The sequence below is a fragment of the Gemmatimonadota bacterium genome (assembly GCA_041390125.1).
Classification (GTDB): domain Bacteria; phylum Gemmatimonadota; class Gemmatimonadetes; order Longimicrobiales; family Gaopeijiaceae; genus JAGQIF01.
On sequence record JAWKQN010000003.1, the window covers coordinates 345163 to 402833 of the forward strand.

Consider the following 57671-nt stretch of genomic DNA (forward strand, 5'->3'; position numbering starts at 1 on the left):
GGTTGGTCTTCTTCACCGAGGCGGCGATGGTCTCCATGTCGAACGGCTGCAGCGTGCGCAGGTCGATCACCTCGACGTCGATGCCGTGCTGGTCGGCCGCCTGACGGGCCGCGTCCAGCGAGCGCTTCACGAGGGCCCCGCAGGTCACGAGCGTCAGGTGCTCGCCCGGACGCACCACCTTGGCCTTCCCGAACGGGATCATGAAGTCCGGCCCGGGATTGACGCCCTTGTTGTAGACCTGGCGGTAGAGGTGCTTGTGCTCCAGGAACAGCACCGGGTCCTCGCAGCGGATGGCCGTGCGCAGCAGCCCGTTCGCGTCCACCGCGTTGGAGGGCAGCACCACGCGCAGGCCGGGCGTGTGCGTGAACAGCGTCTCGCCGGTCTGCGAATGGTAGATGGCGCCACCCTTGAGGTACCCGCCGTACGTGACGCGGATGACGACCGGCGAGCTGTAGGTGCCGTTGGAACGGTAGCGCATGGTGGCCAGCTCGTTCCGGATCTGCATCATGGCCGGCCAGATGTAGTCGAAGAACTGGATCTCGACGACCGGCTTGAGGCCACGCAGCGCCATCCCGATGGCGCGTCCCACGATGTTCGCTTCGGCCAGCGGGGTGTTGAACACCCGCTCCCCCCCGAACTGCGCCTGCAGCCCGTGGGTGACCTTGAACACGCCGCCCTTCCCCTTCACCTCGCGTAGCGCCTCCTCGCGCGAGGCATCGGCCACGTCCTCGCCGAAGACCACGATGCGGGGATCGCGCTCCATCTCCGAGCGCATGCATGCGTTCAGCAGGTCCACCACGGTCAGCTCGCGGCCTTCCGGGTCCCACTGCGGGCTGTCCTCGGTGTCGAAGTCCGGACCGGTGGGGTCCACGTCCTCGGAGAAGAGATGGCGGGTGGCGGTGTCCACGGAGGGCTGGGGACGCGCGCAGGCCTGATCGGCTGCATCCGCGACCTGCTTCTCCACGTCGGCCTCGAGCGCGTCGAGCTGCTCGGCCGTCGCGAACCCCTCGGCGAGGATCAGCTCGCGCGCCCGGAAGAGCGGATCGCGACGCGACTGGCGCTCGCGCTCCTCTTCGGTGCGGTACATGCGCTCGTCGTCCGACATGGAATGCGAGTACGGCCGCACCACGTGCGCGTGGACCAGCGCGGGACCGCGCCCGGAGCGACAGTAGCGCACCGCGCTGCCCGTCACCTCGTAGCTGTCCAGCAGGTCGCAGCCGTCGCACTCCAGGATGTACAGGTTGGGGAAGCCCTGCACGAGACGGGAGATGCTCCCGCCGGCGGTCTGCACCTCCACGGGAACGGAGATGGCGTACTCGTTGTCCTCGATGAGGAAGAGGACGGGGAGCTTCAGGTTGCAGGCCGTGTTCATGGCCTCCCAGAACTCACCCTCGGACGTGGTGCCGTCCCCGGCGCTGACCACCACGATCTCGTCGTCGTGCCGCGGGCCCATGGCTCCCGACAGCCCGCCGTGGCGCTTGCCGCGCCAGCCGGCCTCGGCCGAGCCCACCGCCTGCAGGAACTGCGTGCCGGTGGGGGAGGACGTGTTCGCGAGGTTGAGGCGGTGATCCCCGTAGTGGCCGGGCATCTGGCGGCCGCCGCTGGCGGGGTCGTCCTCGGCGCCCACCGCCTGCAGGAAGTGGTCGTAGGGGGTCTGGCCCAGACGAAGGCTCAGGGCCCGGTCCCGGTAGTAGAGGAAGAACCAGTCGTGCGCCGGCTTGAGGTGCTCGGCCAGGGCCACCTGGACGGCCTCGTGCCCGGCCCCGGAGATCTGGAAGAAGATCTTGTTCTGGCGCTTCAGGGAGATCTCACGGTCGTCGACCCGCCGGGCCGTGACCATCGTGCGATACAGCTCGAGGATGCGCTCCGGGGAGAGGCCGCGGAGGTCCCGGCCGGTGCCCAGCTCGTCGGCGGTCGTCGACATCCACACTCCTGGGTGGCCCGTGGCCAGGCGGTGGCCGGCGGGTTCCCGATCAGACGTTCATGCGCGAGGAATCCAACGGGATCGGGCCCCTGTCCGGCCCCTCGGGGGCCCGACGGAGGTCCGCTGGAAACTACCCCGAGGGCCGGGGAAGGCCAACCCGGTCCAGCTCGTCCCCGAGGGACTCCGCGTCCGGCAACGGGGCGGAGCAGGTCCGGTGCCAGCAGACCCAGGCGCGGGCCTCGCCCTCGGGTGCGCCGCGCTCCGCGAGCAGGGGGCTCTCGTCGAGACCGGGGCCGGCCAGCACCAGGCCCGGGGTGATCCGGGCGGCCAGCGTCCGGTGCAGGGTCGCCACCGCGTCCGGGGCTCCCACGAGCGCGACCTCCAGGGGGCCGGAGCGCAGGCGGGCCTCCACGCCCAGCAGGTGGCCGAAGGCCAGGGGATGCCGGTCCGCCATGGGGCGGGCGGCGTCCACCAGGCGGCGCGCGCGCTCCGTCCAGTCGTCCCGGCCGAAGAGTGGCCCCAGGCGCGCCAGCAGCTCGGCCGCCAGGGCGTTGCCGCTGGGGAGCGCGCCGTCCGACAGGTCGCGGGGCCGCACGATGAGCGCCTCGCCATCGGCGGGCGTGTCGTGCAGGAGCGGCTCGCCGGCGTCCCCGAACCGCTCCAGGAGGGCCTCGGCCAACGTGGCCGCCTCCCGCGCCCACACGGGATCGAGCGTGGCCTCGTAGAGGGAGAGGAGGCCGTTGCCCAGGGCGGCGTGATCCGACAGGAACGAGCCCTCGCCGCGCCGGCCGTCCCGCCACGCGTGCAGCAGACGGCCGTCCACACGCAGCGTGTCCAGGAGGAAGCGGGCGGCGCGCGCGGCCGCCGTCACGTAGGCGGGCCGCTCCAGCCGCCAGCCCACCTCGGCCAGGGCCCGGACGGTGAGCCCGCTCCAGTCGGTGAGCACCTTGTCGTCGCGGAGCGGCTCGGGACGCGCGGCCCGCGCCTCGAGCAGGCGCGCGCGCGCGGACGCCAGGGTGGCGGCCATACGGGCGGGCTCCATCCCGGCCGAACGCGCGAGCGCGTCCGGGTCGTGCGGGAGGTGCAGGATGTTGACGCCCTCCCAGTTGCCCACGGCGGAGACGTCGTAGGCCCGCTTGAACAGGGAGGCGTCCTCGCCCAGGACGGCGTCCACCTCGGCCTCGGTCCAGACGTAGTGGCGGCCCTCCTCGCCTTCGGAGTCGGCGTCGCGCGCGCAGTAGAAGCCCCCGCCCGCATCCGTCAGGTCCGCGAGGACGTAGTCGAGCGTCTCCAGCGCCACCGCCCGCAGGTCGGGTGCGTCCTCGGCCAGTCCGGCGCGCATGAAGGTGCGCGCCAGCTGCGCGTTGTCGTAGAGCATCTTCTCGAAGTGCGGCACCAGCCAACGGGCATCCACGGAGTAGCGGTGGAAGCCGCCCGCCAGGTGATCGCGGATGCCGCCCCGGGCCATCGCGCGCAGCGTGTGCGTCACCATGCGGCCGGCCTGCGCATCGCCCGTGGCGATCCGCCAATCCAGCAGCAGGTCCAGGAGCGCGGGCTGCGGGAACTTGGGCGCGCCCCCGAACCCTCCGTGCGTGGGATCGAAGGCGCTCCGCAGCCGCACCACGGCGGCCTGCACGGGATCGCCCGCCGGGGCTGGTCCACCGGGCTCGGTGTGGCCGGAACGCGCGATCAGGTCGCGCAGCTCGTCCGCATGCGTCACCAGGTCGCTCCGCCGGGTGCGCCAGGCGTCCATCACGGCGCGCAGCACCTCCCGGAAGGCGGGCATGCCGTGCCGCGGCTCGGGCGGGAAATAGGTGCCGCCGTAGAAGGGCCGCCCGTCGGGCGTCAGGAACACCGTGAGCGGCCAGCCCCCGCGCCCGGTCAGCATCTGCACGGCCGTCATGTAGATGTGGTCGACGTCGGGCCGCTCCTCCCGGTCCACCTTCACGCACACGAAGCCGGAGTTCATGAGCGCCGCCGTCCCCGGGTCGGAGAAGGACTCGTGCTCCATGACGTGGCACCAGTGGCAGGCCGCGTATCCGATCGACAGCAGCAGCGGCCGCTCGCTCGCGCGAGCCTGCTCGAAGGCTTCCTCGCCCCAGGGATACCAGTCGACCGGATTGCCGGCGTGCTGGAGGAGGTAGGGGCTGGCCTGGTCGGCGAGGCGATTGGGCATGGGCGGTCGCGGCGTCAGGCCGCGTCGGGGTCGCCCACGTCCGCCAGACGGGCGCCCGTGGCGATGGCGCGCGCGAGGCGTTTCGCGTACTGCTCGCTGGCCTCTTCGAGCTCCCGACCGCGGATGCGGGTGATGGGGAGGCGTCGTCCGTCGGCGCACACGAGGGAGATGAAGGCGCGCGGCCCCAGGTCGGACGGGCGTCCGTCCTCCGGCAGCGCCGCCACCGCCACCCGCACGTCGCCGCCCTGCAGGGACGCCACGACGTCGTCCAGGCGGTCCAGCGGCATCCGGCAGATCCCGAGGATCGTGGGGGACCCACGCACCATCACCGCGACATCGACCGCCGCCGCCTGGGTGGCCCGGCCGCTGTCGATGGCGTGGATCGAATAGAGGACGGGAAACCGCCCCGTGAGGAACACCGGCACGCGCACCATGGGCCCCGAACGTGTCCGACCCGCGGGGCCTCGCGCAACCGCTTGACGGGCCGGCCCCCGGCCGCCCCGGGCTCGCCCGCTGGACCTCGCGTGCGACCCCCGCTAGCGTGCCGGCACCGAAACGGCCGCGCCCCCTCCGACCGCACCGCATGATCGGCCTCTATCTCCGGCTCCTGCTGCGCCATCCCACCCTGCTGCCGGTCGCGATCCGGGTCGGCTGGCGGATCCGGCGTCGCGACTGGTATCGCCGGTTCCCCTTCCTGCCGCTCCCGTCGGCACGCTACCTGCGCTGGAGGACGGAAACCGCGTCCGGCCGGGAGGACACGCCCCCCACGCCGCACGAGCTCAGGCGCTATCTGCTCTGGGCCAAAGGGTTTAGGAGAGACGGCTGACCGGAGGGGCTCGTGGGCAAGTTGTTCCTGTTCGCGCTGATCGCGTTCTGCGGGGCCCTGTGGTATCCGGGCACGCGGCCGCGGGTCGTCGAAGCCATCGAGCCGGCGCTGAATCCGATCCACGCGTACTCGACCGAGAACGAGATGGAGCGGATCGCGATCGAGCTGCTGGGCTACGACCGGACGTACTACCGCCTCCCCACCGATTCCCGCGGATTCGGGGAGTGGCTGGACGGCCGCTTCACGGAGGAATCCGGGCTGGACAGTTGGGGTACGCCGTACGCGCTCCGGGTCTGGGACGACTCCTTCGCCATCCTGTCGGGGGGAGCCGATCGCGAGATGGGGACCCCCGACGACCTGCGCTGGTTGCAGGACCGGAGACGGTAGGCACCGCGTCCAGGACGGGGCGGCGCCGGACCCTACATGCCGGTGGACGCCCTCGTTGGACGCACTGACCACAGCGCTGCTCGACCTCCTGCCCCGGGTGGGGCCGGCCCTGCTGTTCGTGCTGGCCCTCCTCGAGACCTGCTTCGTCACGGGGCTGGTCGTCCCGGCCGGGGTGGCCCTCCTGTTGGCCTCCGCGCTGGCCGCGGCCGGCACGCTCTCGCTGCCCGTCGTGGTGGCCTCGGCGTCGGCGGGCGCCCTCGCGGGGGACTCCATCGGCTTCTGGGTCGGGCGGCGCGTCGGGGCCCGCTTCCTGGACTCGGACCGGGCCCTGGGTGGGCTGACCCCGGACCGCCGCCGCCGCATCGACCGCATCCTGGCCGGCGAGCCACTCGTCTCGGTGGCGCTGGCGCGGGTGGTCTCGTTCGTCCGCACCCTGATGCCGATGGCCGCCGGGGCCAGCCCGCTGGCCTACCGCCGCTTCCTGCTGTTCGACGTCCTGGGCGTGGTGGCCTGGGCGGCCCTCTACGTGGGCATCGGGTGGGTGGCGGGGGAGAGCTGGGAGACCCTCAACAACGCGCTCGGCCTGGTGGGGGTGGGCGTTTTCCTGCTCGCGATGGCCTGGCTGTGGCTGCGCCGCCGGCGCCGCCGCGGTGCCCCCCTGTCCGTCGCCCTCACCGGCAACGTGGCGGCCGGCAAGTCGAGCGTGGCGGAGGTGTGGCGTCAGGCGGGCGTGCCCCTGGTGAGCGCCGACGCCCTGGCGCGCGATGCCTCCGCGCCCGGTAGCGAGGGGCTGGCCGCGATCTCCGCCGCCTTCGGCCCCGAGGCCATCGCGGCCGACGGTTCCTTGGACCGCGGGTGGATGCGCGACCGCGTGTTCCGCGATCCCGAGGCGCGCGCCCGGCTCGAAGGGATCCTGCACCCGCGCATCCAGACGCTGCGCGAGCGGTGGGTGGAGCGGCAGCGGCGCGCCGGTGCGCGGTGGGTGGCGGCGGAGATCCCGCTCCTGTTCGAGGCCGGCCTGGAGGACCAGTTCGACGTGGTCGTGCTGGTCGATGCCCCCGTGGCGGAGCGCCGCCGGCGCCTGATCGACGAGCGCGGTCTGGACCCCGCGGAGGCGGACCGGGTCATTGCCGCGCAGATGGACCCTCTGCTCAAGCGATCGAGGAGCGACTACGTGATCGACAACGACGGAGACCGGGCCCACCTGCGGGAACGCGCTGCGGAGGTCCTCGAGCGCGTGCGGAAGCGATCGTGAGCGAGCGGCTGCGGATCGACCTGCACCTGCATACCCGCGGTTCCTTCGACTGTCTCTCGGATCCCGAAGACGTGCTGGCCCGCGCCCGCGCCCGCGGGGTGGAGCGCATCGCCATCACCGACCACAACGCGATCGACGTCGCCCTGGAGATGGCGGCGCGCCATCCGGATCGCGTCATCCCCGGCGAGGAGGTCAAGACGGCGGAGGGAATCGACGTCATCGGCCTCTACCTGAGCGAGCTGATCCCCAAGGGGACACCCGCGCGGGAGACGTGCGAGCGCATCCGGGCGCAGGGCGGGATCGCCTACCTCCCGCATCCGTTCGCACGCGGGAAGGGTGGCGGCGGTCAGCTGGTGGAGCCGCTGGTGCCGTGGCTGGACGTGATCGAGGTGTTCAACGGTCGGCTCCGCCCGCCGGAGCTGAACGACCGGGCGGAGCAGGTGGCGGAGCGCCACCGACTCCTGCGTGGTGCAGGGTCGGACGCGCACACGCTCGGTGAGGTCGCGGCGTGTTGGGTCGAGGTGCCCGCACACCTCAACCGGCCCTCGGAGCTGCTTGACGCGCTGGCGCGCGCCGAACCCCACGGGGTCACGTCCCACCCGGTGGTGCACGTGGCGTCCACCTGGGCCAAGGTCCGCAAGGCGCTCCCGTTCTGACGGTCCCGTCCGCGGAACCCGGGAGCCCCGGACGGGGTCCTCAAGGCGCAGAGCCCGCCCCTGGGGCTCTGCCCGCAGGCAGCCACGACGTGCAGGGAGAGGGGAGGGGTGGGATCCGGTGCCGTACCGGACTCCGTCGGAACGTCTTCCGGCGATCGAGCAGGTTCTCCACAGCGTGCGCAACGCGTCGCGCGTCGTGCTCACCACGCACGTCAATGCGGATGGGGACGGCGCGGGAGCGGAGGCGGCCGTGCTGCGCTGGGTGCGCGCACGGGGCGCCGAGTGCTGGATCATCAATCCCACGCGCTTCCCCGACACCTTCTCGTTCCTGTTGCCCGACTCCGGGGCCTTCCTGGACGCGGGTAGCGCACGGGCCACGGAGGTCGCCGCTTCGGCGGACCGCGTCATCGTCCTGGACACGGGAGAGGCGCCGCGCATCGGCCGGGTCAAGAGCATGACCGACCACGTGCCCAAGACCGTGGTGGATCACCACCTTCCCGGGGACGCACCCATCACCGGGGTCGCACTGCGCGACGCCGGCGCCTGCGCCACGGGTGAGCTCGTGTACGACCTCCTCCTGGCGGACGGGGCCGACATCACCCGTCCCATCGCCGAGGCCGTCTACGTGGCGGTCATGACCGACACGGGCTCGTTCCGCTTCAGCAACGCCACACCGTCCGCGCACATCATCGCCGCCGAGCTGATCGAACGGGGGGTCCACCCCGAGGAGATCTACGAGCGCGTGTACGGCACGTCGTCCCTGGATCGCTACCGGCTCCTTTCGTCCTCGCTGGCCGAGCTGGACGTGGACGAGGACGCCGGGGTGGCCTGGATGACCGTGCCGGCCGAGGCCTTCGACACCTGGTCGGTCACGCCCGAGGACCTCGACGGCTTCGTGGACTACCCGCGCTCGGTGCGTGGGGCCGAGATCGGTCTGCTGTTCCGGAGCACGGCGAGCGGCGACACCAAGATCTCGTTCCGCTCCCGCGGCCGGGTGGACGTCAACGCCCTGGCCCGGCAGTTCGGCGGGGGCGGGCACGCCAAGGCGTCGGGCGCGTTGGTGCGGGCGCCGGTGGAGGAGGTGCGCGATCAGGTCCTCGACGCCGCGCGGCGGGCCGTCCGGCGGGCACGCGGCGACCGGGGCGCGGCGGATACGCGAAAGTCGTAGATTACCGGGATGAGAGAGTCTGTCACGCCATCGTCCGATCCGGGCGTGCCGGAGGCGCTGCCCCGCACCCTGGTGACCCTCCGGGACCGCCTGGGTGCAGGGGTTCTCGACCGCCTCTGGATCTTCCCGCCGCTGATCCGCGGGCGTCGGGAGCGGGGGCTGCTGGTCGCCACGCAGTTCACGGAGGGAGACGAGGACCGGCGCCTGCTGCTGACCGTCACCTACCAGGCCGAGCGCACCGGCAAGGGCCTCACGCTCGAGTCGCAGGTCATCGAGGAGGGCGTCTCGCCCGACGACCGCGTCCCGCACGTGATCGAAGGCGTCGTGTCCCGCTCGCAGCTGAACCTGGGCCCGCCCCGCGAGATCCTCCTGGAGGGGGACGAGGAGCGCTACCAGGAGCTGTTGTCGGAATACGACGCGCAGCTGTTCGAGGAGGTCGCTCCGTGAGCAACCCGGCCCGCGTCGCACCGTTCGTCCGCATCTTCAGCCGCTACCTGCGCGACCGGGGCCTGCCCGTCACCCAGCAGCGGGAGGCCATCGCACAGGTCATCTTCTCGTCCGAGGAGCACCTGTCGGTGGAGGAGATCGAGCGGCGGTTGCGGGACCGGGGCGAACGCATCGGCAAGGCCACCGTCTACCGCACGCTCGACCTGCTCGTGAAGAGCAAGCTGGTGGCCGAGCACGACTTCGGCGAAGGCTTCAAGCGCTACGAGCACCGGTTGTCGGCCGAGCCCGAGCACGAGCATCTCATCTGCCTCGGGTGTGGCGACGTGCAGGAGTTCCAGAGCCGCGAGCTCACCCGTATCGAACAGAGCCTGCAAGCCGAGTTCGGATTCCGGCCCACCCGGCACCGCCTCGAGATCTACGGCGTGTGCGCGGAGTGCCACCAGGCCGGGGTCGAGCTGCCCAACGAAGGACTCACCTGTCCGGTCGACGCGCTCTGAAGCGTGCCCAACCGGCCCTCGCACACCCAGGATGGGAGAAGGAGCGTGACCGGGCCCTTCGGTGACGCACGTCTGCAGGATCTGCCGTTCGAGTTGCCCCACCGCTTCCTCGGCCTGGACGACGCGGCCGGCGACTTCGACGCCGCGGGCGCCGTCGTGCTGCCCGTACCGTACGAGTCGACCACGTCGTTCGGCGGGGGGACGCGGCGCGGGCCGCACGCGATCATCGAGGCGTCCCGGTACGTGGAGACCTACGACCAGGAGCTCGACTGCGAGCCGTGCGCGCTGGGCGTGCATACGCTGCCCGCGCTGGAGCTGACGCGCGCCGGCGCGGCGTCCGCGATGGAGGAGCTGGAGGAGGCCTACGGGCGCGTCCTCGAGGCGGTGGGCTCGCGCTTCCTGCTGATGCTGGGGGGCGAGCACTCCATCTCCGCCCCGGCCATCCGGGCGGTGGCCCGCGCAGCGGGGCAGCGCATCCAGGTGCTGCAGTTCGACGCCCACGCCGACCTGCGTGCGGAGTACGAGGGATCGCCCGCCAGCCACGCCTCCGCCATGGCGCGCGTGCTGGATCACGCCGACGTGCTGGCCGTGGGCATCCGTGGCGTCAGCACGGAGGAGATCGAGGTCAGCCGTGCCCATGCCGGCTCGCACCTGATCTTCGCCGACGACATGTGGCAGGACGACACCTGGATGGACCGGGCGCTCGAGCGGCTCGGGGATCCGGTCTACATCACCTTCGACGTGGATTACTTCGACCCGGCGCTCGTGCCGTCCACCGGCACACCCGAGCCCGGGGGCGGCGACTGGTACCGCACGCTGCACTTCCTGCGGCGCGTGTTCCAGGAGCGCACGGTGCTGGCCGCCGACATCGTGGAGCTGGCGCCCATCCCGGGCCTGCACGCGCCCGACTTCCTGGTCGCGAAGCTCGCCTACAAGTTCCTGGCCTACCGCTACGAGCGGGTGCGGGGCGGCTGACGCCGCCCGCGCTCCCCGCCGCCCCCGACCCAGGGAGGGCACACGGCCGATGACGACCGAGTCCGCGCCCGACCCGAACGGCTTCGAGGCCGAGCGGTCTCCGTCGGTGCTCATGGGGGCACCCGGCGAGGCCATCCGGCGGGCCATGGAGCGGGCCACGGGCGCGCGACTCACGCTCGGGAACCGCGTCTCGCTGCAGTTCGATGGCCCGCTCACGTTCGACCTGTGGCTGGAGGCCATCCACAAGGCGCGCTCGTTCATCCACTTCGAGAACTACATCCTGCGCAACGATCCCGTGGGCCGACGCTTCCGCGACGCGCTCATCGAGCGGGCCGAGGCCGGGGTCGAGGTACGGGTGCTCTACGATTGGATGGGCTGCTGGGCCACGCCCCGACGCTACTGGCGCCCGTTCCACAAGGCCGGCGTGGAGGTGCGCGCATACAACCCGCCGTCCTTCGGCGACCCGTTCGGGCTGCTGCAGCGCGATCACCGCAAGCTCGTGTGCGTGGACGGCGAGGTCGCATTCATCGGTGGCTTTTGCGTGGGTCAGGAGTGGGCGGGGTCGGAGCTGGAGCCACCCTGGCGGGACACCGGCGTGGAGATGCGCGGACCGGCGGCCGCCGTCGCGGCCGGCGCCTTCGAGCAGATCTGGGCCCTGATGGGCGAGCCGGTGCCCGAACGCCTGATGCGCGACCCGGCGCTGGTGCCCCACGTGGGCGACACGCCGGTCTGGTTGATCGAAGGCGTTCCCTGGCGGACGCGCGTGTATCGCGCGGTGCAGCTCATCGCCGCCACGGCGCGCGAGCGCATCTGGATCACCGACCCCTACTTCGTGACGCCGCGCCCGGTGGCGGAAGGCCTGATGGCCGCCGCGCGCGACGGCGTGGACGTGCGCGTGCTGGTGCCGGCCCACAACAACTGGCCCTGGGTGGGCTCGCTCGTGCGCTCCGGCTACCGGACCCTCCTGGAGTCCGGCGTGCGCATCTTCGAGTGGCAGGGGCCCATGATCCACGCCAAGACGGCCGTCGCCGACGGGATCTGGTGCCGCGTGGGGTCGAGCAACCTGAACGCCGCCAGCCTGCTCGGGAACTGGGAGATCGACGCCGGCATCCTGGACGCGGACCTGGCGCGCGCGCTGGAGGCCCTCTTCCTGGCCGACCTGGCCAGCGCGGTGGAGATCGTGCTCCCGCGGCGGCGGGAGCCGACCACGCATCACCCCTCCGCCGAGCGGGCGCTGCAGCCGCGCACGTCCACGCTGGAGCCGCTCGACTTCCAGGACCGCCTGGACCGCTGGCGGCGCTCGGGCCCGGGCCAGGCGGGGACGGGGCTCGCGAGCCTGGTGCGCGCGGGCTCGGCCACGCTGGACGCGATCGCCGGCCGCCGCACATTGGATCGCGAGAACCGCACCGTGCTCATGACCACGGCGGCGGCGCTCGTCGTATTGGCCATCCTGGCCGCGCTGGCCCCGCATATCGCGGGGTGGGTGGTCGCGGCCCTGCTGGGTTGGGTCGGGGTGACGACGGGCCTGCGCGCGCTGCTGCAGGCCCGGCGTGCGCGCCGGGAGATCCTGGAGGACGTACGCGAGTGAACGAATCCGTCGGCGTGTTGGTGGCCTTCAGCGCGGGGATCCTGAGCTTCCTGTCGCCGTGCGTGCTGCCGCTGGTCCCGAGCTACCTGTCCTTCGTGACCGGGATGAGCCTGGAGGACCTGAAGGAGGGCGTGGACCGCCGGGCCACGCTCCTGCACTCCCTGCTCTTCGTGGCCGGCTTCACGCTCGTGTTCGTGCTGCTCGGGGCCAGCGCCTCGTTCCTGGGCCAGTTCTTCCGGGCCTACGAGGTGTGGGTGGCGCGGCTGGGTGGGGTGCTGCTCGTCGTGCTGGGGCTGCACCTCATGGGGATCTTCCGTCTCACCCCGCTCCTGCGCGAGAAGCGCCTGCACCTCGCGGAGCGCCCGGCTGGTGTGCTGGGCACGTTGGGCGTGGGCGCCGCGTTCGGGGCGGGCTGGACGCCCTGCATCGGGCCGGTCCTGGGGGGTGTGCTCACGCTGGCCGGGACGTCCGAGACGTTCTGGTCCGGGGTGGGGCTCCTGTTCGTGTACTCGGCGGGGCTGGCCGTCCCGTTCCTGCTGTCCGCCCTCGCGCTCGACCGCTTCCTCCAGGGCTTCCGCCGCTTCCGCGGCGTGCTGTCCTGGGTGGAGCGGCTGTCGGGCGCGCTCCTGGTGGTGCTGGGACTGCTTCTCCTCACGGGGACCTTCAGCGTCCTGTCCAACTACCTGGTGCGCCTCACGCCCGGGTGGTTGCTGGACCGGATCTGAGCCGACCGCCCGTGCAGGTCCAGACCTGTGCGCGCGCCGAGCGCGAGGCGGTGGTGGACACGCTGGTCTCCGCGTTCCGCGGCTATCCCGTGATGCGCTTCGTGTTGGGGGAGCGCGCCGACGACGCGTCCGACGCGCACCTGCGCGCGCTGGTCGGCTACTACGTGGACCGGCGCTTCCTCCAGGGGTGGCCGGTGCTGGCGCTGCGCGGTCCCGAGTCCATGCGCGCCGCCATCCTGGTGAGCGAGCCCGGTCCCTGGGACGAGGCCATCGCGCGCCGGGAGCTCGCCGCGCTGCGCGCCCTGATCGGCAACGCGGCGTTCGAGCGCATGCAGCGCTTCGAGGCGGCCAGCGATGCGAACGAGCCCGCCTCCCACCACCTCTTCGTGGGCATGGTGGGGGTGCGCCCGGAGTGGCAGGGACGGGGGTACGGCCTCGCCCTGCTGGACCACGTGCGGGAGCTGGCGCGCGCGGGCGGATACGACGGCGTGTGCCTGAGCACGGAGGATCCGGACAACCTGGCCTTCTATGCCCGGGCGGGTTTCGCCGTGGTCTCCGAGGCGCGCGTGGACACGCTCACCACGTGGTGCCTGTACCGGGACGCCCGCTGACGGCGCAGCCCGTCGGTCGCCCGGTCAGCCTGCGCGCGCCAACCCCGGATCCAGGTCCTCCTCCAGGAGCTGGCGTCGGTGCAGGCGCGCGTACGTGCCGCCCCGCGCGAGCAGGTCCGCGTGGGCACCGCGCTCCACGATCCGCCCGTCGTCCAGGACCAGGATCAGGTCCGCGTCCATCACCGCCGAGACCCGGTGGGAGATGATGAAGGAGATGCGGCCGGCCAGCACGTCCTTGAGGTCGGTGAGGATGCGCGCCTCCGTGTGCGTGTCCACGGCGCTCAGCGCGTCGTCGAGCACGAGGATGCGCGGATCGCGCGCCAGCGCGCGTGCGAGCGTGGCCCGCTGCTTCTGTCCGCCCGAGAGGTTGATGCCGCGCTCGCCCAGCGCGGTGTCGTAGCCGCGCGGGAAGTCGCGCACGGTCTCGTCCAGCTGCGCCACGCGCGCCGCGTCCTCCACGCGCGCCTCCGTGTCGGGCTGCCCGGCGTCCAGGCCCAGCGCCAGGTTGGCCCGGATGGACGTCGAGAACAGGAAGGCGTCCTGGGGCACGAAGCCGATCGCGTGTCGTAGCGCGTGCAGGTCGTAGCGCGGCAGCGGGATGCCGTTCAGCAGGATCTCCCCGTCCGTGGGGTCGTAGAGCCGGGGCAGCAGCGACACCAGCGTGCTCTTCCCGGAGCCCGTGGGGCCCACCACCGCGACGCGCATGCCGGGCTCGACGCGGAAGCTCACGTCGTCCAGCACGACCCGCTCGGTGTCGGGATAGCGGAAGCCCACGCCCCGGAACTCGAGCGTGAGCGGGCCGTCGGGCAGGGGGACGGCGTCGGCCGCGGTGTCGATGGCGGGGTGCAGGGCCAGGATGCGGTTCAGGCGCCCCATGGAGGCCGCGCCGCGCTGGAACAGGTTGACGACCCACCCGAGCGCGATCAGCGGCCAGGTCAGCATGCCCAGGTACGTCACGAAGGCGACGAAGTCCCCGATGGTGATCCGGCCGGCGATGATCTCCAGGCCGCCCACCCACAGGACGATCACGATGCCGCCGCCGGCGAGCAGCGAGAGCAGGGGGTGGAACAACCCCGAGGCGCGCACCAGGTCGACGTTGCGTTGCATGTACTCGCGGTTGAGCTCGCCGAAGCGGGCACGCTGCGCATCCTCCTGTACGTAGGCGCGCACGATGCGCACCCCGGTCAGGTTCTCCTGCACCATGGTGGAGAGCGTGGAGAGCTGCTCCTGGATCTGCTCGTAGCGGCGGTGGATGATCCGTCCGAAAAAGAGGACAGAGACGGGGAGCAGCACCATGGGCACCAGAGCCCAGGCGGTGAGCCGGGGACTGATCCACAGCATGAGCGTCAGGCCGAAGGCGAAGCCCACGATCGTGTTGACGGCGTACATGATGGCGGGCCCCACCGCCATGCGGACGGCGGACGTATCCTGCGCCGCCCGCGTCATCAGGTCCCCGGTCCGGTACTTGCCGAAGAAGGAGGCGTCGAGGCGCTGGAGATGCGCGAAGAGGTCGTCGCGCAGATCGCACTCCATGCGGCGGCTGACGCCGTTCAGCAGCTCGCGCATGCCGTAGCGGGCCGCACCGCCCAGGAGGGCGGCGAGGACCAGCAGACCGGCGAGGCGCAGCAGATCGGCCGGCGTGGTGCCGGAATCGCCCAGCGCATCGACGGCGAGCTTGACCAGCCAGGGCTGCACGGTCTGGAAGACGTTCGCCAGCACGACCAGGAAGAGCCCCAGGGCCATGCCGCGCCGGTAGGGACGGAAGTAGGGGAGGACGGCGCGGAGGTGGCTCATGGAGAGGGCAGCGGGTGTATCCGGGAGAGGGCGTGGATGCGTCGACCCGGCGGAGACGAACAGGTTCCCGGGACGGATCCGGGGTTCAACGGAGGCAAGGACGATGCGCGCAGGGAGTCGATGGACATCGGCGCTGGCGTTGATCGGTGCGGTGGGGATGGTGGCGTGCGGATCCGAGACGCGTTCGGCGAATGCGGAAGCGGGCCCGCCCGCGGCGGCGGTCGAGCCGCGTGAGCCCGATGTGGCCAGCGACCTGGCCCAGGGCGCGGCCCCGGTGGCTCCGGCCGTGGTGCCCGAGCCGGTGGTGGAGAAGCGCGAGCCCGCGCCGCCTCCGCCCGTCAGGCGGAACACGGTGCCGTCGAGCGAGCCGCCCACACACGCCCCCCGGACCGAGGAGCCGGTCCTGACGGCGACCGATCCGGAAGGCTCGCGTGTCGATCCCGCGCCCGTCCCCGAGGACGAGCCGCTGGCGGTGGCCGCCGGCACGCGCATGGACCTGCGGACCGAATCCACGCTCGACACCGAGCGCTCCCGCGTCGGGGACGTCTTCTGGGCGCGGATCGTGGACGACGTGCTGGGTGAGAACGGCCTGATCCTGCTCCCGGCCGGGGCCCGCGTACGTGGCCGCGTGCTGCAGAGCGACGCGAGCGCGTCGTCGGATGCGCCGGCCACGCTGGCCATCGGCTTCGAGGCCGTCGTGGTCGACGGCGTCGAGCTGCCGATCGACGCCGACGTGCTCTATGCCGATGTCGAGGCGGGCACGCGCGACTCGGGGGGCGAGACCGCCGCCAAGGTGGCGGGGGGTGCAGCGGCGGGGGCCATCCTGGGCCGCATCCTGGGCGGGCGCAGCAAGGACGCCGTGAAGGGCGCCGTCGTCGGCGCCGCCGCGGGTGCCGCGGTGGCGGCCGGGACCCGGGACGGCCACGCCCGCTTGCCGGAGGGCGCGCTGGTCGAGATCGAGCTCAAACGGCCGGTCCGTCTGATCTCGTAGCCCGCTCCGCGCCAAGGAAGGCCAGGGGGCCGGTGACCCGTCGGGTCGCCGGCCCCTCTTCGCGTCGGGACCCCCGCTTGCCCTCCGGGGGGGAGATCGCGCTGCGCATGGCCCTGGGCGCCGAGCCGACCGAGATCCTGCGCTGGGTCGGCCGCCACGCCGCGCTGCTGGTGGGGACCGGTCTGGCGGTCGGGGTGCCGGCCGCGTGGAGCGTCTCCCGCGCGCTGCGGGGCCTGCTGTACGGCGTCTCCCCCTACGACCCGCTGGCCGTGGTGGCTGCGGCCGCCGGCGTGGTGGGGCTGGCGGCCGCAGCGGCCGGACTGCCGCTGCGGCGCGCTACGCGCGTCGACGCCGCCCGGGAGCTGGTCCGACGCTGAGCCGCGCGCCTACCAGCCGACCGCACGTCCTCCGCGGCGCGGATCGGACCAGCCCTGTAGCGCTCCGGTCGGCCCCACCAGGATGGCCTGCACGTCGCCCGACACACCCCCGCTGAAGTAGGCGTCGGTCTCCCCGGCCTCCCGCTCCTGCAGGCGGTGTCCGAGCGCCTCCAGCGCCGCCACGGTCTCCGCGGTCAGGCCGCCGTGCTCGTAGACCACGACGTCGGGCAGGTGCTGGTGGTGCACCCGCGGCGCGTTGACGGCCTGCGCCACGTTCATCCCGTGGTCGATCACGTTGGAGATCATCTGGAAGACCGTCGTGATGATCGTCGAGCCGCCCGGTGTGCCCGTCACCAGGAACAGCCGCCCGTCCGGGTCCAGCACGAGGGTCGGCGTCATGGCGGACAACATGCGCTTCCCGGGCTCGATGGCGTTGTTCTCTCCCTGCACCAGGCCGAACTGGTTCGGCGTGCCGGGCTTCGCGGCGAAGTCGTCCATCTCGTTGTTGAGCAGGAAGCCGGCGCCCGCGACCGTGACCCCGCTGCCGTACCACGAGTTGATGGTGGTCGTCGTGGCGACGGCGTTGCCGTTCGCGTCCACCACCGAGTAGTGCGTCGTCTGGGTGCCGCGCTGCGCGGGGCCCAGGCCGGGCCCGACCGCGCTGGAGGGCGTGGCGCGCGCGAGCGAGATGTCGGCGCCCCGTTCGGTCGCGTACGCCTTCGAGGTCAGACGCTCGAGCGGCATCTCCACGAAGTCGGGATCGGCGAGGTACTCGTTGCGGTCCGAGAAGGCGCGCCGCGCCGCTTCGATATACACGTGCAAGGCCTCGGGCGAGTGCCAGCCCGACGCGCGCAGGTCGTACGGCTCGACCAGGTTCGCGATCTCCGCCAGCGTGGCGCCGCCCGACGACGAGGGCGGCATCGACAGCAGCGAGAAGCCGCGGTACGTGAAGCCGATGGGCTCCCGCCAGGCGGGCTCGTAGGCCGCGAGGTCCTCGTGCGTGATGATGCCGCCGCCCCGCTCCATCTCGGCCACGATCAGGTCGGCCGTCTCGCCGCGGTAGAAGCCGTCGGGCCCCTGATCGCGGATGCGCGTGAGCGTGCGCGCGAGGTCGGGCTGCGCGAAAGGAGCACCGAGCGCGGGAGGGGCGCCGCCGGGCAGGAACTGCGCGGCCGTGGCGGGGAACCGCGACAGCGCCTCGCGGCTGTAGTCGAGTCCGCCGGCCAGGCGGCGGTGCAGGGGGAAGCCCTGGGCCAGGTCGATGGCCGGCTGCACGACGTCCGCCCACGGCAGGAGGCCGAACCGCTGGTGGGCGGCCCACAGCCCGGCCACCGAGCCCGGCACCCCGCTGGCCAGGTGGCCGACCACCGACGCGTCGGTGAGGTTGCCCTGCGCGTCCAGGTACATGTCCCGCGTGGCGGCCGCGGGGGCCTTCTCGCGGTAGTCGAGGGCGTAGGCGTTTCCGTCCGCCATGCGCAGCACCATGAAGCCCCCGCCGCCGATGTTGCCCGCCTCGGGGTTCACGACGGCCAGCACGAATCCGGTGGCCACGGCCGCGTCCACCGCGTTGCCCCCGGCCTTCAGGATCTCGACGCCCACCGTGGAGGCGATGGAGTCCGTGGAGACCACCATGCCGTTGTCCGCCAGCACGGGCGTCACGTCGTGCGGGTAGAGCCAGTCGTCCGGGAAGCCCGCGACCGTGCCGGAGGGCGCTTCGCGTCCGCAGGCGAGCAGCAGCAGCGGAAGGGCGAGCACGGGGGCGAGACGGAGCGGCGACGCGCGTCGGGTCACGTGGGTCCTCACGGGATGGGCGGGTGTCTCCCCAAGTAGGGGGCGCGCCCGGACGGGGCGCAACCGCGTGCGGTGGGTAGGGGCGCTCGCCCGGACGGGGCGCAACCACGCGCGGGGCGTAGGGGAGCAGGCCCGGACGGGGCGCAAGCGCGCCCGGTCGGTGGGCCGGTGCCAGGCTCCGGGCGGCTCGCCCCGGAGGCGCGGGTGCTCCCCCCAACCGGTTCGCACTACCTTGGAGCGGCCCGGGAGACGCCCGGGCATTCCCGTGCCCGCGGCCCCATGCTGGACGAACGGCTCACCGAACAGCGCAATCCAGCCTCCACGCGCATCGACACGCTGGACACCCAGGGCGTGGTGGACCTGATCAACGCCGAGGACCGACGCGTCGCCGAGGCGGTGGGGCAGGAGCGCCAGGCGATCGCGCGGGCGGTGGATCTGATCGTCGACAGCTTCGCGCGGGGCGGGCACCTCTTCTACGTGGGCGCGGGCACGTCCGGCCGGCTGGGCGTCCTGGACGCGGCCGAGATGCCCCCGACGTACGGCACCGATCCCACGCTCGTGCAGGGCATCATCGCGGGGGGGCACGCGGCGCTCGTGCGGGCGCAGGAGGGTGCCGAGGACCATCCGGAGGACGGGGCCGCCGCCATCGACGAGCGGGGCGTGGGCCCGGACGATTTCGTGCTGGGCATCGCCACCTCCGGCACCACGCCGTACGTGCACGGCGCGCTCGCGCGGGCACGCGCGCGCGGCGCCCGCACCGGATTCCTGCTCTGCACACCGCCGTCCGAGGCGCTGCGCGCCCTCCACGACGTGGTCATCGCGCCGCTGGTCGGCCCCGAGGTCATCACGGGCTCCACGCGCATGAAGGCGGGCACGGCCACCAAGCTCGTGCTCAACACCTTGACCACCGCGGCCATGGTGCGCAGCGGCAAGGTGTGGGGGAACCTGATGGTGGACCTCCAGGTGACGTGCCAGAAGTTGCAGGACCGGGGCGAGCGCATCCTGATGACCACGCTGGGCGTGGACGCCGACGAGGCGCAGCGCCTCCTCGAGGAGGCCCACGGCCGCGTCAAGATCGCCATCGTCATGCACCGGCGCGGCGTGGACGCCGCGGGTGCGCGCGCGCTGCTCGCCGACGCCGGCGGCGTGCTGGCCCGCATCGTGGAGGAGCGGCCGTGAACTACGTGGGGCTCATGAGCGGCACCTCGCTCGACGGGATCGACGCCGTCCTCGTGGATCTGGAGGGCACCGCGGCCGATCTGCGCTGGCACGTGCGCGCGTTCCGCTCCGACCCCTGGAGCGTCGAGGAGCGCGCGCGCATCGCGGCGGCCACCGAGACGGGCACGCCCGCGTCGCTCTGCCGTCTGCACGTGGACCTGGGCGAGGCGTTCGCGCGCGCCACGCTGGCGCTGCTGGACGAGGCCGGCGTGGATCCGTCCGACGTCGCCGCGATCGGCTCCCACGGGCAGACGGTGTGGCACGAGCCCCCGACCGCGGAGCGCCGGGGCGCCACGCTCCAGCTCGGCGACCCGGCCACGCTCGCCGAGCGCACCGGCATCCCGGTCGTCTCCGATCTGCGCGCGCGCGACGTGGCCGCCGGCGGACACGGCGCACCCCTGGTCTGCTTCGCGGACCGCCTGCTGCTCGCCGCGGACGGCGGACGGGCGGTGCAGAACCTGGGGGGCATGGGCAACGTGACCTGGATCCCTCCCCGCCGCGACGCCCGCCACGACCTGCTCGCCTTCGACACCGGTCCCGGCAATGCGCTCATCGACGCCGCGGTGGAGTTGGCCAGCGCCGGCCGCGCGACGTACGATCGGGATGGACGCCGGGCCGCGCGCGGTCACGTCGATGCCTCGCTGCTGGACGAGCTGATGTCGCACCCGTTCTTCGCCACCGAGCCGCCGCGCTCGACCGGCCGGGAGGTGTTCGGCCGCCCGTACGTGCAGGCGCTCGCGGAACGTCTGCAGCCGACGGATGTGCAGGCCTGGGACGACCTGGTCGCCACCCTGACCGCGCTCACCGCGCGCAGCGTCGGGGACGCCCTGCGGCGCTGGGTGCTGCCCCGCGGTGTGGACGACCTGGTGCTCGTGGGCGGTGGCGCGCACAACCCGACGCTGGTGGCCGCGATCGCGTCCGCGCTGGCCCCGCTCCCGGTCGTCCCGGCCCGCGCGGTGGGGATGGATCCGGACGCGCGCGAGGCGATCGGCTTCGCCGTGTTGGCGTGGGCCTTCCAGAACGTGGTGGCCGGCAACGAGGTCGGCGCCACCGGCGCAGCCGGACCCCGTCTGCTCGGATCCTGGACGCCCGGGCGGGCGCTGCGCTGATGCGCACGCCTCCGCGCTGGCTGGCGCTCGCCGGCCTGGTCTTCGTGCTGGTGCTCGAGACCTTCCTGGTGGTGCAGGTGGCCAATCCGTCGCCGCACTCCGGCGGGGACAACGCGGGCTACATCGCGCTCGCGTACTCCCTCGTGGACCGCGGCGCCTACCTGGAGCTGTGGGAGCCCGGAGAGCCGGCGCACACCAAGTATCCTCCCGGCTTCCCGCTCGTGCTCGCGGCAATGATCGCGGCCGGTGCCCGCACCTGGACGGCGCTGAAGGCGTCGAGCGCGCTGTTCACGGTCCTCGCGGTCGGACTGTCGTTTGCGTTCGTGCGGCGGCGCGCCGGCGTCTACGCTGCGCTCGCCGTCGCCGTGGTGCTGGCGTTCTCGGATGCGCTGCTCTACGCGAGCCAGTGGATCCTCTCCGACCCCATGTTCCTGGTGCTGACCCTGGCGGGTCTGGTCGCCCTGGACCGCGTCCGGCCGCTCGGTCCGGTCGGGAGCGGGGCGGATCCGCCGGCGGAGGCGAACAGCGGAGGGGACGCGACCCCCCTGGCTCGCTTCGACGCCCGCTGGCTCGCCGTGGGTACCGCCATGGCGCTGCTGGCCTACTTCACGCGCTCGGCCGGTCTGCCCCTCGTCGCGGCCCTGGTGCTGTGGCTGGCGCTGCAGCGTCGCTGGCGGGCGCTGGCGCTGGTGGCGGTGGCGTTCGCGCTGCCCGCCGCCCTGTGGGCGGTGCGCTCCGCCCGGGCAGGCGCGCCCGGGTACGTCTCGGAGTTCTGGATGATCAACCCGTACGACCCGTCCCTCGGGCGGGCCGGCCCGGGCGACCTGATCACCCGCGTCTTCGAGAACACCCGGCTCTACCTGGGCTCGGCCATCCCCGCCGGGCTCACCGGCCGGCGCGGTCCCATGACCGCTCTGCTGGGTACCGTGCTGGCCGTCCTGGCCCTGGTGGGGTGGGGGCGGCGCCTGCGGCGGCCCGGTGTGGTCGAGCTCTTCGCGCCGCTCTACCTCGGGCTCATCCTGCTGTGGCCCGTGGTCTGGTCGGGCGACCGCTTCGCGCTGCCGCTCTTCCCGCTCGTGCTGCTGTATGCGGCCGAGGCGTTGTCGGCCGGCACGCGGCGCCTGCATCCGCAGGCGCCGCTCGTGGTGGGTGGCTTCGCGGTCTTCCTGCTCTGGCTGCCCGGTCTGCAGACCTGGCGCTCGTACGCCGCCCAGTCGGAGCTGTGCACCGAGCGCGTCGCCGAGGGCGGTCCCTACGGCTGCTATCAGCCGCGCATGCGGGAGTTCGTGACGGCCGCGCGCTGGGTCTCCGTGGGGCTGCCGGAGGGCTCGGTGGTGCTCACGCGCAAGCCGCGCATCTTCTACGTCCTGAGCGAGGTGCAGTCACGCACGTACCCTCTGGTCGAATCGGCGGATACGCTCTTGTCCGCGGCGGACGCCGCCGGCGCGCGCTACGCGCTCATCGACTACCTCGACAACCTCGGGAGCCTGTACCTGATCCCGTCGGTGCACCAGCATCCCGGTGCGTTCTGCGCGCTGGTGGGCTTCGGCGGGGACGAGCAGGGGATCCAGACCCAGTTGCTCGGCGTGCAGCCGCCCGAGCGGCGCAACCTGCGCGGCCGCTCGGAGACGGTCGAGGGTGCGACCAGCCTCACCATCCGCTTCTGTCCCGAGGACTACCGCAGAGCGGAGGCGCCGACCGTGGCGCCCTATTCCTCTCCCGAGATCCCGCTGCTCACCCGTCTCGACCGGTAGAGCGCGGCGAAGGTCACGCCGAAGAGCAGGTGCTCGGTGAGCGTGTCCGGCTCGGGCGTGTCCACGTCGAACAGGGCGGCCAGCCCGGGCACCCGGTGATGCGGCCCCAGCGGCCCGAGCAGCTCGAGCGCCCCACCGGCGCCGCGGGCCGACCAGGTGCCCAGTCCGAGCAGCGCGCCGCGCAGCAGGGCGGGGCCGGGGAGCCACGGGCCCAGGAAGGCCGCGTAGGCCATCCCGACCGCCGCGCCCCGCACCACGTCGTCACGGAGCTCTTCGACGTCGATCTGGCCCCCCCGCAGGAGGCTGATGACCGCCTGGGCCGACCCGGCCGCGAGGGCGCCGGTCAGCGCGGCGCGGAACTCCGGCCGCGCGTGCTTGGCGCCCGCCTTGAGCAGCAGGCCCAGGCCCAGGTCGCGGAGCAGGGTGGGGAGCTCGGACGCTCCCGCCGGCTCCTCGTCCTCCGTAGCTTGGGACGCGCGGGCGGGGCGGCGCTCGGTGAGCGCGCGCAGACGGGGCGCGGGTGCGCGCCGCGTGCGCTCGAGCGCATAACCGAGACGGAACCAGATGGAGCGGGAGTCGGACATCGCACTTCCAGGCAGGGATAGCGAACCCTCGCGCGGCCGGACCCGTTTGACAAGGCGCCCGGTGCGGAGCGGGGGAGCGGTCGGCGCGCGGGTCCTGCTGCTGCACGCGGTCCTGGCGGTCGCGCTCGCGGGCCAGGCGCCCGACGAGGCCTGGCGCACGCTGGACACCGAGCACTTCCGGGTGAGCTTCCCGGCTGCGCTGGAGGAGACGGCGCGCCGGGCGGCCGACCGGGCCGAGCGTGCGCACGCCGGCCTGTCCGGGCTGCTCGGGTGGGCGCCGACGTCTCCCATCGAGCTCGTGGTCACCGACCACGTGGACGTCTCCAACGGGTTCGCGAGCGTCACCCCCTGGAAGCGCATCACCGTCTACGCCCGGCCGCCCGTGGACGACGAGACCCTCCAGTATTTCGACGACTGGCTGGAGCTGGTGCTCTCGCACGAGCTGGCCCACGTCTTCCACCTGGACCGCTCGGGCTGGCTGGGTCGGTTGGCCCGCGGCGTCGTGGGGCGCTACCCGGGCACCTGGCCGTTCTTTCCCGGCATCGCCCAGCCGCAGTGGGTCGTGGAGGGGTTGCCCACGCTCTACGAGTCCACCCTCACCGATGCCGGGCGCCTGCACGGCAGCGAGCACGAGATGGTGGTGCGCACGGCGGCGCTGGAGGGCGCGCTCGAGACCCTCGATCGGGCGTCGGGCCGCTCCCCCAACTGGCCGGCCGGCGATCGCCCCTATCTCTACGGCTCGCGCTTCTTCGACTTCGTGGTCGAACGCTACGGCGCCGACGCCATCCCGGCGTTCGTGGACGCGACGGCCCGGCAATGGGTGCCATACCGCTTGGACGCGGCCGGGAAGGGCGCGTTCGGCGTGAGCGTCTCCGAGGCCTGGCGCGCATGGCGGGAGGCGACGGTGGCCGAGGCGCGCGCCACGGAGCGCAGCCTGTCCGCAGAGGCGCCCTTCAGCGCTGGCACGGCGGTGGGGAAGAGCGCACGCGTGTCCATGTCCGCCCGCGTGTCGCCGGATGGGCGACGCCTCGCCTACGCCCGCTCGGACGGGCGGAGCGACACGCAGATCCGGATGGTGGATCTGGCCACCGGAGCCGACCGCAGCCTGACGCGCACCAACGGGCTGGCCACGCTCGCCTGGACGCCCGACGGCCACGTCGTCTTCGCCCAGCTCGAGTACACCGATCCCTACCGCATCCGCAGCGACCTGTGGGAGGTGGACGCACAGGGCAGGGTGCGTCGCATCACCCGCGACGCGCGTCTGTCGCACCCGACCGTGGCGCCGGACGGTCGCACGGTGATCGCGGTGGAGGACGGCTCCGGCGGCAACCGGCTCGTGCGCGTGGACCGCTGGAGCGGGAGCGTGACGCCGCTCTCCCCCGCCGGCGCCGACGAACTCTGGACCGAGCCGCGGTTCAGCCCCGATGGACGCTGGATCGCCGTGGCCCGCTGGCTGCCCGGAGCGCGGCTGGACATCGTGGTGCTCACCCCGGACGGGCGGGTGGCCACCGAGGTCACGGCCGACCGGGCCCGCGACGATGCCCCGGCCTGGAGTCCCGACGGTCGCTGGCTCGTGTGGGCCTCCGACCGGACCGGCATCCCCACCATCGTGGCGGCACCGTTCGATCCCGGCTCCGGGCAGGTGGGCCCGCCCCGGCGGGTGGCGCACACGGCCCTGGGCTTCCGCGACCCGGAGGTCGGCGCCCGAGGGGCCGACCTCTTCGCCTCCGCCTATCACGCCGACGGGTGGCGTATCGAGCGCCTCGCGTTCGAGCCCGATCGGGCGCCGCCCGCGGCCCTGGTGGCCCGCGCCGGGGACGGGCGGGCCGCGGCGGCCACCTGGGAGGAGCGGGCGGACGCTCCGGCAGGGCCCTACCGCGCCTGGCGGACCGCCCTGCCGCGCTGGTGGGAGCCGTCCTTCACGCGGGCGGTCTCCTTCGGGGACACCGAGGTGCTCGGCCCGGCCCTGGGCCTGTCCACCGGGGGGGCCGACGTGGTCGGTCGGCATGCCTGGTCGGCCACCGCCCGGGTGCACCTGGACGAGCCCCGCCTCGAGGCCGGCGCGTCGTACCGGTTCGCCGGGCTGGGCGTCCCGGTGCTGGGCCTCGACCTCTCCTGGACACACGACGCGGGTCGGCTCACGGGCGTGCGCGCGGATTCCACGATCGCCACGCTCTTCACGGTGGAGCGCGACCGGCGCGCCGACGTCTCGGTCGAGCTGGAGCGGCGCCGGTGGCGTTCTGTGGGTGCGCTGACGCTACGGGCCGGCTGGATCGAACAGGACCGCACGCTGCTCGACGAGGGGCTCGAGCCCGAACAGGAGTTCCGGCTGCGCGTGCCGGAGGCGCGCTTCGTGGAGCTGGGCGCCACCGGCGTCTGGTCGACCGCCCGCGCCTTCGCGTTCTCGACCGGACCCGAAGCGGGGTGGAGCGCGCTCCTGCGTGTACGGCGCCGCTCCGCCGTGGGGCTCGCCGACAGCCTGTCCGCACGTGCGGGCCTGGACGGGAGCTTCGACGACGTCGTGGCCCGGGTGCGGGGCTACCAGGCCATCCCGGCGCTGCCGGGGTGGGGTCACCACGCGCTGGCGCTGCAGGTCGTCGCGGGCGTCGCGGACGGGCCCGGTGCCGACGATCTGCACTTCGACGTGGGCGACGCGACCGGCGCGGCGGAGTCGGTGAGCGGGCTGGAGCTGTTCGGCGGCCGGCCGCGCCTCTTCCCGGTGCGCGGCTATCCTGCGGGCGCGCGCTTCGGGGCCCGGGCCTGGAGCGCCGCGCTCGACTACCGGTTCCCGGTCGCGGAGGTGCGACGGGGGCTGGGTGCGTGGCCGCTCTACCTGGAGCGCGTCGGCGGCAGCCTCTTCGTCGACGCGGGCAACGCGTGGGGGCCCGACGAGGCGCCGTTCGCGAACGACCGCCGCGCTACGCTCGCCGCCGTGGGCGCCGAGCTGGTCTCCGATTGGGTGCCGTTCTGGACGGACGTCCTGCGGGTGCGCTCGGGTGTGGGCTTCCCTCTGGTCGACGGCGACGGCGCCCGCGTCTGGCTGCGCGTGGGCACCGCGTTCTGATCGATCCTTCGGGGCGTCGGCGCTCCCGAGGTGGGGTCGCCGACGTCGTGCACTCCGTTACACGCGGGTGCTCGACCTAGAAGCTGGTGCTCGACTGGAAGGGGCGGACCGTGTCGGGATCGGGGTCCAGCTCGCGGTCCCCCGGCTCCCGGCCCGCCAGGGCGGCCATGCGGTCCACGGAACGGCGCATCGCGCCCAGGATGGAGGCGGTCCGGTCCTGCGCGTCGCTGGAATCCGTGACGCGCTGCTGCAGGGCCGCCTGGTTCAGGTCGCGCACGAGCGCGATGAACCGGTCCACCTCGAGCCGCAGATCGTGGAAGCGACGCTCGTTGGGATAGAGCGGGTTGGCGAGCTTCCACACCCCCACCCAGATGAGCAGCAGCCCGATCAGGATGAGGATGACGCGGAGCTGGAGATCCTGGACCCACAGCGCGGCCAGGAACACGAGCACCATGCCCGTGATCGGGAGCCCCACGTCGAAGATCTTCCGCATCCAGCGCATCCTCGGATGTCCGCCTGCTCGCTCGGGTGCCGCACGCCGCCGGCGCCACGCGGACCCCGGATCGATGGGGGCCACACGACGCCGATCGGGTACGGATGCATGGATGAGGCCACGTTCCCGGAGGCCCTTCCGGCCCCCCTGTTCGTCGGCTTGACTACCATATATAGGGCCATTATTCTGTGCGTCCCTCTACATCTCGTTGTTCGGTCCGCGACTTTCCACAGGACTACGGCGGAGTGGGGCGGCCCCCAACGGTTTTCCACGCCGGGGCCACGGTTTTCCAGATGGATTCGACACATTTTTTCCACAGCCTCGGAGACCGCCAGCCATGAACTCGCCCCGGGTATCGCGCCAGCCCTGGATCTTCGATGACACCCTTCCCGAGGATCTCCCCCCTGCCCGGCTGAGCGACAATGCCCGGATCGTGCTGGCCCGCCGCTACCTGAAGAAGGACGAGGACGGCAACGCCATCGAGGAGCCCGAGACCATGTTCTGGCGGGTCGCCCGCGTGATCGCCGAGGAGGACCGCCGGTATGGTGCGTCCGACGCCGCGGTCGAGGAGCTTGCCCGCCAGTTCTACGACCTGATGACCACGGGGACGTTCGAGCCCAACTCCCCGACGCTCATGAACGCGGGCCGCCCGCTGGGTCAGCTCTCCGCCTGCTTCGTGCTTCCCGTCGAGGACGCCATCTCCAACGGCAAGAACGGGATCTACGACACGCTGTCCGCCATGGCCCTCGTGCACCAGTCCGGCGGCGGCACCGGCTTCGCGTTCTCGCGGCTGCGCCCCACCGGGGACACCGTGCGCTCCACCATGGGCGTGGCGTCGGGGCCGGTCTCCTTCATGCGCCTGTACGACGCCAGCACGGAGGTCGTGAAGCAGGGCGGTACGCGCCGCGGTGCCAACATGGGCATCCTGCGCGTCGACCACCCCGACATCCGGGAGTTCATCACCTGCAAGGAAGACACGTCGCAGGTGACCAACTTCAACATCTCGGTCGCCATCACCGACCGCTTCATGCAGGCGGTGCAGGACGGCGGCTCGTACGACCTGCTGAGCCCGCGCAATGGTGAGGTGGTGGGCCAGGAGGATGCGCGCGAGATCTTCGACATGATCGTGCACGGCGCCTGGAACACCGGAGAGCCGGGCGTCTTCTTCATCGATCGCGCCAACGAGTACAACCCGGTGCCGGCGCTGGGCAGCTACGAGGCCACCAACCCGTGTGGTGAGCAGCCGCTGCTCCCGTACGACGTGTGCAACCTGGGCAGCATCAACCTGGGCACGTTCGTCCGGAAGGACGCGCCCCGGGACGGGCTGCCGGAGGAGCGCATCGATTGGGACGGGCTGCGGCGGGTCGTGCACCTCTCCACGCACTTCCTCGACAACGTCATCGACGCCAACCACTATCCGCTGCCCGAGATCCACGACCTCGCGCAGCGCATCCGCCGGGTCGGCCTGGGCGTGATGGGGTGGGCGGACATGCTCGTGCGGCTCGGCGTGCCCTACTCCTCGGAGGACGGCGTGCAGCTGGCCCGCACCGTGATGGCCTTCGTGAACGAGGAGAGCCGCGTCGCGTCGGAGCGTCTCGCGCGTACGCGTGGCGTCTTCCCGGAGTGGCCGGATTCGATCTGGGGCCCGGACGAGACGGCCGCCCGTCGCGCCGACGGCAGCCGCGTGCGCCCGCTGCGCCGGATGCGCAACTGCAACCTCACCACCGTGGCGCCCACGGGCACCATCTCCATCTTCGCCGGGTGCTCGGGCGGGATCGAGCCGCTCTTCGCGGTCGCCTTCATGCGCAACCAGGCCGGCGCCATGATGCCGGACGTCAACGAGGACTTCGTCGCGCTGGCCCAGGAGCAGGGCTGGTACTCCGACGAGCTCATGGAGCGGATCGCCTCCGAAGGTCACATCCACTTCCCGGAGGTGCCCGAGGACGTGCAGCAGGTGTTCGTCACCGCGCACGACATCACGCCCGAGTGGCACGTCCGCATGCAGGCCGCCTTCCAGGAGCATACGGACTCCGCCATCTCCAAGACCACGAACTTCCCCTTCGAGGCCACCGAGGCCGAGGTCCGCGAGATCTACGAGCTGGCCTACGCGCTGAACTGCAAGGGCGTGACGGTCTACCGCGACGGATCGCGTCCCATGCAGGTGCTCTCCACCGGCAAGACCGGGAAGACGGAGGAGCAGCCCGCGTCCGCGGCGTCCAGCGAGGCGCTGATGACGCTGGAGCACGCGCTCGCGGACGCGCGCGAGGAGAACCACCGGCTGCACGTGCTCCTCGAGCAGCATCGTGCCGAGCAGGAGGAGCGCGACGAGGTCGCGCGGGCCAGCCGCCACAAGCGCCAGCGCCCGTCGTTGCTGCGCGGCCGTACGGTCAAGATGAACTCCCCGCTGGGTGACCTCTACGTCACCATCAACGAGGACGAGAGCGGCCGCCCGTTCGAGGTGTTCTGCACGCTCGGGAAGGCGGGTGGAGCGGCCATGGCGGATTCGGAGGCCATCGGTCGCCTGATCTCGCTGGCGCTGCGCTCGGGCATCCCCATCACGGCGGTGCGGGACCAGCTGCGGGGCATCTCCTGCGATCGGGCGGTGGGCATCGGGCCCAACAAGGTGCTGTCCGCCCCGGACGCCATCGCCCAGGCCATCGAGCGCTACCTGGAAGAGAAGGAGGGCGTGCAGGAGGAGCTCCTGCCGCTGGCCAGCGTGCCCAGCCCCACGATCGCGGCCACGCGCCCCGCACCCGCGCCGGCGCCCGCCAAGCCAGCGGCCACTGCGCCCGCGTTCCTGGGCGCGTGCCCGTCCTGCTCGGCCAGCCAGCTGGCCTACGAAGAGGGCTGCGTGAAGTGCTACGTCTGCGGCTACTCGGAGTGCGGCTGATGCGCGGCGTCGTGGTGTACTGAGGCGCGTCGTCGTCCCCCTCGGACGACGCGGCGAACGCATCCGAAGCCCATCGTCCCCGCTGTGGGGCGGTGGGCTTCGTCGTTCGCTCAGTGCGGCAGCACGAACGGCGCAGGCAGGGGCTGCTCCACCAACTCCAGGCGCCCGCTCGAAGACCCTGACACGGCGGCCGGCGCGGTGGCCGCGAAGCCATCGGCGGCGTTGAGGTTCACGGTGTAGCCGAGATCGCCCAGCGCCGCGATCGAGATGCGGCTGAGCGGATTGGTCTGCCCGTAGTTCACCCAGCCGGTCATCAGCTCGGTGCCCAGGATCGATTCGCGCCAGTGCGCGTCGCGCGTGCCGGCGCCGCCGGTGTTCTCGACCGGCACACCACCCGGGTAGCTGCCGCCCAGCGCCTGGTAGGCGGCGACCGCCTGCGCGGACGTGTAGACGGGATCCGCACCGCCCGCGCCGCTCACGTGGCCGCGGGAGACCCAGAACGTCCCCAGCCCCAACACGTGCCCGATCTCATGGATGAGCACGTCCGTGAGGTGCCCGTTGCCCACCAGCGTGTTCACGTCGGCTTCATCGAGGCGGATCACGCCGAGCGCGGTCAGCCCGCCGCCGCCACGCACGCCGCAGGGGCCGGCGCTTCCGAGCGTGCCGCCCACGCCGTCGATCGCCAGGATCTCGACGAAGAGCACGACGTCGTCGACCACGCCCGACAGGGCGCTGTGGCCCACCCCGCAGGCGCCGGCCGCCACGTTCACGGAGACGTCGGGCAGGTCTCCGGTGATCGCGCTCTCCCAGCGCGCCACCGCGGCGTTCAGGGCGGCCTGCACCGAAGCGCCGGGGGACCCCACCACCTGCAGGTCCAGGTCGAACCCGCCCGACGGCGGCGGTAGCGCGGCGACGGCGGTGCCGGCGAACGACACCGGCGCCAGCCCGGGGGCCGCCGCCTGGAGCGTCTGGGCCCCGGCGCTGCCGCCGAGCGTCCAGCTCCCCACCGCCGCGACGCCGGCGGCGTCGCTCACAGGGGAGGCGCCGGCCACGCTGCCCCCTCCACCCGTCACCGTGAACGTGACGGTCACACCGGCCACGGCGTTGCCGAGCGCGTCGAGGACGCGCACGGCCGGCCGCACCGGGACGGCGGTCGCGACCGTCGAGGACTGCCCATCCCCGGCGTGCACGACGAGCTGGGCGGCCGGACCGGGCTCGGCCAGGGCGTCCACATCCAGCGTGGGGATGCCGGTCACGCTGGCCCGGACGCGCTGGCTGCCGGCCGCCGGGCCGAGGGTCCACGGGCCCGCCGATGCCGTCCCGTCCGTGCCCGTGGCCGCGACGGGTGTGGAGACCGACCCACCCCCCACCGTCACGGTGAAGGTGACGGCCACACCGGGCACGGGGTTCCCGCTCGCGTCGGTGACGCGGACGGTGGGCGCCACGGCCAGGGGGGTGCCGGCGATCCCGCTCTGCGTGCCCCCCTGGATCAGCTGCAGCGCAGCGGGGGGGCCGCTCCTCGCCTCGGCCGCAAAGGACACGCCGGCCAGACCGGGCACGGACGCCGAGGCGTTCTGCGCGCCCAGCCCGGCACCCAGCGTCCAGCGCGTGGTGGCGCGGCCGCTTCCGTCGGTGCGGGGCGTGGCGGGGTCGAACGAGCCGTGTCCCGGGGCGGCCGTGAACGAGACGGCCACGTCGGGCACGGCGTTGCCGAAGGCGTCGCGCACCTCGACCGCCAGGGGGGCGGCCAGGGCGGTGCCGGACGCGCCCACCTGCCCGGATCCGCCGGCGGCGGTGGCCACGGCGGGGGCGCCGGGGCGAGCCGTGGCCGTGATGGAGCCCAGCGTGAGCGTCCCGGCGGCGACCTGCAGCCGCTGCAGACCGGCCGACGGTCCCAGCGTCCAGGTCGTGGTGGTCCGCCCTGCGGCGTCCGTGATCGCTCCGGCCGGGCCGCCGGTCCCGCCGTCCGGGCTGGAGAAGGTGACCGCCTGGCCCGCGACCGGGTTGCCGAAGGCATCCGCCAGGGCGATCACCACGGGGGAGGGCAACGACGTGCCCACGGTTCCGGTCTGGGCGTCGCCGCTCACCACCGTCCACTGGGTGGGGGGGCCGGCGGTCACGGTCAGCGCGAACGCGACGGACTCGAGTCCATGGGACGCGGCGCGGATCTGCGAGGTGCCCAGGCGGGCTCGGGTCGCCACGCCGGTGCGGGCGCGGCCCGCCGCATCGGAGCGGGCGGAGTCGGCTTCGGGCGCGGCCCCGTCGTCCAGCGCGGAGAAGCGCACGGCCACGTCGGAGACCGGATTGCCGAACGCATCCTCGACGGCGACCTCCAGGGGGAGCGGCAGCGTGCTGACCACCGGCCCCGACTGCCCGTCGCCGTCCGCGACGCGAAGCCGCGCCGGTGGACCGGGTTGCGGCCGCAGCGGGATCTCGAGCGTGGCGCCGGTCGCGTCCACGCCCAGGCGCTGCTCCTGCGCGCTCGGACCCAGCGTCCAACGCACGCGCGCCACGCCCGTGCCGTCCGTGGTTACCGCGGCCGACTCCACCCGCCCCGACTGCACGGACAGCCGCAACGCCGCACCGGGAAGGGGTGCGCCCACCCCGTCGAGCGCCCGGAGCGTGACGTCGATCGTCTCGCCCACCCGTGCGACCTCCGGGAGCGACTGCACCTCGAGCGTGCCCACCGGCTCGGGGCCGGTTCCGGTGTCGCATCCCGCCAGAACCGTGGCGATCAGAGCGAACGCGACCAGACCCGTGCAGGGACGTTGCGCCGCTCGAAGCGCAGGACGTGGGCGAGAGAAGGGCACGACAGGACTCCGGTGATGCACCTCCGAGACAGACGGAGGTTCCGGAGCGGTCGAGGGTGGCAGGAGGGGTGCCAGTGGCGGGCGCTGTCGCCGTGCCACCACAGGTCGTGCGCAACGCCCGGACGCGTTACCCTCACGGGCGCAGGAGCCGAACGCGTGCCGGTCCTCGTCGGGCGCGGCGTGCGAACCGACCGCGAACACCGGGATGGAGGGACAGGAGCCGATGCGACGCGTGGGGCGGGCAGCGGCGTGCGTGGCGGTCTGCGGATGCGCTGCGGGGAGCGGCGCGCCCGGGATGCCCGCGGGAACGGGCGCCGGTGCGCCCGCCTCCGAGGCGAGCTCGCTCGTGCTGGAGCACGTTGCGGTGGTGGATGTCGTGCGCGGCCGGACGCTGCCGGACCGCACGGTCGTGGTGCAGGGCGGGCGCATCGTGTCCGTCGACTCGACCCGCGCCGAGCGCGCGGGCGCGCTCGACCTGACGGGTCGCTGGCTCCTCCCCGGCCTGATCGACACGCACGTGCACGTGGCCACGGATCCGGCGGGCTTCGATCGCGACGCCCAGAGCGCGCTGGAGTGGGCGTTCCGGAGCGGCGTCACCTCCGTGCGCGACATGGCGGGCGACACGCGCGCGCTGGTCGAGCTGGCGCGTGCGGCGGCCGATTCCACCGTGGCCGCGCCCACGTTGGTGTACTCCGCGCTGGTCGCCGGTCCCACCTTCTTCGACGATCCCCGGCCGCAGGCATCGGCGCGCGGCGCCGTGGCGGGGCAGGTCGACTGGATGCAGGCGGTCACGCCCGACAGCGACCTGACGGAGGTGATGGCCCGCGCGCGCGCCACCGGCGCCACCGGTCTCAAGATCTACGCGGACCTGCCGGCCGCGGAGCTCGGCCCGCTGGTGGACGCGGCCCATGCGGCGGGCTTGCAGGTGTGGAGTCACGCGGTGACCTATCCCGGCCGTCCTTCCGACGTGGTGCGCGCCGGGCCGGACGTGGTCTCGCACGCCTACTACCTGGTGTGGGAGCTCGCCGAGACCGTGCCGTTCGGATACGCTGCGGGCCGCGCGGCGCTGGGCGCGCCGGACGCGGCGGGTCCACCCCCGACGGACGCGCCCGCCCTCGACGCTGTCTTCGACGCCATGGCGGCGCGCGGCATCGTGCTCGAGCCCACGCTGACCGTGGTCAACGGGGACTCCCCGTTCGCGTGGCTACGTGGCTGGGCCTCGGCGGTGACTGCGCGTGCGCACGCGCGTGGGGTGACCATCGTGGCGGGCACCGACCGGATGGTGGACCGGGACACGCGCAGGTCCAACCTGCCCGACGAGCTGCTCTACCTGGTGCGGGACGCGGGCTTCACACCGGCGGAGGCGCTGCGCGCCGCCACGGTGGACGCTGCCCGCGCGCTGGGTCGGGAAGGGCAGGTGGGGCGCATCGCGCCCGGCTTCCGGGCCGACCTGGTGGTGCTGGACGCGAATCCGCTGGAGGACGTCGCGGCCGTGCGGGCCGTGGACCGCGTCATCAAGGCGGGACACGTGCACGAGGTGCGTTGAGCGCGGCTCCCCTCAGAGCAGGCGATACGCCACGAACGCGCCCACCCACGCCAGCAGCAGCATGTAGGTCCACTGCACCAGCGGCCACTTCCAGCCGCCCGTCTCGCGCCGCATCACGGCGACGGTGGACATGCACTGCAGCGCGAACACGTAGAAGATCAGCAGGGCCACGGCACCGCCCAGCGTGAGGTCGCGTTGCAGCGCGGCCTGCAACTGCAGCGATTCCTCCGTGGCGTCCTCGACCCCGTAGAGCGTCCCCAGCGTGCCCACGATCACCTCGCGCGCGGCGAGCGAGCTCACGATCCCCACCGCCACCTTCCAGTCGAAGCCCAACGGCTCCACCAGCGGCTCCACCAGGTGTCCCACCTGGCCCAGCGCCGACTCGTCCAGCGGCGGCGGCCCGCCGAGCGGCAGCGGCGGGATGCGCGTGAGTGTCCAGAGCACGATGGACGTGCCCAGGATGATGGTCCCGGCCCGCTTGAGGAACACCTTGGAGCGGTCCATCAGCCGGACGGCGAGCGAGCGTAGCGTGGGGATGCGATACGGCGGCAGCTCGAGCGCGAACTCGGACGTCGAGCCCTTGAGGACCGTGGACTTGAGCAGCCAGGCCGTCAGGATGGCCGCGCCCAGACCGAGCGCGTAGAGCCCGAGCAGGGTGGCGGCGCGGGTGCCCAGGAGCGGCCCCAGCAGCGGCTGTTCCGGGATGAAGGCGGCGATCAGGAGCGCGTAGATGGGCAGACGCGCCGAGCAGGTCATGAACGGCGCCACGAAGATGGTGGCGAGCCGGTCGCGCTCGTTGTCGATGGTGCGCGCCGCCAGGATGGACGGGACGGCGCAGGCGTACGAGGACATCAGGGGCAGGAAGGACTTCCCCTGCAGCCCGATGCGGCGCATGAAGCGGTCGGCCATGAGGGCCGCGCGCGCCATGTAGCCCGAGTCCTCGAGCAGGCCGATGAACAGGAACAGGATCAGGATCTGGGGGAGGAACACGAGGACGGAGCCCACCCCCAGCCAGATCCCGTCGATCAACAGCTCCCGCACCCAGGTGTCGGGCAGCATCGCCGCGATCCACTCGCCGCTTCCGGCGATCACGGCCTCGACGCCGTCCATGAGCGGGGTCGCCAGGGTGAAGATGGACTGGAACACCAGCACCACCATCGCCAGGAAGGCGAGCGGGCCCAGCACGGGATGGAGGAGCAACCCGTCCAGGCGCGCCGTCCACGGCGACGTGGCCGGGGCGCGGTAGCGGGCGCCGTCGCCCACGTCGTGGGCCCAGGCCCTGCGCTCCGGCGCGGACTGGATGACCGGCAGGCGGCGCACGCGCGTCTCGGGCGCGCGCGAGCCCGGGATGCGCACGCCCTGGCCGGCGGCGACGCACTCGAGGAAGACCTGGAGCGGCTCCAGACCCTCGTTGCGCTGCGCGGACGCCAGGGTCACGGGCACTTCCAGCCGCTCCTCGAGCGCGGCGGTGTCCACGCCGCCCCGCCCCCGCTCCAGCTCGTCGGCCATGTTGAGCACGACGAGCGCGGGCACGTCCAGCAGCTCCAGCACCGAGGACGCCAGCACCAGGTGACGGGAGAGCTGGGTGGCGTCCAGGATCAGGACGATCGCGTCCGGCTTCGCGAGCCCCGGCAGGGTGCCGGTGATGGCGTCGCGGGCGATCCGCTCGTCCAGGCTGCCGGCGCTCAGGCCGTAGATGCCCGGCAGGTCCACGATGTCCACCCGGCCACCGGTGCGCAGGCGGGCTTCGCCCACGCGCCGCTCGACGGTCACGCCGGGGTAGTTGGCCACCTTCTGGCGGAGGCCGGTCAGGCGGTTGAAGAGGGTGGACTTGCCCGCGTTGGGCGGCCCCACCAGCGCGATCAGCGGACGACTTCCACGCGCGGGAGAGGGGGGGGCGAGCGTGGGGGTGGTGGGTCCGTCCTGCAGCGAAGTCATGCGCGGCGGGTCAGACGACCGGAGCCACCTCGAGGCGTTCGGCGGTCTCGCGCCGGAGAGCGAGCAGGCATCCGTCCACCCGACAGACGCAGGCGCCGCCGGGCGCGCGCCGCTCCATCAGGATCCGGCACCCCGGGATCAGCCCCAGCTCCATGAGACGGAGCGCGGCCTCGGGATCCACGTTCAGCCGCGCCAGCTCGGCGGTCTCTCCATTCCGGAGGGCCGCCAGCGAAGGCACGGTGCGGGTGGGGAGGCTACGGCTCACGGGCGGGATTCACCGACAAGGGTGCGGGGGCCAGGGTTTGAGAATCGTTTTCAACTCTGGCAATGTACGGGGACGAGGCGGACGGCCGCAAGCCCGACCGATCCGGGGGCGCCGGCGGCTACTCGTCGTCCGTCTCCAGGTAGGTATAGCCCTCCAGCCCGGCATCGTAGACGGACAGGAAGTGGCGGCCCTCCTGGACGGTCAGGCGCCGGTCCCGGATGGCCCGCTCCACGTCGCGCCGGAGCGCCTGCTTCATCAGGGGCGGGTCGTACTGGACGTAGCGCAGGACCTCCTCGACGCTGTCGCCTTCGACCACCTCCTCGATCACCGGCTGTCCGTCGGCGTCGATGCGCACGTGGACCGCGTGGGTGTCGCCGAGGAGGTTGTGCAGGTCGCCCAGGATCTCCTGGTACGCGCCGACCAGGAAGACCCCGAGGTAGTACGGCTCGGTGTCGGGCTGGCCGTTGCCGGTCCCGGGGAGGGGACGCAACTCGTGCAGCTCCAGCGTGCGCTTGTCCTCGTAGGGGTCCACGAAGCGGTCGATCTTGCCGTCGGAGTCGCAGGTCAGGTCCGCCAGCACGCCGCGGCGCGTGGGCTCCTCGTCCAACCGGTGCACGGGCACGATGGGGAAGATCTGATCGATGCCCCAGGAGTCGGGCACGGACTGGAAGATCGAGAAGTTGCAGAAGTAGATGTCGCCCAGCAGCGAGGGGAGCTCGGACAGCTCGTCCGGGAGCTCGGTGCCGCCGCGGTCGAGCAGGCTGCGCCCGATGGCCCAGAACAGCTCCTCGGTGGCGGCGCGCACGGGCAGGCTCATGTAGCCGAGCCCGAACAGCGTCATCGCCTCCTCGCGGGCGTGCGACGCGTCGTGGTAGAGCTCCACCAGGCCGGACGTGCCGACCCGCTCGTACACGTCCAGCAGGTCGAGCAGGGGCTGCGGGACGTCGTCGCCCTCGGTCTCCACCAGGGTGTGCAGGGCCTGCACGTCGATGCGCGCGTCCATCTGGCGGGCGCCGAGCACGTCGCAGACCAGCACGGACGAGTAGGCCACCAGCGCCCGTCCGGATTCCGTCACGAGGTGCGGATGTGCCACGCCGGCGTCGTCACAGACCGTCTGCACGCGGTAGACGACGTCCGTCGCGTACTCCTGCACCGTGTAGTTGATGGACGACTCGCTCGCGGACTGGGAGCCGTCGTAGTCGACGCCCATGCCGCCACCGAGGTCCAGGTACCCCATGGGCGCGCCCTGCTTGACCATCCCGCAGTACACGTGTGCGAGCTCGCTCACGGCGTTCTTGATGCTGCGGATGTCGAAGACCTGCGAGCCGATGTGACAGTGCAGGAGCTGCAGGCAGTCGAGCATGTCGTGCGTGCGCAGGAGCTCGATGCCGCGCAGGATCTCCGACACCGACAGACCGAACTTGCCGCGCACCCCGGCCGAGTGCTCCCACCGACCCACGCCCTTGGCGGACAGCTTGACGCGCATGCCGATGCGCGGGCGCACCCGGTAGCGCTGGGCGTAGCGGATGATCAGCTCCAGCTCGTGGAAGCGCTCCACGACCGGGATGATGTGGCGCCCCAGCTTCGTGGCCAGGATGGCCATCTCGATGAACTCGTGATCCTTGAAGCCGTTGCAGATGATCGGCATCTGCTCGTGCCCGGTCGTCAGCGCCAGCACGGCCAGCAGCTCCGGGATCGAGCCCGCCTCCAGGCCGAAGCCCAGCTCGGCGCCCAGGTCGCGGATCTCCTCGCAGACATGGCGCTGCTGGTTGACCTTGATCGGGTACACGCACGTGTAGCCCGCCCGGTACTCCACCTGGCGGATGGCCTCGTCGAAGGCGCTGCGCAGCTCGCGCATGCGGTGATCGAGGAGGTCCGAGATGCGGATCAGCAGGGGCGGCTCGAACCCGCGCTCCTCGAGCCCGAGCACGATCTCGTGGAGGTCGATGCTGTGGGCCGGGTCCTTCCGCGGATAGATCTCGATGGTGCCGCGCGAGGAGATCCCGAAGTAGCCCTTGCCCCATTCACGGAGCCGATACAGCTCCTCCGCGCGCTCCACGGTCCAGGGCGCGGGCGGGGCGGGGGCTTCGGGAGCGGCGTCGGTGAGGCGTGGGTTCATGGGGGCCGAAAGGTACCGGACGGGGTCCGGTGGGGGAAGCGCCGGAGACGCAGGCACGTGGCTTGTATTCCGGTCACGCGTTCCCATACCGTTGCCCGCCCCCGACCCGAGGCCCCGCCGTCGTGACGTCCCGCGTGCAGACCGCTTCCGCGCCGTCCCCGCCCCGGTGGGGTGGGGAGGGCGCCGTGTGGCTCGCGCTCGCCCTGCTGGCCCTGGTCCCGCACCTGGGCGCGCTGGCCAACGGCTTCGCGTGGGACGACGTGTTCATCGTGCTGTCCAACCCGGCGGTGCGGGATGGCGACCCGGCGGCCGCGCTCACCCGTCCCTGGTGGCCCGCCGCCTTCACGTTCGCGGGGAGCGGGCTCTGGCGTCCCTTCACCTCCGCGGCCCTGGCCGCGCAGTGGGCGCTGTGGGGCGAGCGCCCGCTGCTCTTCCACGCGGTGGGGCTGGCGCTGCACGTGGCCGTGGTCCTGCTGCTCTTCGCGGTGCTGCGGCGGCACGTGGGCCGTGCCGCGGCCTGGGCGGGCGCGGCCGTCTTCGCGGTGCACCCCGTGCACGTGGAGGCGGTGGCCAACGGGGTGGGACAGGCCGAGCTGTGGGCCGCGCTCTTCGTGCTGATCGCCGTCCTCGCGCACGGGCGCTGGCTGGAGGAGACGCGCGTGGGCGCGCGGGTGGGCCTGCTGCTGCTCGTGGCGGCGGCGTACCTGGGCGGCGTGGCGTCCAAGGAGATCGCCGTCACGCTCCCGGCCCTCCTGCTGCTCCTGCCCGACGCCCGCGGCCGCCGTCCCGAGCGCGCGCTGCCGCTGCTCGGTCTGCTGGGCGCGGTGCTGGTGTTCCTGCTCGCGCAGCGCCTCGCGGTGGTGGGGAGCGTGCGGGGGGAGGTGCTCGCGCCGGAGCTGATCGGGCTGTCCACCGGGGCCCGCGTCCTGTCGGGCCTGTCCGCCTGGACGGACCACGCGCGTCTGCTGCTCTTCCCGCTCCACCTCTCCGCCGACTACGGACCCGCCGTGCGCTTTCCCGCCACCGGGGTGGACGGGGGCGTGCTGCTGGGAGCCGCCGTGCTGGCCGCCGCGCTCGCGGCTGCCTGGGCGGCCCGGGCGCGCCCGCTGCTCGCGGCTGGTCTGCTGTGGACGGTCGTGGCGCTGCTGCCCGTCTCCAACCTGATCATCCCGGCGGGCGTCCTGGTGGCCGAGCGCACGCTCTACCTGCCGTCCGTGGGCCTCGCGCTCGGGGTGGCGGGGGCGTGGGCCGCGCTCGCGGCCCGGTGGCCCGGACGGACCCTGCCGCTGGCCCTCGCGCTCGTGCTGACGGCGGGCGCGGCGCGCTCGGCCCTGCGCGTCCCGGTGTGGGCGAGCAGCGACGCCGTGCTGGCCAGCCTGGAGCGCGACCATCCGGGATCGCACCTCGTGCTCCGCCGGCAGGCGGCCCGTTTGCTGGCGGAGGGTCGCCTGGCGGAGGCGCAGGGCGTCTTCGACCGCGCCCTGGCGCTCGTGCCCCGGCACTTCTCGCTCCTGACCGAAGCCGCCCAGGTGGCGTCGGTGGCCGGGGACGCCACGCGGGCCGAGACGCTGGCTGCCCGGGGCGTGGACGTCTATCCCACGAGCCCGCACGGCTACCTGGTGCTGGCGCGCGTGCGGCGGCGAGCCGGGGACGAGGCGGGCGCGCGCGCGGCGCTGCTGGAGGGGATCCGCCGCGCCGACCCGCTCACGCCCCTCTGGACGGAGCTCGAGGCAGGGCGCACGATGACGGACGTGTCCGCTGTCGCCCATCCGCCGGAGGAGCTTCGATGAGTCGTCCCGCCGCCCGTGTCGCTACGCTGATCGCGCTGGTGCTCGCCGGATGGGCTCCCGCTCCCGTCTGGGCGCAGGAGGGCGCGCGCTACGTCCGCTTCGCCCTCCAGGGCGACACCGCGTACGGACGGGTGGACGGCAGCACCGTGCACGTGCTGTCGGGCGACTTCCTGCGCGGGGGCACCCCTACCGGGAGCACCCACGCCCTGCAGGACGTGACGCTGCTCGCACCGGTGGTGCCGGGGAAGGTCATCGCGGTCGGGCTCAACTACATGAGCCACCTGGGCGACCGGGGCTCGGCCACCTATCCCGGTCTGTTCGCCAAGTATCCGAGCTCCATCAGCGGGCCCGAAGCGGACATCGTGTATCCCGCCGATGCCACCGACCTGCACTACGAGGGCGAGCTGGTGCTCGTGATCGGGAAGGGCGGGAAGGACATCGCGCCCGAGGATGCCTGGGAGCACATCTTCGGCGCCACGGCCGGGAACGACGTGAGCGAGCGTGCCTGGCAGCGCGACGACCTGCAGTGGTTGCGTGCGAAGGCCTCCGACGGATTCGGGCCCATCGGTCCGGTGGTGGCCACGGGCCTGGACTATGGCGACCTGCTCGTGGAGACCCGCGTCAACGGCGAGGTGCGCCAGCACCAGCGCACCACCGATCTGATCTTCGACATCCCCACCATCGTCAGCTACGTCAGCCGCTACGTGACGCTGGAGACCGGCGATCTGATCTTCACCGGCACGCCCGGCACCACGCGGGCCGTGCGGCCGGGGGACGTGGTGGAGGTGGAGGTCGAAGGCGTGGGCACGATCCGCAACCGCGTGGTGGCGGATACGCGGGCCCCGCGCCCGTAGGGGCGCTGCGCGACCCACGCGGGGCGCGCGGCCGGTTCAGAACGCCCAGCCGACCTGCAGCCCCACATGCCACCAGTTCGTGTGCTGTGAGAGCGCCCGCTCCGCGGTCCAGGTCTTCGCGAGCTCGGACCGGATCAGCGTCGATCCGATGCGGGCGGCCAGACCGAAGCTCGTGCCCGGGCCCGTGCGGGTGCGCGTGGTCAGGTCCCCGTCCAGCCACCGCATGCGCTCGTGGTCCTGCACCACGGCCAGCGTCACGAACGGGTTGAGGCCCAGCGTGTGGGTGGAGCGGAACTCGTGGCCGAGCGAGAGGCCGACGCGGCGGCGTACGCGGTCGAAGTCACCGTCGACGTCGTAGGTCGTGCCGACGACGCCGTTGGCGTCGGGGCCCGTCCGGGACGAGAGGCTCGACTCGTACGACGTGCGCGCTTCCCCGGCGAGACCGCACACCTGCACGGGCCCGTCGGTGAGCTCCCAGCCGACGCGGAGGTCCGTGGTCCGCATGTTCTCCTTCTGCGCGAACATGTCGAGCGAGGAGCGGCTGACCCCCACGTTCAGCCGACCGGCCCGGACCGCGAGGCTCGCGGCTCCTCCGGTGGCGCCGTCGGTGCCTTCGAACCCGAGCGAGATCGCGGCGACGCGGGTAGGCTGCCCCATGCACACCTGGGCCGCCGAGACCGAGGGTGTAGCGAACGTCACGGCTGCCCCGGCCGCGAGTACCACGATCGTCGACGTCCTCATCGGTGTCTCCTCCGGTCGGGATTGCTGCCTGCGTGCGCTGTCCGTCGCGTGCGTCGCTCCGGCCCTGCTTCCTTCCTACAGCCGGGGATGCGGAGGGGCAAGCGCCATACCGGCGCGAGGGTCAGGCGTCGCCTGGCGGAGGCGACGGCACTGTGCTCGCTCGGGGACGCACCCCGTCTCCGCGAAGGGACAGTGCCACCGCAGCGCGCGCGGCTCCGTCAGTTCGTCGCCACGTACCATACGAACCCACCCGCCAGCGCGCCCAGCAGCCCCAGGCGCACCCAGAAGCGACCGCCCGACGTGCTGTCCACCCGTGTCCATAGGGCCACCACGGTGCACACCCCCGGCCGCATCAGGTCGGGCGGGATCTCGGACTCGCGGCGGTAGATCTCCACGGCCTCCAGATCCTCCGGCCACACGTCGTCGACGGGCGTGGAGCGCAGCGGCAAGCCGTTCAGGTAGACGGCCGCCGGACACAGCCGGCTGCCGAGCTGCATCCCCTCCGCACCGTAGCGATACCGCAACCCGGGGATGCGTTGGAACGCGTGCGACAGGAAGGCGATCTCAGACAGGTCCTCGCGTGTGAGGAAGCGCCCCTCGCCCGTACGTTGCCCGGACGCGTAGCGCCGATCGAAGTCGCGCAGGCCGCGCCGCCCGCGGTCGCTGCGCCGCGCGCTGACCACCACCGGAGGCAGCTCCAGCGCGTCCACCGCCAGGCGCACGTCCAGGGTGAGCGTTTCGCGCTCCGACACCGCCAGCGGTGCGCTGGTCACCGGCTCGTAGGCCAGAGCGGCGAAGCGAATCCGCACCGTATCCGCATGCGGGAGCGGCAGCGCGAAGGAGCCGGTGCTGTCGGTGGTGACCGACAGCCCGGCCCGGTCGTTCTCCGCCAGCAGCGAGACGGTCACGTCGCGCACCGGCGTCCCGGTCGTACCGTCCACGACCCGGCCGGTCACGGTCTGCGCGGAGCCCGGGAGCGTCGCGCCGAGCAGCAGCAGGACGCCCCCGACGCACGGGCGAGGCGTGCGAACCGCACCGACCCGGACCATGCCCGCCAGCGCGGGCTTCACCCCGCCACCAGGAGCAGGAAGCTGCCGATCAGGCCGCCCAGGATGCCCATGCGCACCCAGAATCCCCGCCCGTCGCTGGTCTCGCCCACCTTCGTCCAGAGCGCCGCGACCGTGCAGAGGGGACGACCGCCGGCGAAGGACAGCTCGGGCGGGATCTCCGCCTCGCTGCGGTAGATCTCCACGCCTTCCAGGTCGCTGGGGAAGACCAGCTCGTCGAGGTCCGGGTTGCCCACGTACATGCCGTTCAGGAACACCCCTCCGGGGCAGAGTCGGTTGTCGCCCAGCCGCAGCGTGCCGTCGGGCGCCCGGTGCCGGCGCAGGCCTCCGATGGTCACGAGCCGGGTCGAGAGCCGGAAGGCCGTCTCCAGCTCCTCGCCTTCCAGGATGCGACCGAATCCGGTCTGGCGCACGCGGGCGCGTCGACGGGCGAAGTCGCGGTGGGCCCGGGAGACGTCGCGTCCGCGCGCGGTGATCACCAGCGGCTCGAGCGCCAGCGCCGCTACGGCCAGCGTGATCTCGACCTCGAGCCGCTCGTCCGGCCCCACCGTGACGGACGTGGGCGCGGTCGTGCGGTAGCCCAGCGCGGAGGCCTGCAGACGGACGGTACCGCCGCGCGTGAGCGGCAGGGAGAAGAATCCGGACGAATCGGTCTCGACGGCGAGCAGGGGCTGTCCCTCCTCCGACAGCACCGTGACGGCGGCGGCCGCGATCGGTGCGGCGCGGGTCTGGTCCACCACTCGGCCCTCCACCCGCTGCGCCGAGGCGGAGCCGGGTGCGGCGAGTGCGAGTGCGAGCACGGCCACGACGAACGGGACTCGACGCCCGCGGCCGTGCCTCGCCATCTTCGGGGTCCGGCTCCGCGTCCGGAGCCCGGGGTCCGCCCGCGAGGAGGCTCGGCTGTGAGGAGAAGGGGCACACGCATCGCCCGCGCGCTGTGGCTGGCGAGCGTGCTCGGTGCCTGCGACGACACGGTGCCCCCGGGGGCCCGCGTGGACCGGCCCTCCCTGTCGGGCGAGGCGGCCTTCGAGCGCGTGCGCACCCAGCTCGACTTCGGACCGCGCGTGCCGGGCCAGCCCGGTCACGCGGCCCAGCTGGCCTGGATGCAGGCGGAGCTCGCACCCCTGGCCGACACGGTGGTCCTGCAGCCCTTCGATGCCGTGACGACGTCGGGGGACACGCTGCGCCTGACCAACGTCATCGCGCGCTTCCAGCCCGAGGCCACGCGCCGGCTCCTGCTGCTCACGCACTGGGATACGCGTCCGCGCTCCGATCAGGCCAGCGACCCTGCGCAGCGCGACATCCCCGTCCCCGGGGCCAACGACGGCGCGTCCGGTACGGCGATCCTCCTCGAGCTGGCGGGCCTGTTGGCCACCCAGGCGCCGCCCGTCGGTGTGGACCTGCTCTTCGTCGACGGGGAGGACTACGGCCCCACGACCGCCGACATGTTCTTCGGCTCGCGCCACTACGCGGCCACGCTGCCCGACGACGCACATCCGGTCTACGCGGTGCTGCTCGACATGGTGGGCGATGTGGACCCATCCTTCCCGATCGAAGGCTACTCTGCGGACGCCGCGCGCGACCTCGCGCTCCGCGTGTGGGGCGTGGCGCGCGACCTGGGCTACGAGCCCTGGTTCCCCACGCGCGTCGGGATCCGGATCACCGACGATCACCTGCCCCTGTTGGAGAAGGGGATACGGGCCATCGACGTGATCGATTTCGACTACGGCCCGCGCAACAGCTGGTGGCATACCCCGCAGGACGACCTCTCCCACGTCAGCGCCGCCACCCTCGGCATGGTGGGCGAGGTCGTGGCCGAGTGGGTCTACCGCGGCGGCTGAGACGTCGCACCCGCGTCCCCGTTCCCTGGAGTGCCGTTCGTGTCCCCATCGTCCGTTCGCGTTGCCGTGGTCCAGCCCGAGGCGGTCTACTTCGATCCCGAGCGCAACCTCGCCGAGGCCTGCGCCTGGATCCGGCGCGCCGGCGCCGAGCGCCCCGATCTGATCCTGCTCCCCGAGGCGTACGTGGGGGGCTATCCCTGGGGGCTCCGGTTCGGGACCGCGATCGGCGGGCGCACCGAGGAAGGGCGCACCTGGTTCGCGCGCTACCACGCGGGGGCCATCGACGTGCCGGGTCCGGCCACCGCCGCGCTGGGTGAGGCGGCGCGCGAGGTCGGCGCCACCGTGGCCATCGGCGTCATCGAGCGCGACAGCACCTTCGGTGGCGGGACGCTGTACTGCACGCTCCTCTACTTCGGGCCCGACGGCACGCTGCTCGGCAAGCACCGCAAGCTGAAGCCGACGGCGGGGGAGCGCACGGTCTGGGGCGAAGGGGATGGCAGCACCCTGCCGGTGGTGGACCTGCCCGCCGGAGGACGCGTGGGCGGCCTCATCTGCTGGGAGAACTACATGCCGCTGGCGCGCACGGCCATGTACGCCAAGGGCGTGCAGATCTGGGTCGCCCCCACCGCGGATGCGCGCGACCGCTGGCAGGCGACGATGCGCCACATCGCGGTCGAAGGCCGCTGCTTCGTGCTCGGGTGCAACCAGTTCGTGACGCGGTCCCAGTACCCGGACGATCCGTTCCTGGCCGCCGAGCTGGGGGACCGCCCCGACGTGCTGAGCCCGGGCGGCTCGGTGATCGTCTCGCCGCACGGGGACGTGCTGGCGGGCCCCCTGCTGGGGGAGGCCGGCGTGCTGACGGCCACGCTGGACCTGGGCGAGATCGCACGGGCCCGCTTCGACTTCGACGTGGTGGGCCACTACGCCCGCCCCGACGTCTTCCGTCTCGTGGTGGACGAGACGCCGCACCCGCCGGTGGCCTTTTCGCCCGACCGCGCCTAGATTCGAACCACTGGAGCGCGCGCGCCGCCCGGATCCTCCCTGGGTCCGGGCGGGCCGTTTTTTCGGGGGTGGACCGGCCCACGGAGCCGGCCCCGGAGGAGGATGGGATGACGGAAGCGACACTCGAGCGCACCGCCCGCTTTCTCGAAGAGGTCGAGCGGTACAGCGCCCACAACTACGCCCCGCTGCCGGTCGTGCTGGAGCACGGCGAGGGGGTGTGGGTGCACGACGTCGAGGGGCGGCGCTACCTCGACATGCTCAGCGCCTACTCGGCCGTCAACCAGGGCCATCGCCACCCGCGCATCGTGGCCGCGGCCGTCGAGCAGCTGGGTCGCCTCACGCTCACGTCGCGGGCCTTCCACAACGACCAGATGGGGCCCTTCCTGCGCGAGCTGTGCGAGCACACCGGCTACGCCCGGGCGCTCCCGATGAACACGGGCGCCGAGGCCGTGGAGACGGCCATCAAGATGGTCCGCAAGTGGGGCTACACCGTGCGCGGCGTGCCCGACGGCCAGGCGGAGATCCTCGTGTGTGCGGGCAACTTCGCGGGGCGGACCACCACGGTGATCTCGTTCTCCTCCGAGGAGGCCTACCGCACCGGGTTCGGGCCGTTCACACCGGGCTTCCGCATCGTGCCCTACGGCGACCTGGACGCGCTCGCCGCCGCCATCGGTCCCCACACGGTGGGCTTCCTCGTGGAGCCCATCCAGGGCGAAGGCGGTGTCGTGGTCCCGCCCGACGGCTACCTCCGGGGCGCGGCCGACCTGTGCCGCACGCACGGCGTGGCCTTCATGGCCGACGAGATCCAGACCGGTCTGGGGCGCTGCGGACGCATGTTCTGCAGTGCGTGGGAGGACGTGCGGCCCGACGTGGTGATGATCGGCAAGGCGCTCTCGGGGGGCGTGTATCCTGTCTCGGCCGTCCTCGCCGACGACGCGCTCATGGACGTGTTCCGCCCGGGTGACCACGGCTCCACGTTCGGCGGCAACCCGTTGGGCGCGGCCATCGCCCGTGCTGCGCTCGCGGTGCTCGTGGACGAGCGGCTGCCCGAGCGCGCCGCGGAGCTCGGCGCCTGGTTCATGGAGCGGCTGCGGGACATCGGGGCACCGTGCGTGAAGGACGTGCGGGGACGCGGCCTCATGATCGGCGTCGAGGTGGACGGCCGTGCCCGGCCGTACTGCGAGGCCCTGATGGAGCGCGGCATCCTGGCCAAGGAGACGCATACGACCGTGATCCGCTTCGCGCCGCCGCTCGTGATCGAGCGCGAGACGCTGGAGTGGGCCGCGGACGAGATCGAGGCCGTGCTGACGGCCTGACCGCCTAGCGCGTGGGTGCCGCCGCTCCGGAAGCCGGTTCGTCGTCGGGTGTGGGCGCGCCGTCGCCCTCGCGGGGCAGCACGCGACGGAAGCGCAGCGTCCCGCCGGCGTCGTAGAGTTCCACGGCCATCTGGTCGGCAAAGAAGCGCAGCACGCACCATCCGCCCCCACTGAACGCCAGGAAGCTGCCGGGTGCGGCGAGCACACGGGTCGCGTTGTCGTCCCCTGCGCCACCCCCGCACACGGCGTTCGACAGCCCGCCCCCCACCTCGGCGAACTCGGTGATGTGGTCGTGCCCCGCCACGTAGAGGTGTGCGTTCCCCTGCAGGTAGGGAAGCGCATACTCCACCATCTCGTCGGACGGGCCGTGCAGGCCGCTGGAGGCGAGGGGATGGTGCCCGAACGCCACCGTCCAGTCGGCGGGCCGACCGAGCTCGCCGCCGAGCCACGCGAGCTGGGCCCGCGCCTCCGGCTCCTCGTCGTCGATGGGCTCCGTGTCCAGCGCCACGAAGTGCAGCACGCCCACGCCCGGCACGGAGCGGGTGAACGCGTAGTACGGCGCCGGCAGGTCCCAGCGGGGGTCGAGGGCCGAGTACTCCACCTGCGCGTCCACCGAGCCACGATGGTCGTGGTTCCCGAGCGACGGACGGATGCCCACGGTGTCCCAGAAGCCCTCGGTGTACACCTCCTCGAAGACGCGCGCCCACTTCGGGTCGTCCACCGACTCCACGCCGTCGGGATAGAAGTTGTCGCCCACGGTGAGGACCAGGTCCGGCGGATCGTCGGCATGCACGTCCGCCATGCGGCGCGCCAACTCCCGCTGCCCCTCGTCTCCGGTGCCCCAGTCCCCGAGGACCAGGACGCGGAAGGACGGTCCCTGGGGCAGGCGGTCGAGCATCGTGGGAAAGCCCGCATCCCGTTCGGGCCGCAGCCCGCCGCAGGCGGCGAGGCCGGCAGCGCCGATCAGCAGGAGGGGGCGCGCAGCGCGTCGGGCGCTTGACCGTCGCCGGAGCGCGCTCCACCGTCCCTGCCCATGCCCCTTCGTATCCGCGCCCTGCTCGGGGGCGCGCTCCTGGCCGTCGGCCTGCTCACCTGGACGCCGGTGCCTGCCGGCGTCTGGAACGACGACGGTGTCTACCTGGTGATCGCGCAGTCGCTGGCCGCGGGCGAGGGGCTGCGCTACGGCGGGGTGCCGGGAGGTCCCGCCGCCTCCAAGTTCCCCCCGGTGTGGCCGGCCCTGGTCGCCCTGGTCGGAGGCGCCACGCCCGACCACGGCGGACGCCTGGTGTTCGTGAACCTCGCCCTCCTGGCGCTGGCCGGTACGCTGCTCGCGGCCTGGCTCTCGGATCACCTCGGCATCCCTCCCGTGCGGGCGGCCCTGCTGGCGTTGCTGGCGTCCCTGCCGGGACCCCTGTGGACGGTCGCCGCCATCCCGCTGTCGGAGCCGCTGTTCCTCGTGGCGGTGCTGCTGGCGCTCGGGGCGGCGGCCCGGGTGGAGCGAGGCGACGGCCTGCGCGCCGAGGCGACCCTGCTGGCCGCGTTGGGCCTGGCCTTCTACACGAGGACGGTGGGCGCGGTCCTGCCCTTGGCGGTCGTGCTGGCCCTCCTCCTCCGTCGCCGCCCCGCGCCCGCGCTGCGCGTGGGTCTGGGCTCGGTGCTCCTCGCGCTTCCCTGGATCCTGTGGAGCGGGGCGGCCACGCGCGCGCTCGATCCCGGCCTGCGCGACACCCTGGGCTCGTACGGGAGCTGGTGGATCGGTCAGATCCGCACCGAGCCTGCCGCCTACCGCGCCTGGCTGGGACAGAACCTGGAGGCCGTGGTGCGGGACGCCACCGCGCTCCTGCTGCCCGGTGTGGAGGGAGCGGCGGGGCTGCTGCTCGCGGTCCCCGTGTGGGGGGCGGTGGTCGTCGGGCTGATCCGGATCGGCCGGGCCTCGCGCACCGTGCCGCTGGCGCTCCTGGGGTCGCTCACGCTGGTGTGGCTCTGGCCCTTCCAGTCGGCCCGGCTGCTCACCCCGTGGGCGCCGCTCCTGATGGCCGCTCTCCTGCTGGGCGCCGGTCGGATGCTCCGCGCAGGCCGGGCGGCCCCGGCCGCCCTGGGCGGTGCCATGGCGGGGGTGGTCGTGCTGGCGGCGCTCCTGCACGCCTGGGCGCTCGGGACCGGCCGGCCGTGGCGGGGCCTGGAGCAGCGGGCGGAGGCGCTGGCGCGTGCCGTGGCCTCCGTGGAGGCCCATGTGCCGCCCGACGGGGTGGTGGGCGCGCCCGAGATGTGGGCGGCGCTGCGGGTGCACACCGGCCGGCGGGCGGCGCCCAGCGCCCGCTTCCTGCCGCTCCAGACCCGAGCCCCGTCGTGGGGATCTCCCGCCCAGCAGGTCGCGCTGTGGCGCGCCACCGGCATCGACCACGTGCTCCTGGAGCACGCGGGCGGCGTGCACGCCGAGACGCTGACGCGGCTGGAGGAGCGGTGCCCGGGCGCAGTGCACATCCTGGACACGCAGCCCGGGATGCTGCTCGTCCGGGTGGGGTTGGACGAAGCCTGTCTGCGACGCTGGGATTCGGCCGCGCCCCCGTCCTGACGGGCTAGGGGAGTAGAGGTGCTGCCGCGGCGGAGCCGCGCAGCCAGGCACGACCTGGATCGCGGGGAGCCGGCGCGGCGGAGCGCCTGTGCCTCACCACTCGATCGATCCCTGCTGGGTGGTGTCGATCCCTTCGCCGCGGCCCCCGCCCAGCAGCACCTCCTCCACCTGCTTGTAGAGGAAGTCACGCGACTTCCGGTCCCGGGGATCGAGCCCGTAGTGGTTGATCAGGAGCGTCTGGTGCTGCAGCCATTCCTGCCAGCAGTCCTGGCAGATCGACGCGAGGATACGCTCCCCCAGCTCGGTCCGGAACGGCGGGCGCGCGAGCTTGGGCGCATCCTCGCGGGAGCAGCGCTGGCACTGGATGGTCTCCACGGGTCCTCCTCGGACGGGCGTCGGGTCGGCCCGGGTACCCGAGGCTGCGGGCAGGGGTCCGGCCCGGCGCGGTGCGTCGGCTTGGTCGTCGGGCGTGGACCCCGTACATTGCCGCCGCTTCGCCCGCCGGGGAGCGACGGCGGTGCGGTGTGTCGGCAGGCAGCCCCGCGGGCGGGTGCCGATCCGCGGCCATGGCCGGACGGACCATGGGTTGTCGCTATCAGGATGATGTGACTCATCCGCTCCACCGTCGGTCTCCATCTGCGGACACGAGACGAGGAGCGCGCTGTTGGTCGACAGACACCCCGGCCCGGACGGGAGCATCGCGGTCCACATGGCCCCACGGCTCACAGCACTGGGACGCACCCATATCGGGCTGGTCCGTGGGCGCAACGAAGACGCGTTCCGCGTCGGGGACGACCACTCGTTCGCGATCGTCGCCGACGGGATGGGCGGGGGACCTGCCGGGGATGTCGCCAGTCGCATCGCGGCCGACGCCGCCACCGCCCACCTGGATGGCTTCCGCGCCGCGCTCCGGGGGGGGCAGGGGGGGTCGGCGTCGCGCTCCGCCCTCCTGGCCCGGGCGGTCGGAGAATCGGTCCGGCTGGCCAACCAGGCGGTCCGGGCGCGCGTCCTGGCCGATCCGTCCTTCCACGGCATGGGTTGCACGCTCACGGTCGCGGCGGTGGATCCCGACACGGCCGTGTTCGCGGTGGGTCACGTCGGCGACAGCCGCGCCTACCGGGTCGGGCGCAGCGGATGGCAGCGACTCACCCAGGACCACACGCTGGCGCAGGAGTCCGTGGACGAAGGTCGGCTGACGCGCGAGGCCGCACGCACCCATCCCTTCGGCCACGTCCTCACCCGGGTCATCGGCATCGATCCCGACGTCGATCCCCAGGTCACGCTCGGGCGCCTGGAGCCGGGCGACACGCTGCTGCTGTGCACGGACGGGCTGATCCGGGTGGTCGAGGAGGACGACGTGGTGGCGCGCGCGGGATCGGGCGCGGCGCTGGCCGACATCGCCGACGCGCTCGTGCACGAGGCGGTCGAAGGGGGAGGCCCCGACAACGTGACCCTGGTGCTGCTCCGCGCGGACGAGGACGGCGGTTGAGCGGCCCGCGCGCGGCGATCGTCGGAACGGGCTTCGACGTGCCCGACCGGATCGTCACCAACGAGGATCTCTCGCGCCGGATGGACACCTCGGACGAATGGATCCGGGAGCGCACCGGCATCCGCGAGCGCCGCTGGGCCGAAGACGGCACCACCTCCGCCGACATGGCGGCCCGCGCCTCCCGGCGTGCCCTGGAGGCGGCCGGGTTGGAGCCCGGGGCGCTGGACGCGATCGTGCTGGCCACGCTCAGCCCCGACCACTTCTTCCCCGGCACCGGCGTCTTCCTCCAGCGTGAGCTGGAGGTGCCCGGGATCCCGGCGCTCGACATCCGGGCGCAGTGCAGCGGCTTCCTGTACGGTCTCTCGGTGGCGGATGCCTGGATCCGGGCCGGCACCTACCGCACGATCCTCCTGGTCGGCGTGGAGATCCAGTCGAGCGGTGTGGACGTCTCCACCCGCGGACGGGACATGGCGGTGCTGTTCGGAGACGGCGCCGGGGCGGCGGTGCTGACCGCGACGGACGAGCCGGGCCGGGGCGTGCTGTCCACCCATCTGTACGCGGACGGACGCCACGCCGAGACGTTGTGGTGCGACGCGCCCGCGAGCCGTCGGCACCCGCGCATCTCCGCGGAGGACCTGGAGACAGGGCGGCAGTATCCATCCATGGAAGGCCGCGAGGTCTTCCGCCACGCGGTCGAGCGCATGCCGGAGGCCATGGAGGCGGCGCTGGCCGCGAACGGGTTCACCACCGCCGACCTCGACCTGTTGATCCCGCACCAGGCCAACCTGCGCATCTCGGAGATGGTGCGACGCCGCCTCGGTCTGCCCGAGGAGAAGGTCCTCAACAACATCGAGCGCTACGGAAACACGACGGCGGCCACCATCCCCATCGCCCTGGCGGAGGCCGTGCAGGCGGATCGGGTCCACGCCGGGGACCTGGTGGGCTTCGTCGCGTTCGGTTCCGGCTTCACCTGGGCGAGCGCGCTCGTCCGCTGGTAACGGCGCACCGTCGCCGTTCCGCGACCCGGGCGCGACGACCCCGACGCGCGCTCGCGACCGTCCGGGACTGGACAGCCCTTCCCCCCGGATTACCTTTTTGGTCTTCGGCGGCCCCGGTCTTGCAGGGTTGTCGCTCGTAGGCCACGCCGTTCCGGCCTGCGCTACGCCAAGACAGGACGACACGGCGATGAACAAGAAGCAGCTGGCCCACATCGAAAAGAGACTCCTCGACGAGCGCGCCCGCGCGCTGCGCTCGCTGGGGCTGTTCGACCAGATGGCCAAGGCGGATCGCGAGGGTGGCGACTCCGACCTGGCCGCGTATACCGACCACATGGCGGACCAGGGCACCGAGGCCATGGAGCGCGAGAAGGCGGCGCTCTTCGCCACCAAGGAAGGCCGCTACCTCTACCGCCTGGAAGAGGCGCTCAGACGGCTCTACAACGATCCCGACAACTTCGGGAAGTGCCACACCTGCGGCGCCGAGGTGGGCTTCGAGCGGCTGGACGCCCTGCCGCACGCCCGCTACTGCATCGACTGCAAGCGCAAGGAGGAGGGCGCCGCCGCCGCCTGATCCCGGCCGCGGTCCGCTCCGCACGCGAAAGACGCCCCCGCTGCCGGCTGCAGCGGGGGCGTCTCGCGTTCAGGGCGGGCGTGTCGTAGGGAGCGGGCCTCTAGCGCCGTCTCGGATCCCCGGCGGCCTCCAGCAGGACGGCGCCCGCGGCCTCCTGCTGCCAGCGCTTGAGCGAGGGCACCTCGGCCAGCTCCGCTTCGCTCCGGGGTGCCCGGCGCGCGATCTCCATCAGCACCGCGTTGGGGACCAGCAGGCCGCGATCGAGCCCCAGCTCGTCCGCCCGGCGGTTGCGGGCCGCCTTGAGGCGATCCATGCGCTCCTCCTCCTCGCGCGTGGGCCGCTCCGTGCGCGGGCCGCCCTTGCGGGGGAAGGGAGCGATCGTGGACGCCGGCTGGGCCCGCGCCTCGCGCACGGCCCGGAGCAGATCGTCGCCGGCGGTCCGCGCCACGGTCTTGGAGATCCCGCGCAGCGACGCGAGCTCGTCCGCGGATGCGATCGCGCCCGACGCGGCCTCCGCCAGGACGCGGTCCTCCGCGATGCGGAACGGAGCGCGGTCCCGCTCGCGCGCCAGCGCGTCCCGCCAGCCCCAGGCGGCGCGCAGCGCCTCCAGGCTCGCCGGGTCCAGCTTGCGCGCGCCCGCGAAGCGGGTCACGGGGTCGAGCGGCTCCTCGTCCGTCGGCCACCCCACCTGCTCCAGCAGCGCGAACTCCTCCTCCGCCCAGTGCAGCCGTCCCAGGTCCTCGAGCTTGCCGCGCAGCAGGTCCCACAGCGCGCCCAGGCTCCGCGTGTCGGCGGCCGCATAGGCGATCTGCTCCTCGGTCAGGGGCCGTTGGGCCCAGTCCGCGCGCTGGTACTTCTTGGACAGGGTGATGCCCTGGTAGCGCTCCAGCAGGGCGGACAGACCGGTCTGGGCCTCGCCCGCCAACGCGGCCGCGATCTGGGTGTCGAGGATGGAGCGGACCTCGAGTCCGAGGTCGCGGTCGAGGAGACGCAGATCGTAGTCCGAGCCGTGCAGGAGCACGGGTCGGGCCGGGTCGGCCAGGGGGTCCCGCAGGGCGTCGGCCGGATCGAAGGCCAGCGTGTCGACGACGAACGTCTCCGCGTCCGTGGACACCTGGAGGAGGCAGATCCGATCGGAGTAGCGGTGGAAGCCGGCTGCCTCCGTGTCCAGCGCGAAGCGGGCCGCGGATGCGAGCGCGCGGGCGAGCCGCTCCGCGCCGGCCTCATCCTCCACCCAGATCGTCTTCCCGTGCCCCAGGCCCGGCCTCCCTTCGCCATCGGTAGCTCCCGGAGCGCTGCAACGGTGGGGTCACGCTCCGGACGACGCCCCCGGTACTCGCCTGCATGGACGGGGTTCCGTGCCTTGATCGGGCGTGGCCCTCCCCGCACGTTTCGGGTCGCGCCGCCCCCGGCGGAGCGTCACCGGACCTCCCGGACCCCACATCTCCCCGCGCCTGGGCCCGCATGTCGCTGCGAACCAAGATCGTCTGCACCCTCGGTCCCGCCTCGAGCTCCCCCGAGACGGTGCGGGCCCTCATCGAAGCCGGCCTCGATGTGGCCCGTGTGAACATGTCGCACGGCACGCACGAGGAGCACGCGCGGGTCATCGAGACGCTGCGGGTGGAGGCGGCGGCGGCGGGGCGGCCGGTGGGGATCCTGGTGGACCTGCAGGGTCCGCGGATCCGGGTCGGGCACCTGGACGCGCCCGTGGACCTGGTGGAGGGGGCCCGGGTCGTCTTTGCGCCGGAGGAGACGGCGGGGACGGGCGAGCTGCCCACCACCTACGACCCCCTCGCGTCGGAGGTGCGGCCCGGCGACCTGCTCCTCCTGGACGACGGGCTGCTCGAGCTGCGCTGCACGGGCACGTCCGGGGAGCGGGCCGAGTTCGAGGTGCTGCGCGGCGGGGTGCTCAAGAGCCACAAGGGCATGAACCTGCCGGGCGTCGCGCTCGGCGCGCCGTCGCTGACGGAGAAGGATCTGCTGGACCTCGACTTCGCCCTGCAGCACAACGTCGAGTTCGTGGGGCTGTCGTTCGTCCGGGCCGCCTCCGACGTCCAGCGCGTGAAGGAGATCGTGGCCGAGCGTGCGCTGGTGGTGGCCAAGATCGAGATGGCCATCGCGCTGCGGGACCTCGAGGCCATCCTGGCCGCCACGGACGCCGTCATGGTGGCGCGCGGCGACCTCGGCGTGGAGCTGCCCTTCGAGCAGGTCCCGCTGGCGCAGAAGCGCATCGTGCAGGCGGCCAACCTCTACGGCCGGCCCGTCATCACGGCCACGCAGATGCTCGAGTCCATGATCGAGCATCCGCGACCCACACGGGCGGAGGCGTCCGATGTCGCCAACGCGATCCTGGACGGCACGGACGCGGTGATGCTCTCCGGGGAGACGGCGGTGGGGCGCTACCCCGTGGGTGCGGTGCGCGCCATGGTGCGCATCGCCAGCGAGGTGGAGCGCGCCGGAGCCGAGCGCCTCGCCTCCCGTCTGGGTGCGCTGGGCTCCGACGTGCAGCGGCACGGCGCCTCGATCCGCGAGCATGCCATCGCGTCCGCCACGGCCGAGGCGGCGCGCCGCCTCAAGGCGCCGGCCATCGTGGTCATCACGCGCTCGGGGTTCAGCGCCCGGCTGGTCTCCTCCTACCGCGTGCCCGTCCCGATCTTCGGGGTCTGCACCGATCCCCTGCGCTACCGCGAGCTGTCCCTCGTGTGGGGCGTCGTGCCCGTGCTCGCCGATCCCGACGAGGTCAGCTACGAGTCGCTGACCGAGATCGGCAAGCGCGCCGTGGTCACCTCCGGAGTGGGCTCGCCCGGCGAGTCGATCGTGGTCACGTCCGGCTTCCCGTTCCACCGCACGGGATCGACGAACACACTCCGGATCGAGCCGCTGTGAGGCTCACCTTCCTGGGGACCGGGACCTCGTTCGGGGTCCCCGTCATCGGGTGCGCGTGCGCGGCCTGCACGTCCCCCGATCCCCGGGACCGGCGCACGCGTCACGGCGCGCTGCTCGAGTGGGGCAGCGACCGCCTCCTGATCGACACGCCGCCCGAGCTGCGCCTGCAGCTCCTCGCGCAGCGCGTCGACGACATCGACGCGGTATGGTTCACGCATGCCCATGCCGACCACGTGCACGGGATCGACGACCTGCGGGTCTTCTCCTTCCGGGGGGGTCGGGACGTCCCCGCGTACGTCCCGGAGGGCACGTCGGACTACTTCCACGCGCGTTTCCCCTACATCTTCGATCCGGGTGTGCAGGTGGCGGAGGGGACCTCCAAACCGCACGTGCGCCTCATCGAGGTCTCGCCTGTCCGACCGATCGAGGTGCTGGGCCGACCGGTGTGGCCGCTGCCCGTTCCCCATGGCGCGTTGACCGTGTACGGGTTGCGGGTGGGCGGGCTCGGCTACATCACGGACGGGAAGCGACTCTCCCCGGAGGTCGAGCGCGCGCTCGAGGGCGTGCGCGTGCTGGTCCTCAACGCGCTCTGGTTCGGGCGTCCCCATCCCACCCATTTCAACGTGGAAGAGGCGGTCGCGGCCGCGGAGCGCATCGGCGCCGAGCGCACCTACCTCACCCACCTGACGCACCGCGTCACGCACCAGGAGCTCGAGGCGAAGCTGCCGACCGGCGTGCTTCCCGCGTACGACGGACTCACCGTGGAGATCCCGGAATGAACGACCTGAACGCCTGGAGTCTCGACTACGCGAACGCGCGCGCGGAAGCGCTGGCCGGACGCGGGCCCGCGCACGCCGACCTGAACGGATCTCTGGCCACCCGGTTCCGGGAGGCCCACGCCGTGGTCGAGCGGCGCCGGGAGGAGGGGGTGCTGGGCTTCATGGAGCTCCCCGGCCGTCAGGACCTGGTGAGCGCCGTGCAGGGGCTGGCCGACGGGTTCGGGCAGTGGTTCGAGACGGTCGTGGTGATCGGGATCGGAGGGTCGGCCCTGGGCGCGCTGGCGCTGCGCGACGCGCTGCTGGGGCCGCACTGGAACGAGCGCAACGTCGAGGCCCGGGACTACTTCCCGCGCCTCTACTTCCTGGACAATCCCGATCCCACGGTCGTCGCCGACCTGCTGGCGGTGATCGAGCCCACGCGCACGCTCTTCAACGTGGTGAGCAAGTCGGGGTCGACCGCCGAGACCATGGCGCTGTATCTCGTCGTGCGGAAGCTGCTGGACGACGCGGTGGGTCCCGACGCCGCCCGCGGCCACTTCGTCTTCACCACCGATCCCGAGCGGGGACCGCTGCGCACGCTGGCGCAGGAGCAGGGGATCCCCACCCTCGCGGTTCCCGGCAACGTGGGGGGCCGCTTCTCGGTCCTGTCCCCGGTGGGACTCTTCCCGGCCGCGCTGACGGGGATCGATCTGCGGGCTCTGATGGCGGGGGCCGCGGCGATGGACGAGCGCTGTCGCAGCACCGACCTCCTGGCCAACCCCGCGGGCCTGCTCGCGACCTTGCTGCATGCGTGGGATACCGACCACGGCACACCCATCCACGTGCTCATGCCGTACGCCAACCGGCTGCGGTCCTTCGCGCTGTGGTTCCAGCAGCTGTGGGCGGAGTCGCTGGGCAAGGAGAGGGAGGGCCGGGGCGTGGGTCCCACCCCGCTCCCCGCGGTGGGCGCCACGGACCAGCACGCCCAGGTCCAGCTGTTCATGGAGGGGCCGCTGGACAAGTTCGTGGTCTTCCTGGCCATCCACGATTTCGCCGAGACGCTGACCATCCCGGACGTGCATCCCGACATCGAGGCTGCGCGTTACCTGGCGGGGCACACCGTCGCCCACCTGCTGGACGTCGAGCGCCGCGCCACCACGGAGGCCTTGCGGCAGCGGGGCAGGCCTTCGTGCACGCTGACGCTGCCCGCGCTGGACACGCCGTCGCTGGGTGCGCTCTTCCAGCTGTTCGAGCACGCGACCGTGCTCGCGGGCGGGCTCTACGGCGTCGATCCGCTGGATCAGCCGGGCGTCGAGCTCGGCAAGCGGCTCACGTACGGCCTGTTGGGCCGGGAGGGACACGAGATCGAGCCGCTGCCTCCGGAGCGCGCGGACGCCTGCTGGAAGGGCTGACCCGCGCACGTGGGGGCGGCGGCGCGGCGCGCCTCCGCCGGCGTGGCGCCGTGCACGGCGCGCCTCCCTGCGGAGCCGCCGAGGCTGCTGTACCGGCTCTGGAGCGTGGGTTACCTTCCAATCCGTGGGGCCTCGCACGTGGAGACGGGCCCCACCTCCTTCAGACTCGTGGGTGTGTCATGGGCGAGCGCGGGGAACCCCCCTACATCATCGTGGAGAAAGGCGGCGGCGGACTCGGGTCCTTCGTGGTGGGCGCCCTGCTCGGCGCCGGTGTGGCTCTCCTCCTGGCGCCGCGGTCGGGCGAGGAGACGCAGCAGGAGCTGAAGGCCCAGGCCCGGCGGTGGAAGGAGATCGCGGAGGACCGCGTCAAGGACGCCCAGCGCGCGCTCTCCG

49 protein-coding genes (2 of these 49 only partly in view) are annotated in these 57671 nt (G+C 73.0%); 32 read left to right on the top strand and 17 right to left on the bottom strand.

Annotated elements, in window-relative coordinates; translation table 11 throughout:
• The 3 genes from R3E98_03000 to R3E98_03010 all read right to left on the bottom strand — a co-directional run.
• Positions 1–1924: the 5' portion of a dehydrogenase E1 component subunit alpha/beta gene (locus tag R3E98_03000; GenBank protein MEZ4422353.1), read on the bottom strand. 215 nt of this gene lie to the left of the window's left edge; only the first 1924 of its 2139 coding nucleotides appear in the window; its start codon is at positions 1922–1924; its stop codon lies beyond the left edge, outside the window.
• Positions 1925–2054: 130 nt separating this feature from the next.
• Entirely contained in the window at positions 2055–4100 is a 2046-nt protein-coding gene (locus R3E98_03005) for a thioredoxin domain-containing protein (protein MEZ4422354.1), read from the bottom strand.
• A 14-nt stretch (positions 4101–4114) separates the two neighbouring features.
• Complete coding sequence (locus R3E98_03010) at positions 4115–4534, bottom strand: hypothetical protein (GenBank protein MEZ4422355.1); 420 nt, start codon at positions 4532–4534, stop codon at positions 4115–4117.
• 149 nt (positions 4535–4683) lie between these two features.
• On the opposite strand from R3E98_03010, the gene R3E98_03015 reads away from it, so the two are divergent.
• From R3E98_03015 to R3E98_03065, 11 genes are all read left to right on the top strand, one after another.
• Positions 4684–4926 carry a hypothetical protein gene (locus R3E98_03015; protein ID MEZ4422356.1) on the top strand — a complete coding sequence of 81 codons (243 nt, stop codon included), beginning with the start codon at positions 4684–4686 and terminating at the stop codon, positions 4924–4926.
• Positions 4927–4938: 12 nt separating this feature from the next.
• On the top strand, positions 4939–5313 hold the full coding sequence (locus tag R3E98_03020; GenBank protein MEZ4422357.1) for a hypothetical protein: 375 nt from the start codon (positions 4939–4941) through the stop codon (positions 5311–5313).
• A gap of 55 nt (positions 5314–5368) precedes the next feature.
• Positions 5369–6568 carry a dephospho-CoA kinase gene (gene coaE, locus R3E98_03025; GenBank protein MEZ4422358.1) on the top strand — a complete coding sequence of 400 codons (1200 nt, stop codon included), beginning with the start codon at positions 5369–5371 and terminating at the stop codon, positions 6566–6568.
• The gene (locus R3E98_03030) at positions 6565–7224 is read left to right on the top strand and encodes a PHP domain-containing protein (protein ID MEZ4422359.1); all 660 of its coding nucleotides are present in this window, start codon (positions 6565–6567) and stop codon (positions 7222–7224) included. The genes coaE and R3E98_03030 overlap by 4 nt, the downstream gene beginning before the upstream one ends.
• Before the next feature lie 175 nt (positions 7225–7399).
• Positions 7400–8392, top strand: coding sequence for a DHH family phosphoesterase (locus R3E98_03035; protein MEZ4422360.1), 993 nt, complete (start codon positions 7400–7402; stop codon positions 8390–8392).
• A 9-nt stretch (positions 8393–8401) separates the two neighbouring features.
• Complete coding sequence (locus R3E98_03040; protein ID MEZ4422361.1) at positions 8402–8839, top strand: hypothetical protein; 438 nt, start codon at positions 8402–8404, stop codon at positions 8837–8839.
• The gene (locus tag R3E98_03045; protein ID MEZ4422362.1) at positions 8836–9336 is read left to right on the top strand and encodes a Fur family transcriptional regulator; all 501 of its coding nucleotides are present in this window, start codon (positions 8836–8838) and stop codon (positions 9334–9336) included. Before R3E98_03040 ends, R3E98_03045 begins: the two co-directional genes overlap by 4 nt.
• 45 nt (positions 9337–9381) lie before the next feature.
• Positions 9382–10311 (top strand): agmatinase, encoded by a 930-nt coding sequence (gene speB, locus R3E98_03050; protein MEZ4422363.1) that lies wholly within the window; start codon positions 9382–9384, stop codon positions 10309–10311.
• Between the two features lie 49 nt (positions 10312–10360).
• Positions 10361–11899 carry a phospholipase D-like domain-containing protein gene (locus R3E98_03055; GenBank protein ID MEZ4422364.1) on the top strand — a complete coding sequence of 513 codons (1539 nt, stop codon included), beginning with the start codon at positions 10361–10363 and terminating at the stop codon, positions 11897–11899.
• Complete coding sequence (locus tag R3E98_03060; protein ID MEZ4422365.1) at positions 11896–12624, top strand: cytochrome c biogenesis protein CcdA; 729 nt, start codon at positions 11896–11898, stop codon at positions 12622–12624. The genes R3E98_03055 and R3E98_03060 overlap by 4 nt, the downstream gene beginning before the upstream one ends.
• An 11-nt stretch (positions 12625–12635) precedes the next feature.
• Entirely contained in the window at positions 12636–13235 is a 600-nt protein-coding gene (locus R3E98_03065) for a GNAT family N-acetyltransferase (GenBank protein MEZ4422366.1), read from the top strand.
• A 24-nt stretch (positions 13236–13259) separates the two neighbouring features.
• Here the strand turns inward: R3E98_03065 and R3E98_03070 are convergent, their stop codons facing one another.
• A complete protein-coding gene (locus R3E98_03070) occupies positions 13260–15029 on the bottom strand; it encodes an ABC transporter ATP-binding protein (protein ID MEZ4422367.1) in 1770 nt (589 codons plus the stop codon).
• Between the two features lie 103 nt (positions 15030–15132).
• Here R3E98_03070 and R3E98_03075 point away from each other — a divergent pair, with 103 nt between their 5' ends.
• Both R3E98_03075 and R3E98_03080 read left to right on the top strand, forming a co-directional pair.
• Positions 15133–16020, top strand: a complete 888-nt coding sequence (locus tag R3E98_03075) for a hypothetical protein (protein ID MEZ4422368.1) — start codon at positions 15133–15135, stop codon at positions 16018–16020.
• A 77-nt stretch (positions 16021–16097) separates the two neighbouring features.
• Positions 16098–16397, top strand: a complete 300-nt coding sequence (locus R3E98_03080; protein MEZ4422369.1) for an FtsX-like permease family protein — start codon at positions 16098–16100, stop codon at positions 16395–16397.
• A gap of 9 nt (positions 16398–16406) precedes the next feature.
• On the opposite strand, the gene ggt is transcribed toward R3E98_03080, so the two are convergent.
• The gene (ggt, locus tag R3E98_03085) at positions 16407–18188 is read right to left on the bottom strand and encodes a gamma-glutamyltransferase (protein ID MEZ4422370.1); all 1782 of its coding nucleotides are present in this window, start codon (positions 18186–18188) and stop codon (positions 16407–16409) included.
• A gap of 279 nt (positions 18189–18467) precedes the next feature.
• On the opposite strand from ggt, the gene murQ reads away from it, so the two are divergent.
• Genes murQ through R3E98_03100 form a run of 3 tightly spaced genes read left to right on the top strand, consistent with a single transcriptional unit; the run spans position 18468 to position 22269 of the window.
• Entirely contained in the window at positions 18468–19367 is a 900-nt protein-coding gene (murQ, locus tag R3E98_03090; protein MEZ4422371.1) for an N-acetylmuramic acid 6-phosphate etherase, read from the top strand.
• Positions 19364–20515: an anhydro-N-acetylmuramic acid kinase gene (locus R3E98_03095; protein ID MEZ4422372.1), complete on the top strand. Its 1152-nt coding sequence runs from the start codon at positions 19364–19366 to the stop codon at positions 20513–20515. The genes murQ and R3E98_03095 overlap by 4 nt, the downstream gene beginning before the upstream one ends.
• Entirely contained in the window at positions 20515–22269 is a 1755-nt protein-coding gene (locus tag R3E98_03100; GenBank protein ID MEZ4422373.1) for a hypothetical protein, read from the top strand. The genes R3E98_03095 and R3E98_03100 overlap by 1 nt, the downstream gene beginning before the upstream one ends.
• Here R3E98_03100 and R3E98_03105 read toward each other — a convergent pair.
• Positions 22224–22853: a hypothetical protein gene (locus R3E98_03105; protein ID MEZ4422374.1), complete on the bottom strand. Its 630-nt coding sequence runs from the start codon at positions 22851–22853 to the stop codon at positions 22224–22226. The genes R3E98_03100 and R3E98_03105 overlap by 46 nt on opposite strands.
• Positions 22854–22899: 46 nt before the next feature.
• On the opposite strand from R3E98_03105, the gene R3E98_03110 reads away from it, so the two are divergent.
• Positions 22900–25917 carry a hypothetical protein gene (locus R3E98_03110; protein ID MEZ4422375.1) on the top strand — a complete coding sequence of 1006 codons (3018 nt, stop codon included), beginning with the start codon at positions 22900–22902 and terminating at the stop codon, positions 25915–25917.
• Between the two features lie 76 nt (positions 25918–25993).
• Here R3E98_03110 and R3E98_03115 read toward each other — a convergent pair whose 3' ends face one another.
• Positions 25994–26410 carry a hypothetical protein gene (locus R3E98_03115; protein MEZ4422376.1) on the bottom strand — a complete coding sequence of 139 codons (417 nt, stop codon included), beginning with the start codon at positions 26408–26410 and terminating at the stop codon, positions 25994–25996.
• Positions 26411–26747: 337 nt separating this feature from the next.
• On the opposite strand from R3E98_03115, the gene R3E98_03120 reads away from it, so the two are divergent.
• Positions 26748–29300: a vitamin B12-dependent ribonucleotide reductase gene (locus tag R3E98_03120; protein ID MEZ4422377.1), complete on the top strand. Its 2553-nt coding sequence runs from the start codon at positions 26748–26750 to the stop codon at positions 29298–29300.
• A gap of 110 nt (positions 29301–29410) precedes the next feature.
• Here R3E98_03120 and R3E98_03125 read toward each other — a convergent pair whose 3' ends face one another.
• Positions 29411–32110: a leishmanolysin-related zinc metalloendopeptidase gene (locus tag R3E98_03125; GenBank protein MEZ4422378.1), complete on the bottom strand. Its 2700-nt coding sequence runs from the start codon at positions 32108–32110 to the stop codon at positions 29411–29413.
• 295 nt (positions 32111–32405) lie between these two features.
• Between R3E98_03125 and R3E98_03130 the strand changes: the two genes are divergently transcribed.
• Complete coding sequence (locus R3E98_03130; protein MEZ4422379.1) at positions 32406–33656, top strand: amidohydrolase family protein; 1251 nt, start codon at positions 32406–32408, stop codon at positions 33654–33656.
• 12 nt (positions 33657–33668) lie between these two features.
• Here R3E98_03130 and R3E98_03135 read toward each other — a convergent pair whose 3' ends face one another.
• The 3 genes from R3E98_03135 to speA form a co-directional block, all read right to left on the bottom strand.
• Positions 33669–35594 (bottom strand): ferrous iron transporter B, encoded by a 1926-nt coding sequence (locus R3E98_03135; GenBank protein ID MEZ4422380.1) that lies wholly within the window; start codon positions 35592–35594, stop codon positions 33669–33671.
• A gap of 10 nt (positions 35595–35604) precedes the next feature.
• Complete coding sequence (locus tag R3E98_03140; GenBank protein ID MEZ4422381.1) at positions 35605–35859, bottom strand: FeoA family protein; 255 nt, start codon at positions 35857–35859, stop codon at positions 35605–35607.
• 118 nt (positions 35860–35977) lie between these two features.
• On the bottom strand, positions 35978–37978 hold the full coding sequence (speA, locus tag R3E98_03145; protein ID MEZ4422382.1) for a biosynthetic arginine decarboxylase: 2001 nt from the start codon (positions 37976–37978) through the stop codon (positions 35978–35980).
• 185 nt (positions 37979–38163) lie between these two features.
• Here speA and R3E98_03150 point away from each other — a divergent pair, with 185 nt between their 5' ends.
• Together R3E98_03150 and R3E98_03155 are read left to right on the top strand one after the other, a co-directional pair.
• Positions 38164–39768 carry a hypothetical protein gene (locus R3E98_03150; GenBank protein ID MEZ4422383.1) on the top strand — a complete coding sequence of 535 codons (1605 nt, stop codon included), beginning with the start codon at positions 38164–38166 and terminating at the stop codon, positions 39766–39768.
• Positions 39765–40622 carry a fumarylacetoacetate hydrolase family protein gene (locus tag R3E98_03155; GenBank protein MEZ4422384.1) on the top strand — a complete coding sequence of 286 codons (858 nt, stop codon included), beginning with the start codon at positions 39765–39767 and terminating at the stop codon, positions 40620–40622. The genes R3E98_03150 and R3E98_03155 overlap by 4 nt, the downstream gene beginning before the upstream one ends.
• Positions 40623–40658: 36 nt before the next feature.
• Here R3E98_03155 and R3E98_03160 read toward each other — a convergent pair whose 3' ends face one another.
• The 3 genes from R3E98_03160 to R3E98_03170 form a co-directional block, all read right to left on the bottom strand.
• Positions 40659–41363: a hypothetical protein gene (locus tag R3E98_03160; protein ID MEZ4422385.1), complete on the bottom strand. Its 705-nt coding sequence runs from the start codon at positions 41361–41363 to the stop codon at positions 40659–40661.
• 218 nt (positions 41364–41581) lie between these two features.
• Entirely contained in the window at positions 41582–42433 is an 852-nt protein-coding gene (locus R3E98_03165; GenBank protein ID MEZ4422386.1) for a carboxypeptidase-like regulatory domain-containing protein, read from the bottom strand.
• Complete coding sequence (locus R3E98_03170) at positions 42430–43275, bottom strand: carboxypeptidase-like regulatory domain-containing protein (GenBank protein ID MEZ4422387.1); 846 nt, start codon at positions 43273–43275, stop codon at positions 42430–42432. Before R3E98_03170 ends, R3E98_03165 begins: the two co-directional genes overlap by 4 nt.
• Before the next feature lie 57 nt (positions 43276–43332).
• Here R3E98_03170 and R3E98_03175 point away from each other — a divergent pair, with 57 nt between their 5' ends.
• The 3 genes from R3E98_03175 to rocD all read left to right on the top strand — a co-directional run bounded on the left by R3E98_03175 (position 43333) and on the right by rocD (position 46589).
• A complete protein-coding gene (locus R3E98_03175) occupies positions 43333–44271 on the top strand; it encodes a M28 family peptidase (protein MEZ4422388.1) in 939 nt (312 codons plus the stop codon).
• A 39-nt stretch (positions 44272–44310) separates the two neighbouring features.
• Complete coding sequence (locus tag R3E98_03180; GenBank protein ID MEZ4422389.1) at positions 44311–45273, top strand: carbon-nitrogen hydrolase family protein; 963 nt, start codon at positions 44311–44313, stop codon at positions 45271–45273.
• 107 nt (positions 45274–45380) lie between these two features.
• Complete coding sequence (rocD, locus tag R3E98_03185) at positions 45381–46589, top strand: ornithine--oxo-acid transaminase (GenBank protein MEZ4422390.1); 1209 nt, start codon at positions 45381–45383, stop codon at positions 46587–46589.
• A gap of 4 nt (positions 46590–46593) precedes the next feature.
• On the opposite strand, the gene R3E98_03190 is transcribed toward rocD, so the two are convergent.
• Positions 46594–47487 (bottom strand): metallophosphoesterase, encoded by an 894-nt coding sequence (locus R3E98_03190; GenBank protein ID MEZ4422391.1) that lies wholly within the window; start codon positions 47485–47487, stop codon positions 46594–46596.
• A 135-nt stretch (positions 47488–47622) separates the two neighbouring features.
• On the opposite strand from R3E98_03190, the gene R3E98_03195 reads away from it, so the two are divergent.
• On the top strand, positions 47623–49164 hold the full coding sequence (locus tag R3E98_03195) for a hypothetical protein (protein MEZ4422392.1): 1542 nt from the start codon (positions 47623–47625) through the stop codon (positions 49162–49164).
• 93 nt (positions 49165–49257) lie between these two features.
• Here R3E98_03195 and R3E98_03200 read toward each other — a convergent pair whose 3' ends face one another.
• A complete protein-coding gene (locus tag R3E98_03200; protein ID MEZ4422393.1) occupies positions 49258–49539 on the bottom strand; it encodes an oxidative damage protection protein in 282 nt (93 codons plus the stop codon).
• A gap of 289 nt (positions 49540–49828) precedes the next feature.
• Here R3E98_03200 and R3E98_03205 point away from each other — a divergent pair, with 289 nt between their 5' ends.
• The 3 genes from R3E98_03205 to R3E98_03215 all read left to right on the top strand — a co-directional run bounded on the left by R3E98_03205 (position 49829) and on the right by R3E98_03215 (position 52222).
• Positions 49829–50653 (top strand): protein phosphatase 2C domain-containing protein, encoded by an 825-nt coding sequence (locus tag R3E98_03205; GenBank protein ID MEZ4422394.1) that lies wholly within the window; start codon positions 49829–49831, stop codon positions 50651–50653.
• Entirely contained in the window at positions 50650–51651 is a 1002-nt protein-coding gene (locus tag R3E98_03210; protein ID MEZ4422395.1) for a beta-ketoacyl-ACP synthase III, read from the top strand. The genes R3E98_03205 and R3E98_03210 overlap by 4 nt, the downstream gene beginning before the upstream one ends.
• Before the next feature lie 187 nt (positions 51652–51838).
• Positions 51839–52222 carry a TraR/DksA family transcriptional regulator gene (locus R3E98_03215; GenBank protein ID MEZ4422396.1) on the top strand — a complete coding sequence of 128 codons (384 nt, stop codon included), beginning with the start codon at positions 51839–51841 and terminating at the stop codon, positions 52220–52222.
• Between the two features lie 100 nt (positions 52223–52322).
• On the opposite strand, the gene R3E98_03220 is transcribed toward R3E98_03215, so the two are convergent.
• Positions 52323–53456, bottom strand: coding sequence for an HRDC domain-containing protein (locus R3E98_03220; GenBank protein ID MEZ4422397.1), 1134 nt, complete (start codon positions 53454–53456; stop codon positions 52323–52325).
• 230 nt (positions 53457–53686) lie between these two features.
• Here R3E98_03220 and pyk point away from each other — a divergent pair, with 230 nt between their 5' ends.
• The 4 genes from pyk to R3E98_03240 form a co-directional block, all read left to right on the top strand.
• On the top strand, positions 53687–55108 hold the full coding sequence (gene pyk / locus R3E98_03225) for a pyruvate kinase (protein MEZ4422398.1): 1422 nt from the start codon (positions 53687–53689) through the stop codon (positions 55106–55108).
• Positions 55105–55887 (top strand): MBL fold metallo-hydrolase, encoded by a 783-nt coding sequence (locus R3E98_03230; protein ID MEZ4422399.1) that lies wholly within the window; start codon positions 55105–55107, stop codon positions 55885–55887. The genes pyk and R3E98_03230 overlap by 4 nt, the downstream gene beginning before the upstream one ends.
• The gene (locus tag R3E98_03235; protein MEZ4422400.1) at positions 55884–57278 is read left to right on the top strand and encodes a glucose-6-phosphate isomerase; all 1395 of its coding nucleotides are present in this window, start codon (positions 55884–55886) and stop codon (positions 57276–57278) included. The genes R3E98_03230 and R3E98_03235 overlap by 4 nt, the downstream gene beginning before the upstream one ends.
• 179 nt (positions 57279–57457) lie before the next feature.
• Positions 57458–57671, top strand: the 5' portion of a protein-coding gene (locus tag R3E98_03240) for a YtxH domain-containing protein (GenBank protein ID MEZ4422401.1). It continues 206 nt past the right edge of the window; only the first 214 of its 420 coding nucleotides appear in the window; the start codon lies at positions 57458–57460; its stop codon lies off the right edge, out of view.

Bases quoted from the DNA above. Each gene is read 5' to 3' on its own strand.
- R3E98_03005 (MEZ4422354.1), bottom strand. From the start codon at position 4,100: ATGCCCAATCGCCTCGCCGACCAGGCCAGCCCCTACCTCCTCCAGCAC.
- R3E98_03010 (MEZ4422355.1), bottom strand. From the start codon at position 4,534: ATGGTGCGCGTGCCGGTGTTCCTCACGGGGCGGTTTCCCGTCCTCTAT.
- R3E98_03015 (MEZ4422356.1), top strand. From the start codon at position 4,684: ATGATCGGCCTCTATCTCCGGCTCCTGCTGCGCCATCCCACCCTGCTG.
- R3E98_03040 (MEZ4422361.1), top strand. From the start codon at position 8,402: ATGAGAGAGTCTGTCACGCCATCGTCCGATCCGGGCGTGCCGGAGGCG.
- R3E98_03055 (MEZ4422364.1), top strand. From the start codon at position 10,361: ATGACGACCGAGTCCGCGCCCGACCCGAACGGCTTCGAGGCCGAGCGG.
- R3E98_03070 (MEZ4422367.1), bottom strand. From the start codon at position 15,029: ATGAGCCACCTCCGCGCCGTCCTCCCCTACTTCCGTCCCTACCGGCGC.
- R3E98_03075 (MEZ4422368.1), top strand. From the start codon at position 15,133: ATGCGCGCAGGGAGTCGATGGACATCGGCGCTGGCGTTGATCGGTGCG.
- murQ (MEZ4422371.1), top strand. From the start codon at position 18,468: ATGCTGGACGAACGGCTCACCGAACAGCGCAATCCAGCCTCCACGCGC.
- R3E98_03100 (MEZ4422373.1), top strand. From the start codon at position 20,515: ATGCGCACGCCTCCGCGCTGGCTGGCGCTCGCCGGCCTGGTCTTCGTG.
- R3E98_03105 (MEZ4422374.1), bottom strand. From the start codon at position 22,853: ATGTCCGACTCCCGCTCCATCTGGTTCCGTCTCGGTTATGCGCTCGAG.
- R3E98_03115 (MEZ4422376.1), bottom strand. From the start codon at position 26,410: ATGCGGAAGATCTTCGACGTGGGGCTCCCGATCACGGGCATGGTGCTC.
- R3E98_03120 (MEZ4422377.1), top strand. From the start codon at position 26,748: ATGAACTCGCCCCGGGTATCGCGCCAGCCCTGGATCTTCGATGACACC.
- R3E98_03130 (MEZ4422379.1), top strand. From the start codon at position 32,406: ATGCCCGCGGGAACGGGCGCCGGTGCGCCCGCCTCCGAGGCGAGCTCG.
- R3E98_03135 (MEZ4422380.1), bottom strand. From the start codon at position 35,594: ATGACTTCGCTGCAGGACGGACCCACCACCCCCACGCTCGCCCCCCCC.
- speA (MEZ4422382.1), bottom strand. From the start codon at position 37,978: ATGAACCCACGCCTCACCGACGCCGCTCCCGAAGCCCCCGCCCCGCCC.
- R3E98_03155 (MEZ4422384.1), top strand. From the start codon at position 39,765: ATGAGTCGTCCCGCCGCCCGTGTCGCTACGCTGATCGCGCTGGTGCTC.
- R3E98_03160 (MEZ4422385.1), bottom strand. From the start codon at position 41,363: ATGAGGACGTCGACGATCGTGGTACTCGCGGCCGGGGCAGCCGTGACG.
- R3E98_03170 (MEZ4422387.1), bottom strand. From the start codon at position 43,275: ATGGCGAGGCACGGCCGCGGGCGTCGAGTCCCGTTCGTCGTGGCCGTG.
- rocD (MEZ4422390.1), top strand. From the start codon at position 45,381: ATGACGGAAGCGACACTCGAGCGCACCGCCCGCTTTCTCGAAGAGGTC.
- R3E98_03190 (MEZ4422391.1), bottom strand. From the start codon at position 47,487: ATGCTCGACCGCCTGCCCCAGGGACCGTCCTTCCGCGTCCTGGTCCTC.
- R3E98_03195 (MEZ4422392.1), top strand. From the start codon at position 47,623: ATGCCCCTTCGTATCCGCGCCCTGCTCGGGGGCGCGCTCCTGGCCGTC.
- R3E98_03215 (MEZ4422396.1), top strand. From the start codon at position 51,839: ATGAACAAGAAGCAGCTGGCCCACATCGAAAAGAGACTCCTCGACGAG.
- pyk (MEZ4422398.1), top strand. From the start codon at position 53,687: ATGTCGCTGCGAACCAAGATCGTCTGCACCCTCGGTCCCGCCTCGAGC.
- R3E98_03235 (MEZ4422400.1), top strand. From the start codon at position 55,884: ATGAACGACCTGAACGCCTGGAGTCTCGACTACGCGAACGCGCGCGCG.